The 55,539-nt window shown below is 60.4% G+C and carries 56 protein-coding genes, 2 tRNA genes and 1 riboswitch (2 of these 59 only partly in view); of the genes, 25 read left to right on the top strand and 33 right to left on the bottom strand.

Translation table 11 applies throughout. The annotated features are described in order from the left end of the window. Positions 1-17, top strand: partial view of a M14 family metallopeptidase gene (locus H043_RS0113120; protein ID WP_027612242.1) — the end only. The gene continues 1,093 nt to the left of window position 1, outside the view; the window shows 17 of its 1,110 coding nt (coding positions 1,094-1,110); its start codon lies off the left edge, out of view; it ends in the stop codon at positions 15-17. A 109-nt stretch (positions 18-126) separates the two neighbouring features. On the opposite strand, the gene H043_RS0113115 is transcribed toward H043_RS0113120, so the two are convergent. Beyond that, positions 127-203: transfer RNA gene (locus H043_RS0113115), tRNA-Met, on the bottom strand. Positions 204-318: 115 nt separating this feature from the next. After that, a complete protein-coding gene (locus H043_RS0113110) occupies positions 319-2,376 on the bottom strand; it encodes a methyl-accepting chemotaxis protein (protein WP_027612241.1) in 2,058 nt (685 codons plus the stop codon). Between the two features lie 333 nt (positions 2,377-2,709). Between H043_RS0113110 and H043_RS0113105 the strand changes: the two genes are divergently transcribed. Beyond that, positions 2,710-3,927, top strand: a complete 1,218-nt coding sequence (locus H043_RS0113105; protein ID WP_027612240.1) for an MFS transporter — start codon at positions 2,710-2,712, stop codon at positions 3,925-3,927. A 187-nt stretch (positions 3,928-4,114) separates the two neighbouring features. On the opposite strand, the gene ychF is transcribed toward H043_RS0113105, so the two are convergent. The 8 genes from ychF to H043_RS0113065 all read right to left on the bottom strand — a co-directional run bounded on the left by ychF (position 4,115) and on the right by H043_RS0113065 (position 11,035). Continuing rightward, positions 4,115-5,215, bottom strand: a complete 1,101-nt coding sequence (gene ychF, locus H043_RS0113100; protein WP_027612239.1) for a redox-regulated ATPase YchF — start codon at positions 5,213-5,215, stop codon at positions 4,115-4,117. 22 nt (positions 5,216-5,237) lie between these two features. Next, positions 5,238-5,822 (bottom strand): aminoacyl-tRNA hydrolase, encoded by a 585-nt coding sequence (gene pth / locus H043_RS0113095; RefSeq protein ID WP_003228164.1) that lies wholly within the window; start codon positions 5,820-5,822, stop codon positions 5,238-5,240. A 169-nt stretch (positions 5,823-5,991) separates the two neighbouring features. After that, the gene (locus tag H043_RS0113090) at positions 5,992-6,594 is read right to left on the bottom strand and encodes a 50S ribosomal protein L25/general stress protein Ctc (RefSeq protein WP_007967646.1); all 603 of its coding nucleotides are present in this window, start codon (positions 6,592-6,594) and stop codon (positions 5,992-5,994) included. 141 nt (positions 6,595-6,735) lie between these two features. Then, positions 6,736-7,677 (bottom strand): ribose-phosphate pyrophosphokinase, encoded by a 942-nt coding sequence (locus tag H043_RS0113085; protein WP_003171603.1) that lies wholly within the window; start codon positions 7,675-7,677, stop codon positions 6,736-6,738. 45 nt (positions 7,678-7,722) lie between these two features. Then, positions 7,723-7,797, bottom strand: a tRNA-Gln gene (locus tag H043_RS0113080). Between the two features lie 37 nt (positions 7,798-7,834). Next, positions 7,835-8,686, bottom strand: a complete 852-nt coding sequence (ispE, locus tag H043_RS0113075; RefSeq protein ID WP_027612238.1) for a 4-(cytidine 5'-diphospho)-2-C-methyl-D-erythritol kinase — start codon at positions 8,684-8,686, stop codon at positions 7,835-7,837. A gap of 3 nt (positions 8,687-8,689) precedes the next feature. Then, positions 8,690-9,307 (bottom strand): lipoprotein insertase outer membrane protein LolB, encoded by a 618-nt coding sequence (gene lolB, locus H043_RS0113070; RefSeq protein ID WP_027612237.1) that lies wholly within the window; start codon positions 9,305-9,307, stop codon positions 8,690-8,692. A gap of 3 nt (positions 9,308-9,310) precedes the next feature. Further along, complete coding sequence (locus H043_RS0113065; protein ID WP_027612236.1) at positions 9,311-11,035, bottom strand: tetratricopeptide repeat protein; 1,725 nt, start codon at positions 11,033-11,035, stop codon at positions 9,311-9,313. 182 nt (positions 11,036-11,217) lie between these two features. On the opposite strand from H043_RS0113065, the gene hemA reads away from it, so the two are divergent. The 6 genes from hemA (at position 11,218) to H043_RS0113035 (ending at position 16,578) form a co-directional block, all read left to right on the top strand. Then, the gene (gene hemA, locus H043_RS0113060) at positions 11,218-12,504 is read left to right on the top strand and encodes a glutamyl-tRNA reductase (protein WP_027612235.1); all 1,287 of its coding nucleotides are present in this window, start codon (positions 11,218-11,220) and stop codon (positions 12,502-12,504) included. Next, entirely contained in the window at positions 12,501-13,583 is a 1,083-nt protein-coding gene (prfA, locus tag H043_RS0113055) for a peptide chain release factor 1 (protein WP_027612234.1), read from the top strand. The genes hemA and prfA overlap by 4 nt, the downstream gene beginning before the upstream one ends. Then, on the top strand, positions 13,584-14,414 hold the full coding sequence (gene prmC / locus H043_RS0113050) for a peptide chain release factor N(5)-glutamine methyltransferase (RefSeq protein WP_027612233.1): 831 nt from the start codon (positions 13,584-13,586) through the stop codon (positions 14,412-14,414). It begins immediately after the preceding gene. Beyond that, complete coding sequence (locus H043_RS0113045; RefSeq protein WP_027612232.1) at positions 14,408-15,163, top strand: molybdopterin-synthase adenylyltransferase MoeB; 756 nt, start codon at positions 14,408-14,410, stop codon at positions 15,161-15,163. The genes prmC and H043_RS0113045 overlap by 7 nt, the downstream gene beginning before the upstream one ends. Beyond that, positions 15,156-15,947, top strand: a complete 792-nt coding sequence (gene murI, locus H043_RS0113040) for a glutamate racemase (protein ID WP_027612231.1) — start codon at positions 15,156-15,158, stop codon at positions 15,945-15,947. Before H043_RS0113045 ends, murI begins: the two co-directional genes overlap by 8 nt. 112 nt (positions 15,948-16,059) lie before the next feature. Further along, entirely contained in the window at positions 16,060-16,578 is a 519-nt protein-coding gene (locus H043_RS0113035; RefSeq protein ID WP_027612230.1) for an acyloxyacyl hydrolase, read from the top strand. Positions 16,579-16,712: 134 nt separating this feature from the next. Here H043_RS0113035 and H043_RS0113030 read toward each other — a convergent pair whose 3' ends face one another. The 12 genes from H043_RS0113030 to H043_RS0112975 form a co-directional block, all read right to left on the bottom strand. After that, positions 16,713-17,018 carry a YkgJ family cysteine cluster protein gene (locus H043_RS0113030; RefSeq protein ID WP_007967664.1) on the bottom strand — a complete coding sequence of 102 codons (306 nt, stop codon included), beginning with the start codon at positions 17,016-17,018 and terminating at the stop codon, positions 16,713-16,715. 53 nt (positions 17,019-17,071) lie between these two features. Then, entirely contained in the window at positions 17,072-17,563 is a 492-nt protein-coding gene (locus tag H043_RS0113025) for a DUF2878 domain-containing protein (protein ID WP_027612229.1), read from the bottom strand. After that, positions 17,556-18,821: a cyclopropane-fatty-acyl-phospholipid synthase family protein gene (locus H043_RS0113020; RefSeq protein ID WP_027612228.1), complete on the bottom strand. Its 1,266-nt coding sequence runs from the start codon at positions 18,819-18,821 to the stop codon at positions 17,556-17,558. Before H043_RS0113020 ends, H043_RS0113025 begins: the two co-directional genes overlap by 8 nt. Continuing rightward, complete coding sequence (locus H043_RS0113015) at positions 18,808-19,623, bottom strand: DUF1365 domain-containing protein (RefSeq protein WP_027612227.1); 816 nt, start codon at positions 19,621-19,623, stop codon at positions 18,808-18,810. The genes H043_RS0113020 and H043_RS0113015 overlap by 14 nt, the downstream gene beginning before the upstream one ends. Further along, complete coding sequence (locus H043_RS0113010; RefSeq protein WP_027612226.1) at positions 19,620-20,867, bottom strand: NAD(P)/FAD-dependent oxidoreductase; 1,248 nt, start codon at positions 20,865-20,867, stop codon at positions 19,620-19,622. Before H043_RS0113010 ends, H043_RS0113015 begins: the two co-directional genes overlap by 4 nt. Next, positions 20,864-21,646, bottom strand: coding sequence for an SDR family oxidoreductase (locus H043_RS0113005; protein WP_027612225.1), 783 nt, complete (start codon positions 21,644-21,646; stop codon positions 20,864-20,866). The genes H043_RS0113010 and H043_RS0113005 overlap by 4 nt, the downstream gene beginning before the upstream one ends. Continuing rightward, the gene (locus tag H043_RS0113000) at positions 21,643-22,065 is read right to left on the bottom strand and encodes a nuclear transport factor 2 family protein (RefSeq protein WP_027612224.1); all 423 of its coding nucleotides are present in this window, start codon (positions 22,063-22,065) and stop codon (positions 21,643-21,645) included. Before H043_RS0113000 ends, H043_RS0113005 begins: the two co-directional genes overlap by 4 nt. Continuing rightward, a complete protein-coding gene (gene phrB / locus H043_RS0112995) occupies positions 22,058-23,503 on the bottom strand; it encodes a deoxyribodipyrimidine photo-lyase (RefSeq protein ID WP_027612223.1) in 1,446 nt (481 codons plus the stop codon). Before phrB ends, H043_RS0113000 begins: the two co-directional genes overlap by 8 nt. Positions 23,504-23,514: 11 nt before the next feature. Next, positions 23,515-24,456: a MerR family transcriptional regulator gene (locus H043_RS0112990; RefSeq protein WP_027612222.1), complete on the bottom strand. Its 942-nt coding sequence runs from the start codon at positions 24,454-24,456 to the stop codon at positions 23,515-23,517. Continuing rightward, complete coding sequence (locus tag H043_RS0112985; RefSeq protein WP_027612221.1) at positions 24,456-25,418, bottom strand: DUF523 and DUF1722 domain-containing protein; 963 nt, start codon at positions 25,416-25,418, stop codon at positions 24,456-24,458. Before H043_RS0112985 ends, H043_RS0112990 begins: the two co-directional genes overlap by 1 nt. 188 nt (positions 25,419-25,606) lie before the next feature. Then, positions 25,607-25,822, bottom strand: a complete 216-nt coding sequence (locus H043_RS0112980; protein ID WP_027612220.1) for a TIGR02450 family Trp-rich protein — start codon at positions 25,820-25,822, stop codon at positions 25,607-25,609. Continuing rightward, on the bottom strand, positions 25,819-26,805 hold the full coding sequence (locus H043_RS0112975) for an NAD(P)/FAD-dependent oxidoreductase (RefSeq protein ID WP_007967686.1): 987 nt from the start codon (positions 26,803-26,805) through the stop codon (positions 25,819-25,821). The genes H043_RS0112980 and H043_RS0112975 overlap by 4 nt, the downstream gene beginning before the upstream one ends. A 197-nt stretch (positions 26,806-27,002) precedes the next feature. On the opposite strand from H043_RS0112975, the gene H043_RS0112970 reads away from it, so the two are divergent. Further along, positions 27,003-27,905, top strand: a complete 903-nt coding sequence (locus tag H043_RS0112970; protein WP_027612219.1) for a TIGR01777 family oxidoreductase — start codon at positions 27,003-27,005, stop codon at positions 27,903-27,905. A 13-nt stretch (positions 27,906-27,918) separates the two neighbouring features. After that, positions 27,919-28,944 (top strand): ferrochelatase, encoded by a 1,026-nt coding sequence (hemH, locus tag H043_RS0112965; protein ID WP_027612218.1) that lies wholly within the window; start codon positions 27,919-27,921, stop codon positions 28,942-28,944. A gap of 118 nt (positions 28,945-29,062) precedes the next feature. Here the strand turns inward: hemH and H043_RS0112960 are convergent, their stop codons facing one another. Together H043_RS0112960 and upp are read right to left on the bottom strand one after the other, a co-directional pair. Next, positions 29,063-30,337 (bottom strand): uracil-xanthine permease family protein, encoded by a 1,275-nt coding sequence (locus H043_RS0112960; protein WP_027612217.1) that lies wholly within the window; start codon positions 30,335-30,337, stop codon positions 29,063-29,065. Between the two features lie 2 nt (positions 30,338-30,339). Next, positions 30,340-30,978: a uracil phosphoribosyltransferase gene (upp, locus tag H043_RS0112955; RefSeq protein WP_003228118.1), complete on the bottom strand. Its 639-nt coding sequence runs from the start codon at positions 30,976-30,978 to the stop codon at positions 30,340-30,342. 161 nt (positions 30,979-31,139) lie between these two features. On the opposite strand from upp, the gene H043_RS0112950 reads away from it, so the two are divergent. From H043_RS0112950 to H043_RS0112940, 3 genes are all read left to right on the top strand, one after another. Then, positions 31,140-31,697: a hypoxanthine-guanine phosphoribosyltransferase gene (locus H043_RS0112950; protein WP_016987197.1), complete on the top strand. Its 558-nt coding sequence runs from the start codon at positions 31,140-31,142 to the stop codon at positions 31,695-31,697. 177 nt (positions 31,698-31,874) lie between these two features. Then, positions 31,875-32,360, top strand: coding sequence for a hypothetical protein (locus H043_RS0112945; protein WP_027612216.1), 486 nt, complete (start codon positions 31,875-31,877; stop codon positions 32,358-32,360). A gap of 63 nt (positions 32,361-32,423) precedes the next feature. Then, a complete protein-coding gene (locus H043_RS0112940) occupies positions 32,424-32,711 on the top strand; it encodes a PA4642 family protein (protein WP_027612215.1) in 288 nt (95 codons plus the stop codon). Between the two features lie 236 nt (positions 32,712-32,947). Here H043_RS0112940 and mqo read toward each other — a convergent pair whose 3' ends face one another. Both mqo and H043_RS0112930 read right to left on the bottom strand, forming a co-directional pair. Then, positions 32,948-34,456: a malate dehydrogenase (quinone) gene (gene mqo / locus H043_RS0112935; protein WP_027612214.1), complete on the bottom strand. Its 1,509-nt coding sequence runs from the start codon at positions 34,454-34,456 to the stop codon at positions 32,948-32,950. A 709-nt stretch (positions 34,457-35,165) separates the two neighbouring features. Continuing rightward, positions 35,166-35,399, bottom strand: a complete 234-nt coding sequence (locus tag H043_RS0112930) for a hypothetical protein (protein WP_003228102.1) — start codon at positions 35,397-35,399, stop codon at positions 35,166-35,168. Positions 35,400-35,604: 205 nt separating this feature from the next. Here H043_RS0112930 and H043_RS0112925 point away from each other — a divergent pair, with 205 nt between their 5' ends. Beyond that, on the top strand, positions 35,605-36,189 hold the full coding sequence (locus tag H043_RS0112925) for a YajG family lipoprotein (protein WP_003228101.1): 585 nt from the start codon (positions 35,605-35,607) through the stop codon (positions 36,187-36,189). Positions 36,190-36,295: 106 nt separating this feature from the next. Here the strand turns inward: H043_RS0112925 and H043_RS0112920 are convergent, their stop codons facing one another. Then, the gene (locus H043_RS0112920) at positions 36,296-36,502 is read right to left on the bottom strand and encodes a hypothetical protein (protein ID WP_027612213.1); all 207 of its coding nucleotides are present in this window, start codon (positions 36,500-36,502) and stop codon (positions 36,296-36,298) included. 194 nt (positions 36,503-36,696) lie between these two features. On the opposite strand from H043_RS0112920, the gene H043_RS0112910 reads away from it, so the two are divergent. Next, a complete protein-coding gene (locus H043_RS0112910) occupies positions 36,697-36,975 on the top strand; it encodes a hypothetical protein (RefSeq protein ID WP_007967709.1) in 279 nt (92 codons plus the stop codon). Between the two features lie 143 nt (positions 36,976-37,118). Here H043_RS0112910 and H043_RS0112905 read toward each other — a convergent pair whose 3' ends face one another. Continuing rightward, on the bottom strand, positions 37,119-38,282 hold the full coding sequence (locus tag H043_RS0112905; protein WP_027612212.1) for a 1-acyl-sn-glycerol-3-phosphate acyltransferase: 1,164 nt from the start codon (positions 38,280-38,282) through the stop codon (positions 37,119-37,121). 142 nt (positions 38,283-38,424) lie between these two features. Here H043_RS0112905 and H043_RS0112900 point away from each other — a divergent pair, with 142 nt between their 5' ends. From H043_RS0112900 to H043_RS0112890, 3 genes are read left to right on the top strand one after another with little or no spacing between them, the layout of a single operon-like run. Beyond that, positions 38,425-38,607, top strand: coding sequence for a CPXCG motif-containing cysteine-rich protein (locus tag H043_RS0112900; RefSeq protein WP_027612211.1), 183 nt, complete (start codon positions 38,425-38,427; stop codon positions 38,605-38,607). Positions 38,608-38,616: 9 nt separating this feature from the next. After that, positions 38,617-38,877 carry a DUF2007 domain-containing protein gene (locus H043_RS0112895; RefSeq protein WP_027612210.1) on the top strand — a complete coding sequence of 87 codons (261 nt, stop codon included), beginning with the start codon at positions 38,617-38,619 and terminating at the stop codon, positions 38,875-38,877. Between the two features lie 36 nt (positions 38,878-38,913). After that, positions 38,914-39,537 carry an SOS response-associated peptidase gene (locus H043_RS0112890; protein WP_027612209.1) on the top strand — a complete coding sequence of 208 codons (624 nt, stop codon included), beginning with the start codon at positions 38,914-38,916 and terminating at the stop codon, positions 39,535-39,537. 196 nt (positions 39,538-39,733) lie between these two features. Here the strand turns inward: H043_RS0112890 and H043_RS0112885 are convergent, their stop codons facing one another. Next, entirely contained in the window at positions 39,734-41,875 is a 2,142-nt protein-coding gene (locus H043_RS0112885) for a methyl-accepting chemotaxis protein (RefSeq protein ID WP_027612208.1), read from the bottom strand. A 263-nt stretch (positions 41,876-42,138) separates the two neighbouring features. On the opposite strand from H043_RS0112885, the gene H043_RS0112880 reads away from it, so the two are divergent. After that, entirely contained in the window at positions 42,139-42,957 is an 819-nt protein-coding gene (locus tag H043_RS0112880; RefSeq protein ID WP_027612207.1) for a M48 family metallopeptidase, read from the top strand. Between the two features lie 207 nt (positions 42,958-43,164). Here H043_RS0112880 and H043_RS0112875 read toward each other — a convergent pair whose 3' ends face one another. From H043_RS0112875 to H043_RS0112865, 3 genes are all read right to left on the bottom strand, one after another. Then, positions 43,165-43,749, bottom strand: coding sequence for a TMEM165/GDT1 family protein (locus H043_RS0112875; RefSeq protein WP_027612206.1), 585 nt, complete (start codon positions 43,747-43,749; stop codon positions 43,165-43,167). A gap of 88 nt (positions 43,750-43,837) precedes the next feature. Further along, a riboswitch (yybP-ykoY riboswitch) is annotated at positions 43,838-43,960 on the bottom strand. Positions 43,961-44,000: 40 nt separating this feature from the next. Next, on the bottom strand, positions 44,001-44,999 hold the full coding sequence (locus tag H043_RS0112870) for a class I SAM-dependent methyltransferase (RefSeq protein WP_027612205.1): 999 nt from the start codon (positions 44,997-44,999) through the stop codon (positions 44,001-44,003). Positions 45,000-45,032: 33 nt separating this feature from the next. Next, positions 45,033-45,998, bottom strand: coding sequence for a 2-hydroxyacid dehydrogenase (locus tag H043_RS0112865; protein WP_027612204.1), 966 nt, complete (start codon positions 45,996-45,998; stop codon positions 45,033-45,035). A 243-nt stretch (positions 45,999-46,241) separates the two neighbouring features. On the opposite strand from H043_RS0112865, the gene H043_RS0112860 reads away from it, so the two are divergent. After that, positions 46,242-46,871 (top strand): LysE family translocator, encoded by a 630-nt coding sequence (locus H043_RS0112860; RefSeq protein WP_027612203.1) that lies wholly within the window; start codon positions 46,242-46,244, stop codon positions 46,869-46,871. A 117-nt stretch (positions 46,872-46,988) separates the two neighbouring features. Here H043_RS0112860 and H043_RS0112855 read toward each other — a convergent pair whose 3' ends face one another. Next, positions 46,989-47,753 (bottom strand): helix-turn-helix domain-containing protein, encoded by a 765-nt coding sequence (locus H043_RS0112855; RefSeq protein WP_027612202.1) that lies wholly within the window; start codon positions 47,751-47,753, stop codon positions 46,989-46,991. Positions 47,754-47,853: 100 nt separating this feature from the next. Between H043_RS0112855 and H043_RS0112850 the strand changes: the two genes are divergently transcribed. The 5 genes from H043_RS0112850 to H043_RS0112830 form a co-directional block, all read left to right on the top strand. Continuing rightward, positions 47,854-49,038: an MFS transporter gene (locus tag H043_RS0112850; RefSeq protein WP_027612201.1), complete on the top strand. Its 1,185-nt coding sequence runs from the start codon at positions 47,854-47,856 to the stop codon at positions 49,036-49,038. 147 nt (positions 49,039-49,185) lie between these two features. Then, the gene (locus tag H043_RS0112845; protein WP_027612200.1) at positions 49,186-50,868 is read left to right on the top strand and encodes a fatty acid--CoA ligase; all 1,683 of its coding nucleotides are present in this window, start codon (positions 49,186-49,188) and stop codon (positions 50,866-50,868) included. Positions 50,869-51,205: 337 nt separating this feature from the next. Continuing rightward, positions 51,206-53,095, top strand: coding sequence for a DUF1302 domain-containing protein (locus tag H043_RS0112840; protein WP_027612199.1), 1,890 nt, complete (start codon positions 51,206-51,208; stop codon positions 53,093-53,095). A 28-nt stretch (positions 53,096-53,123) separates the two neighbouring features. Next, on the top strand, positions 53,124-54,488 hold the full coding sequence (locus H043_RS0112835) for a DUF1329 domain-containing protein (protein WP_027612198.1): 1,365 nt from the start codon (positions 53,124-53,126) through the stop codon (positions 54,486-54,488). Positions 54,489-54,689: 201 nt separating this feature from the next. Further along, positions 54,690-55,539, top strand: partial view of a LuxR C-terminal-related transcriptional regulator gene (locus tag H043_RS0112830; protein WP_027612197.1) — the 5' end (the start) only. The gene runs 1,883 nt beyond the window's last position; only the first 850 of its 2,733 coding nucleotides appear in the window; the start codon lies at positions 54,690-54,692; its stop codon lies beyond the right edge, outside the window.

Below are 55,539 nucleotides of genomic sequence, written 5' to 3'. Positions count from 1 at the left end.
CGGCAGAGCAGACCTGAATAGGTCAGGATTGGCATTGTGGTGAGGGATTTATCTCCTCACCACAAAGGGCGGTTTTCTCGAGGCATAAAAAAACGGCCTACCTTTCGGTAAGCCGTTTTTAGTACTTGGTGGCTACACAGGGACTTGAACCCCGGACCCCAGCATTATGAATGCTATGCTCTAACCAACTGAGCTATGTAGCCAAGTGGCGCGCATTATTCCCCTGAAATGGAAAAGCGTCAAGCGTAAATTTAAAATATTTCTTCTTATTTTCAACCGCTTATCCTCCGACCCCGGAAATCGGGGCTGGGCAGGGCGTCAACGCAGCTGGAATCTCGCGGTATTGGCGCTCAACGCATGGCTGCCTTGGCTCAGCGTGTCCGCTGCGAGGTTCACCGCCCGCGCACCTTCAAGCAAACGCATCGCCGCCTGATCGACCTGCTGGATATTGCCGCTGACTTCATCGGCGGTGCTCGCCTGTTCCTCAACGGCGGTGGCGATCTGCGCCAGGGTGTCAGTGACACTTTGCACCGCGCTGGCGATTTCGCCGAGACGTTCACCAAGACCGGTCACGGCTTCGGCATCCGATTGCGCCTGGCCGCATGCAGCTTCCATCAGGCTCACCGCCTCGTTGACCGTAGCGCGGAGGCTATCGACGGTGCCGGCAATCTGCGCAGTGGACGATTGCGTGCGCTGCGACAGGCTGCGCACTTCATCGGCGACCACGGCAAATCCGCGTCCCTGTTCGCCAGCGCGTGCCGCCTCGATCGCAGCGTTGAGCGCCAGCAGGTTGGTCTGCTCGGCGACGCCACGAATGGTGTCGACCACCAGTTGAATCTGCTGGCCCTGTTCGCTGACTCGACCGAGTGCCGCTGCGGTTTCGTTGAGGCGTTGATTGAGCTGCTGAATGCTCGCCGTGGTGCGCTGGCTGTCGCGGCTACTGTCGGCGGCGATGCGCCGGGTGTGCTGGGCGCTGCCGGACGCCTGTTCGCAACTCTGCGCCACACCTTGCGAAGTGGCGGCCAGTTGCGTGGCAGCGGCGGCGATCTGGCTGATCTGCAATTGCTGCGCCTCGACTTCGCTCAGCGCGCCGCTGGAATGCTCGTTGAGGCTGCGCACCGCGTGGCTCAGTTGTGAGGTTTCGTGATCGACCCCGAGCATGCTCGCGCGCAGTTGCACCACCGCGACGTTGAGCGCGGTGCTGATCGCCGCCAGCTCATCGCGGCCCACCACCGGCACTTGCAGGCTGAGATTGCCGTCACGCAGGGCCTCGGCCAGCAGGGTGATGCCGCTGGCGCTGCGGCGGATCGAAGCCTGCAGGCAGACGAACAGGTACAGCGCCGCCAGCAACAGGCAACCGAAGATCGCCGCGACTACGATGAACTGGCGAATCGCCGAGGCGTGGTAGGCGTCCAGACGCTGATCCAGCGACAGCAGCGATTGCTGGCGCAACGAGGCGAGATCACCCAGCAGAGCATCGAGGCTGCGTTCGAAGTCTTCAGGCTTGAGGGTAATGCTGCCGCCGAACACGCCGTCATCCAGCACTTTCAGCCCTGCGTCCAGACGCTTGAGGCTGTCGTGGTATTGACCGGCCCAGGTTTGCAGATCGCTCGGCATGCGCGCTTCGAGCAGGCCTGCCGTTTTGACAAGCTGCTCGCGGGCGTCGCCGATGCGGCCGCGCAGGTCGCGTAGCTGCAAGCGACTTTGCAGGGTGAATTGTCCCGAGACCACCGAAGCCTGGCCGACGGCGGCGAGTCGACCCACGCGCTCGATCAGATCCGGTGCGTGCTGCGTGGAGATCTGCGTCAGCAGATAGGTCTCCAGCCATGGCGCCAGCGTCAGGCGGTTGTCCATGACGATTTGCTCGCGCAAGGCTTGCAGGGCGCTGAGAGCATTGGTGAAACGGTCGTAACCGTCCGGCCACCAACCGACGCCGCTCAGGCTTTTCGAATCCAGACCGCCGAGCGCGGTTTGCAGGGCTTGATAGCGGGTGAGGGTTTCGCCTTCGGCACCTTCATTTTTCAGCGCGTTGCCCAAATCACTGGTGGCTTGCTGGAGGGCTGGTTGAATCGCGTCAAACGCCGCCATGGCGGCGAGGGTCGCCGGGGTCGGCTGGCGATTGGTTTCGGTGGCGCGCCAACGGGCGGCGCGGTCACGCTGGGCGGCGAGCAGGTTGTCCAGCGCATCGAGGCTGAGTAACTGGCGTACGCCGGCACGCTCGCCGGAAATCAGATTGAGCTTGTTGCGATAGTCCTGGCCAATCATCAACAGGCTGCCGGCCAACGGCAAAATGAACAGCAGAAACAACAACTGGAATTTACGCGCGAATCCAAACCGCCCCAGCAATTTGATCCCCGGTGACAAGAAAGCCTGCATGCCTCATGACTCCTCTGGACACCACGCACCAATGGCGTGCATCGCGGTCGTGTGACCTGGATGTCGTGCCCTGCTAAAAGGCCTCGAAAGTTCACTCTCGCCCGCTCTGTAGGCCGGCTCTGTAGCGAAACTTCCCATTCTCGGAGGCCTTTGTAAGGCCGCCGCGTTCGAGGGGAGAAGCAAGGCAAGATTCAGACCATGGCGTTGAGCTATCACTTCGCGTGCGACGGTCAGTCAGTTAGTTAGCTGGCTAAGGGGATGGCGCTGGCGCACCGAAAAATGGCACATTGACGCACCTGCCTGCGTGCTCCCATCTGCTGTACGGAAACTTTCATGGCTATCAGCAACGTTCAGACCGCCGCTGCCTCGGCGTCCGCTCCTCCCCAAAGCAGCCCGTTGGTGATGCGTATCATCGGCGCGGTAGCGCTGGCGCATTTGATCAACGACCTGATTCAGTCGGTGCTGCCGTCGATCTATCCGATGCTCAAAGCCAACTATGGTTTGAGCTTCACCCAAGTCGGTTTGATTACCCTGACCTTTCAACTGACAGCATCGTTGCTGCAGCCGTGGGTCGGTTATCACACTGACCGCCATCCGAAACCGTGGCTGTTGCCGGCGGGTTCGATCTGCACGCTGATTGGCATCGTGATGATGTCGGTGGTCGGCAGTTTTCCATTGATTCTGCTGGCAGCGGCGCTGATCGGTATCGGTTCCTCGACCTTTCATCCCGAGGCTTCGCGGATCGCGCGGCTGGCCTCGGGCGGGCGCTTCGGTCTGGCGCAGTCGACCTTCCAGGTCGGTGGTAACGCCGGTTCTGCGTTCGGCCCGTTGCTGGCGGCAGCGATCATCATTCCGTTCGGTCAGGGCAACGTGGCGTGGTTCGGTCTGTTCGCGGTGTTTGCGCTGTTCGTGCTGTATCGCATCAGCCGCTGGTACGCCCATCACCTGAATCTGTTCAAGCTCAAGGCCGGGCAGGCGGCGACTCACGGGTTGTCGAAGGGCAGGGTGATCAGTGCGCTGGTGGTGTTGGGGCTGTTGGTGTTTTCCAAGTATTTCTACATGGCCAGCCTCACCAGCTATTTCACCTTTTACCTGATCGAGAAGTTCGACCTGTCGGTGGCCAGTTCACAGCTGCACCTGTTCCTGTTTCTCGGCGCGGTGGCGGCGGGGACGTTCTTTGGCGGGCCGATCGGCGACAAGATCGGGCGAAAGGCGGTGATCTGGTTTTCGATCCTCGGCGTGGCGCCGTTCACGTTGCTAATGCCGCACGTCGATCTGTTCTGGACCACTGTCCTCAGCGTGGTGATCGGCTTCATTCTCGCCTCGGCGTTCTCGGCGATTGTGGTTTACGCGCAGGAACTGGTGCCGGGCAATGTCGGGATGATCGCCGGGGTGTTCTTCGGCTTGATGTTTGGTTTCGGCGGGATTGGTGCGGCGCTGCTGGGGCATCTGGCGGATGCGCACGGGATCGAGTACGTGTATTTCCTGTGCTCTTTTTTGCCGTTGTTTGGCGTGCTGGCGATCTTCCTGCCGCGCACCAAAAAAACCTGACCTACACAATTCCAACAGTGGGAGCGGGCTTGCTCGCGAATGCGGTATATCAGTCGATATTAATGTGGCTGACCCACCGCCTTCGCGAGCAAGCCCGCTCCCACAGGGGGATTGGTGGTGTTGCAAACAAATCTGTAAGGCACAAAAAAGCCGCGTATCAAACGCGGCTTTTTCTTGGGCGTGTCGCTTACACGTTGAAGCGGAAGTGCATCACGTCGCCGTCTTTGACGATGTAGTCCTTGCCTTCCAGGCGCCATTTACCGGCTTCCTTGGTACCGGCTTCACCCTTGTACTGGATGAAGTCGTTGTAGGCGATGACTTCGGCGCGGATGAAGCCTTTCTCGAAGTCGGTGTGGATCACGCCAGCAGCTTGTGGTGCGGTGGCACCGACGCGGACGGTCCAGGCGCGGACTTCTTCGACACCGGCGGTGAAGTAGGTCTGCAGGTGCAGCATTTCGTAGCCGGCGCGGATCACGCGGTTCAGGCCAGGCTCTTCCAGGCCCAGAGCCTCGAGGAACATGTCTTTTTCTTCGCCGTCATCGAGCTCGGCGATTTCCGCTTCGATCTTGTTGCACACCGGAACCACCATGGCGCCTTCTTCTTCGGCGATGGCCTTGACTACGTCCAGGTGCGGGTTGTTCTCGAAACCGTCTTCAGCGACGTTGGCGATGTACATGACCGGTTTGGTGGTCAGCAGGTGGAAGCCCTTGATCACGGCCTTCTCGTCAGCGCTCATGTTCTTCATCAGGCTGCGCGCCGGCTTGGCTTCGGTGAAGTGCGCGATCAGTTGCTCCAGCAGAGCCTTCTGAACCACGGCGTCCTTGTCACCGCCCTTGGCGTTGCGCGCGACTTTCTGCAGTTGCTTCTCGCAGCTGTCGAGGTCGGCGAAGATCAGTTCCAGGTCGATGATTTCGATGTCGCGCTTCGGGTCGACGCTGTTGGAAACGTGGATCACGTTGTCGTCTTCGAAGCAGCGCACCACGTGAGCGATGGCGTCGGTTTCGCGGATGTTGGCCAGGAACTTGTTGCCCAGGCCTTCACCTTTCGAGGCGCCGGCCACCAGGCCTGCGATGTCGACAAATTCCATGGTGGTCGGCAGGATGCGCTTCGGATTGACGATGGCCGCCAGGGCTTCCAGACGTGGGTCCGGCATCGGCACGATGCCGCTGTTCGGCTCGATGGTGCAGAAGGGGAAGTTCTCGGCCGCGATACCGGATTTGGTCAGGGCGTTGAACAGGGTGGACTTGCCGACGTTAGGCAGGCCGACGATGCCGCAATTGAATCCCATGGTGTTTCCCCTCGGATTAGAGTCAGGCCTTCTGGCTGTGCAGGTTTTTCATCGCGCGGTTCCATTCACCGGCGAGGATATCCGGCAGCACGCCGAGGGCAAAGTCGATGCTGGCATCGAGTTTTTCCTGTTCGGCGCGTGGCGCACGACCCAGGACGAAATTTGAAACCATACTGGCGACGCCCGGGTGGCCGATGCCAAGCCGCAGGCGGTAGAAAGTATTCTGATTGCCCAGTTGCGCGATGATGTCGCGCAACCCGTTGTGACCGCCATGGCCGCCGCCCTGCTTGAGCTTGGCGACGCCCGGAGGCAGGTCGAGTTCGTCGTGCGCCACCAGGATTTCTTCAGGCTTGATGCGGAAGAAACCGGCGAGTGCCGCCACGGCCTGGCCGCTGCGGTTCATGTAGGTGGTGGGAATCAGCAGACGAACATCCTGACCCTGATGCGAGTAGCGCCCGGTCAGGCCGAAATATTTGCGATCGGCCACAAGGTTCACACCTTGCGCGGCGGCGATACGCTCAACAAAAAGGGCCCCTGCGTTATGCCGGGTCTGTTCGTATTCAGCGCCTGGATTACCCAGGCCAACGATCAGTTTGATGGCAGTCACGATAGGGGCCCTTCCTTGGAGTGGTGGTTAACATCGCCGCGATCAGTGAAGGCGGCGAAAGTGGACGAAAATTGCTCATTTACCATGAATGTAAACTCCGCGTTCTCGCCCGCTTTCTCGCTACGTTCCAGTCCGCGATGTTTCACTCACTCCGACGAACAGAGTGAAATTACTCTGCTGCGCCTTCTTCGGTAGCTTCTGGAGCAACACGTGGAGCGTGGACGTTGGCTACTGCCTTGTCATCGCCGTGTGCCAGAGCAACGAACTCGACACCTTTAGGAGCTTTGAGGTCCGACAGGTGAACGATGGTGCCGATTTCAGCGTTAGCCAGGTCGACTTCGATGAACTCAGGCAGGTCTTTTGGCAGGCAGGAAACTTCGATCTCGGCAACAACGTGCGAGATTTCGCCGCCTTTCTTCACTGGAGCAGCTTCGTTGATGAAGTGCACAGGAACGATAGCGGTCAGTTTCTGGCCAGCTACAACGCGTACGAAGTCAGCGTGCATCACGTGGCCTTTGGCCGGGTGACGTTGCAGGGCTTTGATGACGACGTTTTGTTTCTTGCCACCAACGTTCAGCTCGATGATGTGGCTGTAAGCCGCTTCGTTTTCGAGCAGTTTGGCAACTTCTTTGGCCAGCATGCTGATGGATTCAGGGGCTTTGTCGCCACCGTAAACAACAGCTGGAACCAGAGCGGCGAGACGACGCAGGCGGCGGCTCGCACCTTTCCCCAGGTCGGAACGCACTTCAGCATTCAGAGTAAAATCGTTCATTTTGTATCTCCAAAATAGCCATGGCCGAGTGGCGTTTGCGACCAGCGCCAAACACGGTATGGGCAAAAAAGCCCCGCCCCGACAGGAATGCCGGGGCGGGGCGCTTTTCGTCAACGAGACATTTCGAGAAGGGCAGGGCCCTTAACGGAACATCGCGCTGATCGATTCTTCATTGCTGATGCGGCGAACCGCTTCGGCAACAACCGGTGCGATATCCAGTTGACGGATACGTGCACAGGCTTGTGCTGCAGCGGACAGCGGGATGGTGTTAGTCACCACCAGCTCGTCCAGCACGGAATTTTCGATATTCTCGATGGCCCGGCCCGACAGCACAGGGTGTGTGCAGTAGGCAAAGACCTTGGCTGCGCCATGCTCTTTCAGGGCCTTGGCCGCGTGGCACAGAGTGCCGGCGGTATCGACCATGTCATCGACCAGAATGCAGGTACGCCCTTCGACATCACCGATGATATGCATCACTTCAGAGTGATTGGCTTTCTCACGGCGTTTGTCGATGATCCCGAGATCCACGCCCAGGGATTTGGCAACAGCCCGTGCACGCACGACGCCACCAATGTCCGGGGACACGATCATCAGGTTTTCGAAGCGCTGATCTTCAATGTCATCCACCAGAACCGGGGAGCCGTAGATGTTATCTACAGGAATATCGAAGAAACCCTGAATCTGGTCAGCATGCAGATCAACCGTGAGAACACGGTCGATGCCGACTACGGTAAGCATGTCAGCAACGACTTTCGCGCTGATAGCCACACGTGCGGAACGCGGACGACGATCCTGACGGGCATAACCAAAATAAGGAATAACAGCAGTAATACGAGTAGCCGAGGAGCGGCGGAAGGCATCAGCCATCACTACCAGTTCCATCAGGTTATCGTTGGTCGGAGCGCAAGTCGGCTGAATAATGAAAACGTCTTTACCGCGAACGTTTTCATTGATCTCGGCAGTAATTTCGCCGTCGGAGAATTTACCGACAGAGATGTCACCGAGAGGGATATGCAGCTGACGTACAACACGCCGAGCCAGATCGGGGTTAGCGTTCCCCGTAAAGACCATCATCTTGGACACGCGCAGTACCTAGAGGCTGAGGGTAACCTGGATGAGTATAGAAAATGGCAGGGGCGGCTGGATTCGAACCAACGCATGGCAGGATCAAAACCTGCTGCCTTACCGCTTGGCGACGCCCCTGTATCTGTTGCTTCAAGTGCCTGGCACTTGATTCCTTTTAGAGCAGACTTTGCAGCTTGCGATGCAACATCGAAACGTTGCTTCCTTTTGCTACAAACCCTGTAAGGGTCTCTGTCAGAAGGGCCGAGACTTTATCAGCTTCAGCTTTGCTTGGGAAGCCCCCAAACACACAACTTCCAGTTCCGGTGAGTTTTGCTTCGGTAAATTTACCTAACAAATCCAATGCGTTACGTACTTCTGGATAACGCCTTGCAACCACCGGCAAGCAGTCATTTCGACTGTTTCCCTCGGGAACGGGGCGCACTTTAATGGGCGGCGTGTTACGTGTCAACAAAGGATCGGAAAAAATTTCTGCCGTACTTACAGAGACTTGCGGCACAAGCACCAGATACCACGGTTCTTCGGGGTCGACCGGGGTCAGTTTCTCGCCCACGCCCTCGGCAAAAGCCGCGTGACCACGGACGAAAACCGGCACGTCGGCGCCGAGCGACAGGCCCAGCGCGGCGAGGCGATCTTCATCCCAGCCCAGTTGCCACAAGTGATTGAGGCCGAGCAGGGTGGTCGCCGCATTCGAGCTGCCGCCACCGATGCCGCCGCCCATGGGCAGCACCTTGTCGATCCAGATGTCGATGCCGAGTGTGCAGCCGGACTGTTGCTGCAGCATTTTCGCCGCGCGCACGATCAGGTTGCTGTCGTGGGGCACGCCAGCGAATTCGGTGTGCAGATGAATCACGCCGTCATCGCGCACGGCGAAGGTGATTTCGTCGCCGTAATCGACAAACTGAAACAGCGTCTGCAGTTCGTGGTAGCCATCTGCGCGGCGCCCGAGAATGTGCAGCATCAGGTTGAGCTTGGCCGGCGACGGCAGCGTAAGACGTGGAGCGGTCATGCTTTATTGCCCCAATTTACGCGGTTGCCAGGTCTTGATCACCAGCGTCACGTCCAGATCGGTGCCGTGCAGTTTGATCCGCTCGGGCAGCCAGTAACCGTTCTGCTCGGCGTAGCTGAGGTACTCGACCTTCCAGCCGTCCTGTTCCAGATTGGCCAGGCGACTGTCGTTATCGAGGGTCAGACGGCTTTTGCTGCTGGGGGCCGGCAGGCCACGGACCCACCAGGCCAGATTGGATACCGGCAGCTTCCAGCCGAGTTGCTCTTCGAGCAGCGCTTCCGGTGACTCGGAGTCATAGCGGCCCTGATTGGCGACTTCCAGCGAAACCTTGCCCGGGCGCCCGGTCAGACGTGCCGCGCCACGACCCAGCGGGCCGGACAGGCGAATGTCGTAGTAGTCCTGACGTTGCAGCCAGAACAGCGTGCCGCTGCCGGAGTCTTTCGGCGCGCGAATGCCGATCTTGCCGTCGATCTGCCAGCCGTCGAGGCCGGCCAGCTGTTGTTTGTTCGCGGCCCACTGAGCCGGACTGCCGTGGCCCTCGACCGATTCGCGAGCGCCGAAGCCCGCGCAACCGGCGAGCAGGGCGATGAAGCTGAAAACAATAACGTGGCGCAAAAACATGAGTTAAAGAGTCTCGGATCCGGTCAGGCGCTTGATGGTGCTGCGCAGGATGGTGCTGTCGGGCTGATCTTTGAGGTACTTGCCCCAGACTTGTTTGGCCTCGCGCTGATTGCCCTTGACCCACAACACTTCGCCCAGGTGCGCGGCGACTTCGTGGTCCGGGAAACGCTCGAGCGCCTGACGCAGATATTTCTCGGCGTCGTCCAGATTGCCCATGCGGAAATTCACCCAGCCGAGGCTGTCGAGTACCGCCGGGTCTTCCGGATTGATCTGGTGCGCCTGTTCGATCAGGGCCTTGGCTTCAGCGTAGCGGGTGGTGCGATCGGACAGGGTGTAGCCCAGCGCATTGAGCGCCATGGCGTTGTCCGGGTCGCGCTTGATGATCAGGCGCAGGTCTTTTTCCATCTGTGCCAGATCATTGCGTTTTTCCGCGAGCATGGCCCGGGTGTAGAGCAGATTCAGATCGTCCGGGTATTGCTGCAACGCTTTATCCAGGGTTTTCCAGGCCTTGTCGTCCTGTTTGTTGGCCGACAGGGTTTCGGATTCGATCAGATACAGCTGGATCGCGTAATCCGGCTGGGCATCGCGTTCGGCGGCGAGTTTGCTCTGGGCTTCGGCGGTCTTGCCGTTGTTCATCAGAATATCGGCCTGACGCAGTTGCGCCGGCAGATAGTCATTGCCAGGGCCGACCTGCGCGTATTCGATCAGCGCGCCCTGCGGGTCGTTGCGTTCTTCGGCGATGCGACCCAGGTTCAGGTGCGCCGAGTCAACGTGGCTTTCCCGGGCGATCAGGTCTTCCAGGTAACCCTTGGCCTCGTCCCAGGCCTTGGCTTCCAGGCACACCAGTGCCAGCGAATAACGCAGTTCGTCGTCTTCCGGGTATTGCTGAACGAGGGTGGAGAACTCGACCTTGGCGTCATCCATCCGGTCCTGTTCAACCAGCGTGCGCGCATAAGTCAGGCGCAGGCGTTTGTCGTCCGGGTATTTCTTGATGCTTTTCCGCAACAGCGGCAGGGCTTCGTCGCCACGATTCATGGTTTGCAGCAGACGCGCGCGCAGCAGGATCGGCGCAATCTCGCCTTCTTCCGGCGGGTTGTCTTCGAGCAGTGTCAGGGCGGCTTTATTGTCGCCATCCTGTTGCAGCAGCAGGGCCTTGCCGAAAATCAGCTGGCTGTTCTTCGGGTGGCGCTGTAGCAGACGGTCGAAACTTTTCATCAGGCCGTTGCGGGTTTCCTGATCGGTATCGGCGGCCGACAGCGCGAGGAAGTCGAAATGGGTGTCGCCCTTGCCCTGCAGGACTTTCTCCATATAGACCATGGAGTCGTCATAACGCCCGGCGCGGGCCAGTTGTACGGCGGCGGCGCGTTGCGCTTCAAGGTCGTCCGGGGCGTTTTTTGCCCAGATCAGTGCGGTATCCAGCGCAGGCTGGTCGGCACCGAGATATTCGGCGATGCGGAACGCGCGCTCGGAAACCCCCGGGTCCTGAGTATTGATCGCCTGGGTCACGTAGTTGTCCAGGGCAATGTCGAACCGATTGCGCTGGCCGGCGAGTTCGGCGCTCAGCAGGCTGAAAACGGTTTCCTCGCTGAACGAGCTGTAAACCTTGGGTTTTTCAGGCGCGGGCGTGGTGTCTTCGACCGGCGGGGTACCGTCCGGCGAAACGGGTGCCATGGCCTGGCAGCCGCTGAGGAAGACAAAAGCAAGGAGCAACGCGGAAGATCTATTCATATAGGAAGAGGACGACTAACCTGCGGTCGGATCATCATGACACAAGCCTTCGGCCAAACATAACCGAGTCTCGAATGTGGCCTTTATAGTGGCCGACAATTGGGACAATAGTCAGCGGTAGTTGTTCTGAATCTGACGAAGTAGGACAATTGCCGGCTTCACGTCACCATCAGCGACCTTGAATGGCCTTCCTTGCACTCGGTATTAACCACAAGACTGCTTCAGTAGACGTCCGCGAGCGCGTGGCCTTTACCCCTGAGCAGCTGGTGGAGGCCTTGCAGCAGCTCTGCCGACTCACCGACAGCCGCGAAGCTGCGATCCTCTCCACCTGCAATCGCAGTGAGCTGTATATAGAACAGGATCAGGTTTCGGCTGATCTGGTTCTGCGCTGGCTGGCCGATTATCACCATTTAAGCCTCGATGAGCTGCGCGCGAGTGCTTATGTGCATGAAGATGATGCGGCAGTTCGTCACATGATGCGCGTCGCCTCCGGGCTCGACTCGCTGGTGCTGGGCGAACCGCAGATTCTCGGCCAGATGAAATCGGCCTACGCCGTGGCGCGTGAGGCCGGGACCATCGGCCCGCTGCTGGGGCGGCTATTTCAAGCGACATTCAATGCCGCCAAGCAAGTGCGTACCGACACCGCCATCGGCGAAAACCCGGTGTCCGTGGCGTTTGCCGCGGTCAGCCTGGCCAAGCAGATTTTCAGCGACCTGCAACGCAGCCAGGCCCTGCTGATCGGTGCCGGCGAGACCATCACGCTGGTCGCCCGCCATTTGCATGAGCTGGGGGTCAAGCGCATCGTGGTCGCCAACCGTACGCTGGAGCGCGCCAGCCTTCTGGCCGAGCAGTTCGGCGCGCACGCGGTGCTGCTCTCGGACATTCCGGCGGAGCTGGTGCGTAGCGATATCGTGATCAGTTCGACCGCCAGCCAATTGCCCATCCTCGGCAAGGGCGCGGTGGAAAGCGCGCTGAAGCAGCGCAAGCACAAACCGATCTTCATGGTCGACATCGCCGTACCCCGCGACATCGAGCCGGAAGTCGGCGAACTCGACGACGTTTACCTGTACAGCGTCGATGATCTGCACGAAGTGGTCGCCGAGAACCTCAAAAGTCGTCAGGGTGCAGCCCAGGCGGCGGAAGAGATGGTCTCGGTCGGTGCCGACGATTTCATGGTGCGCCTGCGCGAGCTGGCGGCCGTCGATGTGCTCAAGGCCTATCGGCAACAGAGTGAACGTCTGCGCGACGAGGAGCTGCAAAAAGCCCTGCGCCTGCTGGCCAACGGCGGCAACGCCGAAGATGTGCTCGGGCAACTGGCCCGCGGCCTGACCAATAAACTGTTGCATGCGCCCAGCGTGCAATTGAAAAAGCTTTCTGCCGAAGGCCGCCTCGATGCGCTGGCCATGGCCCAGGAACTCTTTGCCCTCGAGGGCTCACCGGATAGTTTTTCGGATAAAAAACCGCAATGAAAGCGTCACTGCTCAACAAGCTGGACACCCTCCAGGACCGTTTCGAGGAACTGACCGCGCTGCTCGGCGACGGCGAAGTCATTGCCGATCAGGCCAAATTCCGCGCCTATTCCAAGGAATACGCCGAACTCGAGCCGGTGGTACAAGGCTACAAAAAGCTGCTCGGCGTACAAAGTGATCTTGAAGGCGCCCAGGCGCTGCTCAAGGACAGCGACCCGGACATGCGTGAAATGGCCGTGGAAGAAGTCCGCGAAGCCAAGGAATTGCTGATCAGGCTGGAAGATGATCTGCAGCGCATGTTGCTGCCCAAGGATCCCAATGACGGTCGTAACGTCTTTCTCGAAATTCGCGCCGGTACCGGTGGCGACGAAGCGGCGATCTTCTCCGGCGATCTGTTCCGCATGTACTCGCGTTACGCCGAACGACGTGGCTGGCGCGTGGAGATTCTTTCGGAAAACGAAGGCGAGCACGGTGGCTATAAAGAAGTCATCGCCCGCATTGAAGGCGACAACGTTTACGGCAAGCTGAAATTCGAGTCCGGCGCGCACCGCGTACAGCGTGTACCCGCCACCGAATCCCAGGGCCGTATCCACACCTCGGCCTGCACCGTGGCGGTGTTGCCCGAGCCGGACGAACGGGAAGCCATCGAGATCAACCCGGCGGATCTGCGTGTCGACACTTACCGCTCCTCCGGGGCCGGTGGTCAGCACGTCAACACCACCGACTCGGCAATCCGCATCACGCACATACCGACCGGCACCGTCGTCGAGTGTCAGGAAGAACGTTCCCAGCACAAGAACCGTGCCCGGGCGATGGCCTGGCTGTCGGCCAAGCTCAACGATCAGCAAACCGCAGCGGCGGCGAATGCGATTGCCAGCGAGCGTAAGTTGCTGGTCGGTTCCGGTGACCGTTCCGAGCGCATTCGAACGTACAACTTTGCCCAGGGCCGGGTCACCGACCATCGCGTCAACCTGACCCTGTACTCCCTCGATGAAATCCTCGCCGGTGGCGTTGAAGCGGTGATCGAGCCTTTGCTGGCCGAATACCAGGCCGACCAACTTGCAGCGATAGGTGAATAAATGACCATCATCGCCAGTCTGTTGCGCGCTGCCGAATTGCCGGACTCGCCCACCGCGCGCCTGGATGCCGAATTGCTCCTGGCAGCGGCACTGGGCAAATCGCGGAGCTTCCTGCACACCTGGCCCGAGCGCATCGTACCCAGCGAAGCGGTGCTGATTTTTACCGAGTACCTGCAACGGCGTCGAAGTGGCGAGCCGGTGGCCTACATCCTTGGTCAGCAGGGGTTCTGGAAGCTCGATCTGGAAGTGGCGCCGCACACTCTGATCCCGCGCCCGGACACCGAATTGCTGGTCGAGGCCGCACTGGAACTGCTGGCGGCAACGCCGGCGAAAGTCCTCGATCTGGGCACCGGCAGCGGCGCGATTGCCCTGGCCCTGGCCAGCGAGCGTCCGGCGTGGAACGTCACGGCGGTGGATCGCGTGCTGGAAGCCGTGGCCCTCGCCGAACGCAATCGTCAGCGCCTGAACCTGAACAACGCTACGGTGCTGAGCAGCCACTGGTTCAGCGCCCTCGAAGACCAGCGTTTCCATCTGATCATCAGCAATCCGCCGTACATTGCGGCTGCCGATCCGCATCTGGTCGAGGGCGACGTGCGCTTCGAACCGGCCAGTGCGCTGGTGGCCGGTGTCGACGGGCTCGACGATCTGCGCCTGATCGTCGCCCAAGCCCCGGATCATCTGGAAGCCGGCGGCTGGCTGATGCTCGAACACGGCTATGATCAAGCCGAAGCCGTACGCGATCTGCTGCTCACTCGCGGTTTTGAACAAGTCCACAGCCGCACCGATCTGGGCGGCCATCAACGGATCAGCCTGGGGCGTCTGCCGTGCTGAATGATCAGGAATTGCTGCGCTACAGCCGGCAGATTCTACTGCAACACATCGATATCGATGGGCAACTGAAGCTGAAGGACAGCCGTGTGCTGATTGTCGGCCTCGGCGGTCTCGGTGCGCCGGTGGCGCTGTATCTGGCGGCGGCCGGTGTCGGTGAGTTGCATCTGGCGGATTTCGACACGGTCGACCTGACCAACCTGCAGCGCCAGATCATTCATGACACCGACAGCGTCGGCATGAGCAAGGTCGACTCGGCGCTCAAGCGCCTGAGCGCGATCAATCCCGAGATTAAACTGGTGCCTCATCGTCAGGCGCTGGACGAGGATTCCCTGGCCGCCGCCGTGTCGGCGGTGGATCTGGTGCTCGACTGCTCCGATAACTTCTCCACCCGCGAGGCGGTCAACGCCGCGTGTGTGGCAGCGCGCAAACCGCTGGTCAGCGGCGCGGCGATTCGTCTGGAAGGGCAGTTGTCGGTGTTCGACCCGCGCCGCCCGGAAAGTCCGTGCTACCACTGCCTGTACGGGCATGGCAGCGAAGCCGAACTGACGTGCAGCGAAGCCGGCGTGGTCGGGCCCCTGGTGGGGCTGGTCGGCAGCCTGCAGGCGCTTGAAGCGTTGAAAGTGCTGGTCGGTTTTGGCGAACCGTTGGTGGGTCGTTTGCTGTTGATCGATGCCTTGGGTTCGCGCTTCCGTGAATTGCGGGTCAAGCGTGATCCGGGGTGCAGCGTCTGTGGTTCGCAGCATGCGTGAGGCGCCGATCGCGGTGTTCGATTCCGGTGTCGGCGGCTTGTCGGTACTGGCTGAAATCCAGCGTTTGCTGCCCCATGAATCACTGCTGTATTTCGCCGATTGCGGGCATATTCCCTACGGCGAGAAAACCCCGGAGTTCATCCGCCAGCGCTGCAATGTGATGGCCGGTTTTTTCCGTGAGCAGGGCGCCAAGGCCCTGGTGATCGCCTGCAACACGGCGACGGTGGCCGCAGTTGCCGATCTGCGCCGGGATTTCCCCGAGTGGCCGATCGTTGGCATGGAGCCAGCGGTCAAACCCGCAGCTGCCGCCACCCGCAGCGGTGTGGTTGGCGTACTCGCCACCACCGGCACGTTGCAGAGTGCCAAGTTCGCCGCGTTGCTCGACCGCTTCGCCGCTGACGTTCGCGTCATCACCCAGCCGTGCCCCGGTCTGGTGGAACTGATTGAAAGCGGTGATCTGCACAGCGCCGAGTTGCGCACGTTGCTGCAGCACTACGTTGATCCGCTGCTGGCCAACGGTTGCGACACGATCATTCTCGGTTGCACTCACTATCCGTTTCTCAAGCCGATGCTCAAGACGATGACTCCCGACAGCATCAGCCTGATTGACACTGGCGCAGCCGTAGCGCGGCAACTGCAACGGTTGCTGGCCGAACGTGATCTGCTCGCCAAGGGGCCGAACCGCCCGGTCAGATTCTGGACCAGTGCCGACCCCGCGTTCTTCCGCAAGACCCTGCCCCTGTTGGGTCAGGTTGCCGGCGACGTCGAAAAATTCAGCTTGTAAAAAAAATGTGAAATAACTAAAAAAACAGCTGAACTTCTAATCAGGCGCTAGCTTCTATAGCGATGAGTTATCTAGAAAACCAAACGATCGTTCCGGAAAAGGAAGTTTCAAAGTGAAGCGACTATTCTGCTTGGCCGCGATTGCGGCCGCACTGATGGGGCAAAGTATTACCGCGCAAGCTGCAGGTGTTGAATTTGCAGTGGGTGCGACCAGCGATTCGACCATGACTTATCGCCTGGGCATGAATTTCGATTGGGACAAGAGCTGGCTGCAAAGTGATGTCGGTCGCCTGACCGGTTACTGGAGCGGCGCTTACACTTACTGGGAAGGTGACAAGACTTCCAGCAACAACAGCCTGTCGTTCTCGCCGGTGTTCGTTTACGAGTTTGCCGGTCAGTCGGTCAAGCCGTACGTTGAAGCGGGCATTGGTGTCGCAGCGTTCTCCAACACCAAGTATGAAAGCAACAACATCGGCGGCTCTTTCCAGTTCGAAGACCGTATCGGTTTTGGTCTGCGCTTCAATGGCGGGCATGAAGTAGGGATTCGGGCGACGCACTATTCCAACGCCGGCCTGGCCAGCAGCAACGACGGTGTAGAAAGCTACGCGCTGCATTACACGATGCCGCTGTAACAGATCCGAACCTGACCCTCTGTGGGAGCGAGCCTGCTCGCGAAAGCAATTTCTCATTCAACGAAGATGTTGACTGTAAGAACCGCTTTCGCGAGCAGGCTCGCTCCCACATTGGTTTTGTGTTGCTTGAAAGATCAGCGGTAAGCAGTGGCAATGCCTTTGCGTTCTTCAATGCACTCCGGTGCACCCATCTCGAATTCGCGACAGATCAGCGGACGTTTCTCATAGATCGTGCACATCATGCTGTCGCGATCCAGCGCCGCACACCAGCCGTCGTCCAGCCGCAGCATCACTTCACCACCCCACTCATCGGTATCGATAAAGCGTTCAGGTACGCCGGTGTCGGTGATCAGCATCACTTCGAGCTGGCAACAGCACGCTGCGCAGGTCGAACAGGTGACTGCTGGCTCGGTGATTTGCTGGTGGGGAATGGTTTTCATGCTGCGCAGTGTAAGGCAGCCACCGGTTGCTGTGTGAAAGGCCTGACAGACGCTCAGTGGCTCAGGCGCCGTGCCATGAAATGCAGCAGCGGAAACAGCAGCGCCCACAGCAGGCCGATGCCGATCAGGGTCGGCACTTCACCGTAAGGAAATTGCACGCCGGCCAAACGTCCGCCGCCGTAATAGGACACGGCGCCGCCCACCGCGCCGAGCACGCTGGTCAGCCACCACGGGCGGGCGCTCCATTGCAGACAGTGACGCAACGTGGTCGCGAGCAAGGCCCAGAGCAGCATCAGCCACAGCGGAATCAGTGGCGACAGGTCCTGGAATTCGAACACGCCGGCAGCGCGCAACAGACTGTCTACGGCTGTACCGACAAGCACCACGCTGAGGATCAAACGACCTTCCTCCGCCCAACTGCTGATCCAGCCCAGATGAATCACCAGCACCGCCAGCGCCAGCAGCAGCCAGAGACTGTCGCCGCCGATCACGCAGGCCAGCCAGCCGACCTGGAACAGCACGGCATTGATCAGCCGCTCAAGCATCGAAGCGTCCGAGCAACGGCGCCGGCATCGCGGCCGGTTTGGCCAGCAGCAGTTGCGCGGTGCCGATGGTGCGCTCCAGAAACCCGCCCTCGCAGTAGCACAGGTAAAACTCCCACAGTCGCAGGAAGTAATCGTCGTAACCCAACTCGCTCAAGCGGCCATGGGCGCGGCGAAAGTTTTCGTGCCACAGGCGCAGGGTGCGGGCGTAGTGCAGGCCGAAATCTTCCATGTGCAGCAGGTTCATGTCGGTTTCGCGGCTGACCACTTCAAGCATTTTCTGCACGCTGGGCAGGGCGCCGCCGGGGAAGATGTAGCGCTGGATGAAGTCGACGCCGCGCTTGGCCTGCTCGTAGCGCTGCTCGCGGATGGTGATCGCCTGCAACAGCATCAGGCCGTTGCTCTTGAGCAGGTGCGCGCATTGCTTGAAATAGGTGGGCAGGAAGCGGTGACCGACCGCTTCGATCATCTCGATCGACACCAGTTTGTCGTATTCGCCGGTGAGGTCGCGGTAGTCGGTGAGCAGCAGTGTTACCCGATCCTGCAACCCCAGTGCTTCAATGCGCCTGGCGGTAAACGCGTACTGCTCTTTCGACAGCGTCGTGGTGGTGACACGGCAGCCGTAGTGCTGCGCGGCGTAGAGCGCCATGCTACCCCAACCGGTGCCGATCTCCAGCAGATGATCCTCGGGTTTGAGCGCGAGCTTCTGGCAGATCCGTTCCAGCTTGTTCAACTGAGCCTGTTCCAGGCTGTCGTCGGGACTGAGGAACTGCGCCGCCGAATACATCATGGTCGGGTCGAGAAACTGTTCGAACAGATCGTTGCCGAGGTCATAGTGCGCCGCGATGTTTTTCTGCGACCCCTTGCGCGTGTTGCGGTTGAGCCAGTGCAGGCCTTGCACCAGCGGCCGGCTGAGGCGGGCCAGACCGCGCTCCATGGCGTCGAGCACGTCAAGGTTGCTGACGAACACGCGCACGACCGCCGTCAGGTCCGGCGAACTCCAGTAACCGTGGATAAACGCTTCGCCGGCACCAATCGATCCATTGCCGGCGACCATGCCCCACACCGCTGCATCCTGCACATGGATTTCGCCGAGCAGGTGGCTGCCCGGCGTGCCGAACATCAGGCGTTCGCCATCCTCGACCACCAGCAATTGCCCGTGTTTGAGCTGACTGAGTTGCCGCAAAACGCCGCGACGCAGCAGCGAACCGGTCAAACCGTTGGTGCTGAAGCGACTGACCGACAGGCTAGAGGATTTCATGGCGGTGCTCCTTGGGAGGCACAGTGGCGATCTGAAAGCTGCCGTCGGCAGCCTGATGAGCAAAAATCGGAGCACGCTTGAGCAACAGGCGCACGGCTTGCCAATAAATCGCCAGGCAGGTTTTCGCGGTCATCCACGGAAAACGTCGCAAGTAGCGGTGCAGGCTGTGGCGGTCGAGGGGTTCGCGCTGCAGATTGAGCGTGGCGTCGAACAGCTTGTGCTCACCCTGCCAGTCGGCCATGTGCACGCCGAGCTTTTGCGCAGCCGGGCTGAAGCTCATGCGGTACTCGAGGTCACGCGGCAAAAACGGCGAGACATGAAAGGCCTTGGCCACGGCGAAGTGCTGGTGAAAGTCTTGCAGGTTGGTCGGTGTGCGGGCCGGCAGCACGTAGTGATAACGTTCGCGCCACGGCGTGTTGGTGACTTCGCAGAGAATCGCCGCCAGTTGCCCGTCGGCCTCGTGGCAATAAAAGAAGCTCACCGGATTGAACGCCAGACCCCAACTGCGCGGTTGGGTCAGCAGGCAGATCGAACCCTGCGGTTGATGGCCGATGGCGACGCCGACTTGCTGGCGCACCGCATCGATCAGGCGCATGCCGCTGCCGGTGAAGGTTTTCAGGTAGTCGGTTTCGCGAAACGAAAACGGTGCAAAGCGGCTGCGACTGGCAAACGGTGACAGGCCGAACACGGCGTCCTGTTCCGCCAGATCGAGGTACAACAGACCGATCCGGTAACGGAATTCGTGGCGTCTGGGCGAAAAGCGCCGATGGCCAATCCAGCCGCTGTACAGGGCGCTGTTCATAAGCTTTCCCCGAACGCGGCGGCCACGCGCAACGCGCTGACCACGCCGTCCTCATGAAAGCCGTTGGCCCAGTAGGCGCCGCAATAATGGGTGTGCTGCTGACCGTCGAGTTCGGCCCAGCGGTTTTGCGCCGCCACAGCCGCGAGGCTGAATTGCGGGTGGGCGTAGGTGTATTTGGCGAGCACCTTGAACGGGCTGATCCCGGCGCTCTGATTGAGGCTGACGCAGAACGTGGTGTCGCTCTGAATGCCCTGCAGGATGTTCATGTCGTAAGTGACGGCCGCGTGGGTATGGCCGGCGCCGCTCAAGCGATAGTTCCAGCTGGCCCACGCCAGTTTGCGGGTCGGCAGCAGACGGGTATCGGTATGCAGCACGACTTCGTTATCGGCATAGGGCAGGGCGCCGAGGATCGAGCGTTCCGCCTGGCTTGGCGTGCCAAGCAATTGCAGGGCCTGGTCGCTGTGGCAGGCAAGCACGACTTTGTCGAAACGCTCGATGCCGGCCGGGCTGTGGATAACAACGCCGTGTTCATCGCGATCGATGCGCGTCACCGGGCAGCTGAGGCGGATCTTGTCGTGGAACGCCGCAGTCAACGGCGCAATGTAGGCACTGGAGCCGCCCTCGATCACCTGCCATTGCGGGCGATCACTGACTGACAGCAGGCCATGATTCTTGAAGAAGCGCACAAAGAATTGCAGCGGGAAATTGAGCATCTCGGCCATCGGCATCGACCAGATCGCCGAGCCCATCGGCACGATGTAATGCAGGATGAAACGTTCGCCATAACCGCCAGCCTTGAGGTAATCGTCGAGCGTGGTATCGGCGGCAATGCGTTGTTCGGCGAGGTCGCGCTGGGCTTCTTTATTGAAGCGCAGGATGTCGCGCAACATGCCCCAGAACCCCGGGGACAGCAGGTTGCTGCGCTGGGCGAAGAGGCTGTTGAGGTTGTTGCCGTTGTATTCCAGACCGGTGTCCGGGTCGGTGACCGAGAAGCTCATTTCCGTCGGTTTGAACGACACGCCGAGCTGGCCGAGCAATCGAATGAAGTTCGGATAGGTCCAGTCGTTGAACACGATGAACCCAGTGTCGACCGCGTATTCGCGGCCATCGACGGTTACCTGCACGGTGTGCGTGTGACCGCCGACCCAGTCGCTGGCCTCGAACACCGTGATGTCGTGTCGGCGATTGAGCAGGTGAGCGCAGGTCAGGCCGGCGATTCCGCTGCCGACAATGGCAATCTTCATATCGGGTCTCGCAGCGGTGGGTTGCTGCGCACCATGCGCTTGCCGATCGCCAGTTGCAGGCGCGCCGGCAGCTTCGACAATGGCCACAGCGCCGCCATGAACAGTGCCGGAAAGGCGATCTCCAGCGGACGATCCTTGAGTTTGGCGAAAATATGCCGCGCCGCTTTATCCACAGGCCAGCTCAACGGCATCGGGAAGTCATTCTTGGCGGTCAGCGGGGTTTCGACAAAACCCGGGCTGATGATGGTGACATCGATGCCCTCGACGGCCAGATCGATCCGCAGCGATTCGAACAGATAGCGCAGCCCTGCCTTCGACGCGCCATAGGCTTCGGCCCGAGGCAGCGGCAGGTAGGTCACGGAACTGGCCATGCCGATCAGATGCGGCGCGGTGCCTTTGCGCAGCAACGGCAGGGCCGCTTCGATGCAGTAACTGCTGGCGAGCAGGTTGGTGCGCACCACATGTTCGATGATCGAGGCATCGAACTGTCGCGCATCGACGTACTCGCAGGTGCCGGCATTGAGAATTACGCTGTCGAGCGAGCCCCAGGCCTGTTCGATCTGCTGGCCGATTTCGCGCACGGTCTGACTGTTGGTCAGATCGCCGGCCACCACCAGCACTTGCCCCGGATAACGTTGCGACAGCACTTTGAGCGGTGCCACCTGACGCGAACTGACAGCCAGATGCGCGCCGCTTTTCAGAATCTCTTCAGCCAGTGCTGCGCCGATGCCACTGCTGGCACCGGTCAGCCAATAACGCCGTGGAGGTGTACGACTCATCCCATTCTCCTTTTCAACCAGGCGATCACCCGGCCCAATACGGGTAAATGTTCATACAGCATGGCCCCGGCATCGAAATAATCCCGGTGGCGATAAACCTTGTCGCGCCACAGCAGGTGCGAACACCCGGCGACGCGAATCAATTGACCACCGGCCAGACGCGGGTGGCGGTAACTCATGACCCAGCGCAGGTAACCTTCACCGTCAGCGATCTGGTCGAAGCCGTGGAAATCGAAGCGCAGTTCGCTGACGTTGGCGTACAGCTCGCTGAAGTAATGTCGCAGTTGCACCAGCCCCTGCACTTCATGCAGCGGGTCGGTGAAGTGAATGTCATCGCTGTACAGCTCGCCCAGACGTTGCAAGTTGTCTTTGTTCAACTCGGCGAACTGGCGGGCGAAGCGGCGCAGGAATTCACTCATGAACTTCTTCCATAGACGAGCGCGACGGCAGGTTCTTGAACGCCGCCAGCGCGCGTTCGCGCGAAGCGCCGAGATTGACGATCGGCGCCGGATAATCCGCCACGCCGAACAGTCCGCCGGCGCTGGCCGGGTTGTGTACTTCCTTCTTGTTCAGGCCGGCCAGCTCAGGCAGCCAGTGCTTGATGAACAGGCCTTCGCTGTCGAATTTTTCCGATTGGCTCAGCGGATTGAAGATGCGGAAGTACGGCGCCGAATCGGTGCCGGTCGAAGAACTCCATTGCCAGCCACCGTTGTTCGCCGCCAGATCGCCGTCGATCAGGTGGCGCATGAAAAAGCGCTCGCCTTCACGCCAGTCGATCAGTAGATTCTTGGTCAGGAACATCGCCACAATCATCCGCAGACGGTTGTGCATCCAGCCGGTTTCCAGCAGTTGGCGCATGGCCGCATCGATGATCGGCAAACCGGTGCGCGCCTCTTGCCAGGCCGCCAGATCGTCCGGCGCATCACGCCAGGCCAGGGCTTCGGTTTCCGGGCGAAATGCGCGGTGGCGCGAAACCCGTGGGTAGCCCACCAGAATGTGTTTGTAGAACTCGCGCCACAGCAGCTCGTTGATCCAGGTCACCGCGCCGACCTTGCCGCTGTCGAACTCGCCCTGATTGCTTTGCAAGGCCGCATGCAGGCATTGGCGCGGCGAAATCACCCCGGCGGCGAGGTACGCGGAAAGTTGACTGGTGCCGGGTTTGGCCGGGAAGTCGCGTTCGCTCTGGTAGTAGTCGATCTGCGCGTCGGCGAAGGTGTCGAGACGGCGCCGGGCTTCCTGTTCGCCGGCCGGCCACAGTGTGCGCAAAGACTCGCTCGGCGTTGCAAAACCGGCGACGGATGCCGGCACCGGATCGCTGTCAATGTTCAGCTTTGCCTGTTTGCCGGGCGTCTTGACCAGCGCCGGCATCGAGCGGTGCAGGCGTTCATAGCAGACCTTGCGGAACTGGCTGAACACCTGAAAGTAGGTTTCGGTTTTGGTCAGTACCGTGCCGGGCTTGAACAGCAGTTGGTCAAGGTAGCTGTGGAAAGCGATGCCTTTGGTCTTCAGGGCCACCGCCACCGCGGCGTCGCGCTGGCTTTCGTGGATGCCATATTCTTCGTTGACGTGCACAGCTTGAATATTCAATTGCACACAAAGTTCGAGCAGCACCGCCGGGGCCTGATCCCAATGATTGGCGGTGCGCAGCAGCAACGGGATGTTCAGCTCGCCGAGGCGACTGCTCAGCTCACGCAGGTTGCGCAGCCAGAAGTCGACCTTGCACGCGGCGTCGTCATGTTCCAGCCATTGCTGCGGGCTCAACAGATACACGGCAACCGTCGGGCCGCGCGCTGCGGCGGCCGCGAGGGCGGTGTTGTCATGTAGGCGCAGGTCGCTGCGCAGCCAGATCAATTGCATCGCGGTTTCCATCAAATCAGCCCACGCTGAACCAGTTCCTGATGTGCCGAGAGCGGGTCTTCGGCCAGGATCAGATCAGCGATCTCAGGGGTTCTTACGGACAACTCGGTCTGGTGGATGCATACCGTTGGTCCGACGAGCATTTTTGCAGTGCCGATGCCATTCAGCAGTTTTGGCAGCTGCGCCAGATTCATCGCCTTGCTGGAATACAGCAGCACTCCCCGCGCTTGCAGATGATCGACCGCCAGCGCCAGTTCTCCGGCCGGTAGCGGCCAGTCGAACACTTGCACCGGGCAGTCGGCGCTGCTGATCAGCCACGCGCATAGCCACAGGTGAGGTTCCAGTGCCAGGTCCGAGTGATTGATCAGCAGCAACGGCGCAGCGTGTAATTGCCGATTGTTATGGTAGATGCGCGCGCCGAATTTGCTGCGTAACCAGGAATAAAAGAACACCCGTTCCATCTGTGCGCCGAACTGGCCTTGCCAGCGCTGCTCGAGTTCGGCCAGCAGCGGCAGGAGTAATTGCTCGCACAGGGTGCGTGGCGGGTACAGGGCCATGGCCTGGTTGATGCTATCGTCGAGGTTGCGCTCATTGAGCTGGATGACGTCGCCGAGCAAGGACTGGCGCTGCCGTTGCCAGTCGTTTTCCACCGTCTCGGTAAAGGCTTGCGGAGCATCGAGCAACGGTTTGACCTGACTGACAGCCACGCCTCGATTAAGCCAGGTCAGGATGGTCAGGATTCGTTGCACATGTTCGCTGGAATACAGGCGATGGCCCTTGGGCGTGCGCTGCGGCACGATCAACCCGTAACGGCGCTCCCAGGCGCGCAGGGTGATGGCGTTGACCCCGGTCTGCCGCGCCACTTCGCGGATCGGCAGCCAGCCCTCGTCGAGGGCTTTCTTGAAGTCGGCGCCGAGGTCTTCCTGGGCGCTGGTGTCGAGTTTATCGTTCATCAAATGGCGTTTCGCAGGCTGAGGTTTTCCGGATGCGGCTGCAAGTAAACCTGCCGCGCAATGTACGGATCCGGGTGTTGGCGAAAGTGGTGTTTGAGCAGAGTCAACGGCACCACCAGCGGCACGATGCCGTGGCGGTACTGGCCGATGACATGCTGCATTTCCTGTTTGTCTTCCGGGCTGATCGCCTGTTTCAGGTAGCCGCTGATGTGTTGCAGCACGTTGCTGTGGGTGCGGCGGGTAGCGCATTTCTTCAACGCGCTCATCAACTCGCTGAAATAGCGCGGGCCGAGTTCAACCGGATCGGTCTTGGCCATGTTGCCCAGCAGTTTGCCCAAGGCTTTGTATTGCTCAGGGTTGTGTGCCATCAGCAGGTATTTGTAGCGTGAGTGGAATTCGGTCAGTGCGCGGCGGCTCAAGCCTTGTTCGAGCACCTGCTGCCAGGCGCTGTAGGCGAGCACGCGGGTGATGAAGTTTTCCCGCAACACCGGATCGTTCAGGCGTCCGGCTTCTTCCACCGGCAGGTCAGGGTGCTGCGCACAGAACGCCTGAGCGTAGATGCCACGGCCGCCGCCGTTCACCGGCGCGCCGTTGGCGTGATAGACCTTGACCCGCTCCAGACCGCACGAAGGCGACTGCTGCATGAAGATATAGCCGCAGATGTCATTGAGCTCGCCGGCCATTTTCTGCCCGTAGGCTGCCAGTGGTTCGGTGACATTGATTTGCGGATTGACCGTACCGATAGCTTCAGGAGCATCGGGATCGCCAACCAGGCGGATCGGTTCGCGTGGGATGCCCAGGCCAATCGCGACTTCCGGACATACCGGCACGAATTCGAAATACTCGGCAAGGGTGCGGCTGCACAACCGCGATTCCTTGTGCCCGCCGTTGTAGCGCACTTCGGCGCCCATCAGGCAGGCGCTGATGGCGATTTTTGGCCGGGAAGCAGAAAGATCGGACATGCACACCTCGAATCTATTCCTGTACAGATATTTATCTCTGTACAACTTTTCCTCAGCATAGATTCATGCGTGTACAAGTCAACTCATTTGTATAAGTTTTTCCAGGTTTACCACGATCGACTGTGGGAGGCAGCATTGATGTTGAATGATGCGACGCCATCGCGAGCAGGCTCACTCCTACAGGATCTTTATTGCCAGCCCAGTAACCAGTGATCGTTGTTCTTCAACGTCTGCCAATCGAGACGTTCGGCGCGCTTGGTCAGCACCGCCTGCAACTCAATCTCCAGCACCGTGCCTTCCTCATCCCGGAACAGTTCGGTGACCAGAAAATGTTTTTCGCGGTTTTGCGGGTGGGCTGCTGTCCACTTCGACAGCAGCAATTTTTGCGGATTGATGCGATTCATTGCAGGTGTTCGTGCAAACGGCGTGCAGCTTCCTGGCCACTGAGCCAGGCCCCTTCGACACGCCCCGACAGGCACCAGTCGCCGCAGGCGTACAAGCCCAGATCGGCGTCGGCCAGCGTGCCCCATTCGTGGCCGGTCGCAGGGCGTGCGTAGAGCCAGCGGTGGGCGAGGCTGAAAGTCGGAGCGGGCATCGCGCTGTGCAGCAGTTCGGCGAATGCGCCGTGCAGTTGCTCGATGACCGCTTCCTTGGACAGGTCGATGTGTTGCCGACTCCAGGCGCTGCTGGCATGCAGCACCCAGGTGTCGCAGGTGGTATCGCGCCCCGGTTTACTGCGGTTGCGTGCCAGCCAGTCGATGGGACTGTCCTGCACGAAGCAACCTTCGATCGGTGTATCCAGTGGCGTATCGAAGGCGAGGGCAACGGCCCAGGTCGGGTCCATTTTCACCCCGGCGGCGGCGCCAGCGAGTTTTGGTGCGGCAGCCAGCAACGCCGTGGCTTGCGGCGCTGGCGTTGCAATCACCACGTGACTGAAAGGACCGTGGGTGAAGCCTTCGGCGTCCTGCAGGTGCCAGTGTTCTTCACCGCGAAACACCTCGGTGATACGGCAGGCGAAGTGCACTTCCAGACCGTCGAGCAAACCCCGGGTGATCGCGCTCATGCGTGGCGTGCCGACCCAGCGCGTCTGTTCGTCCGGCGACAGATTCAGTTGCCCGCCCTGAAAGGTGTAGAGCTGCGGCGTCCACTCGGCGACCCAGCCCAGGCTTTGCCAGCGTTGCACTTCGGTGACGAAACGCCGGTCGCGGGCGGTGAAGTATTGCGCGCCCATGTCCAGCGAACCGGCGTCGCTGCGTTTGCTCGACATGCGTCCGCCACTGCCGCGGCTTTTGTCGAAGAGCTGGACGGTGTGTCCGGCCTCTGTCAGCGCCTGCGCGGCGGAGAGTCCGGCGATGCCGGTGCCGATGATTGCGATAGGTACAGTCATAGGGGCCTCGTTTACCTTTCTGTACAGACTACGCCGTCAATGAAACCTGTACAATTTTGTTTTTTGGTATAACTTCTAGCGTTCTCGTTCTGACAGCTTGGCCTATGGTTAAACAATAGAGCCTGCCCGATAGAAAAGATCCCTGCTTATAAAAATAGACTAGTGATCCGGGTAAAACGCCACGCGAGGAAGAAGTCATGCGCATATTGCTGACCGGCGGTACTGGTTTGATAGGCCGTCAGCTCTGCCGACACTGGTCGGGGCAGGGCCATCAATTGACGGTGTGGAGTCGACGCCCGGAAAAGGTCGCGAAAATCTGTGGCGCGCAGGTGCGTGCAATTGCGCGTCTCGAAGACTTCGGCAACGAGCCGCTGGACGCGGTGGTCAACCTGGCCGGTGCACCGATCGCGGATCGGCCATGGACCCATCGGCGCAAGGCGTTGCTGTGGAGCAGCCGCATCACCCTCACCGAAACCCTGCTGGCCTGGCTGGAAACACGGCAGCAGAAACCGGCGTTGCTGATCTCCGGTTCTGCTGTTGGCTGGTACGGCGACGGCGGTGAGCGCGAGCTGACCGAAGATTCACCGCCAGTGATTGACGATTTTGCCAGTCAGTTGTGCATTGCCTGGGAGGAAACCGCCCAGCGTGCCGAAGGCCTGGGAGTTCGCGTGGTGCTGGTGCGCACCGGGCTGGTGCTGTCGGCCGAGGGCGGCTTTTTGTCGCGGCTGTTGCTGCCGTTCAAACTCGGGCTGGGCGGGCCGTTGGGCAATGGCCGGCAGTGGATGCCGTGGATTCACATCGATGATCAAATCGCCCTGATTGATTTTCTTCTGCACCGCGATCAGGCGAGCGGTCCTTATAATGCCTGCGCACCGAAACCGGTGCGCAATCGCGAGTTTGCCAAGACGCTGGGCAGCGTATTGCACCGCCCGGCGTTCATGCCGATGCCGGCCCTGGCGCTGAAGGTCGGGCTTGGCGAAATGTCATTGCTGTTGCTGGGTGGCCAACGGGCCGTGCCGGCACGCTTGCTGGAAGCGGGTTTCACTTTCCAGTTCACGGATTTGCGCGCGGCTTTGGATGATCTCTCCGGCCGCCTTTGAAATAGGACGATGCATGACCGATCACGCCTTGCTTCTGGTCAACCTGGGTTCCCCGGCCTCCACCTCGGTGGCCGATGTACGCAGCTACCTCAATCAATTTCTGATGGACCCGTATGTGATCGACCTGCCGTGGCCGGTGCGGCGGCTGCTGGTGTCGCTGATCCTGATCAAGCGCCCTGAGCAATCGGCCCATGCCTACGCTTCGATCTGGTGGGAGGAGGGCTCGCCGCTGGTGGTGCTCAGCCGTCGTCTGCAGCAGCAGATGACCACCCAGTGGACCCACGGCCCGGTGGAACTGGCCATGCGTTATGGCGAGCCGTCGATTGAAACCAAATTGCTGCAACTGGTGGCTGCGGGGCACAAGCGCATCACGCTGGCACCGCTTTATCCACAGTTCGCCGACAGCACCACCACCACGGTGATCGAAGAAGCCAAGCGGGTGATTCGCGAGAACAAACTCGATGTGCAGCTTTCAGTGTTGCAACCGTTTTACGATCAGCCGGAATACATCGACGCGCTGGTCGCCAGCGCTACCCCGCATTTGCAGCAGGACTACGATCACTTGCTGCTGAGCTTCCATGGCTTGCCGGAGCGGCACCTGACCAAGCTCGATCCGACTGGCAATCACTGCTTGAAAAACGCGGATTGCTGCAAGAACGCTTCGCCGGCAGTCCTGGCCACCTGTTACCGCGCCCAGTGCATACGCACCGCCGCCGAGTTCGCCAAGCGCGCGGGCATTGCCGATGGCAAATGGTCGGTGTCGTTTCAGTCGCGTCTGGGGCGAGCCAAGTGGATCGAACCCTACACCGAAGCGCGGCTGGACGAGCTGGCGCAAAGCGGCGTGAAGAAGATTCTGGTGATGTGCCCGGCGTTTGTCGCCGATTGCATCGAGACGCTGGAAGAGATCGGTGATCGCGGCAAGGAACAGTTCCGCGAAGCGGGGGGCGAGGAGTTGGTGCTGGTGCCGTGCCTGAATGACGAGCCGCAGTGGGCGAAGGCGTTGGCGACCTTGTGTGAACGAGCGCCGCTAGCGCTTTAAAGCCAAAAGCTTCGCGAGCAAGCCCGCTCCCACATTTGATCTTCGGTGCGCTGAAGATCCCCTGTGGGAGCGGGCTTGCTCGCGAAAGCTATCTGTCAGACAACAAGCATCCAGACCCTTAGATCAGCGGCTCATCGGCCTTCTTGTTCTTCCAGCCATCATTGCCCGGCAGAATCAGGTTCAGCGCAATCGCCACCACCGCGCACAGCGCGATGCCTTTGAGGCCGAAGTCGTCCGGGCCAGTGCCGGTGCCGACCAGCACACCGCCGATACCGAACACCAGGGTCACCGACACGATCACCAGATTGCGTGCCTCACCGAGGTCGATCTTGTGACGGATCAAAGTGTTCATCCCCACTGCCGCGATCGAGCCGAACAGCAGGCAAAGAATCCCGCCCATCACCGGCACCGGAATGCTTTGCAGCAGCGCGCCGAACTTGCCGATGAACGCCAGGGTGATGGCGAAGATCGCCGCCCAGGTCATGATTTTCGGGTTGTAGTTTTTGGTCAGCATCACCGCGCCGGTCACTTCGGCGTAGGTGGTGTTCGGCGGGCCGCCAAACAGACCGGCCGCCGTGGTGGCGATGCCGTCGCCAAGCAGGGTGCGATGCAGGCCCGGTTTCTTCAGATAATCACGACCGGTCACGCTGCCCACGGCAATTACGCCGCCAATATGCTCGATGGCCGGAGCCAGGGCTACCGGAACGATGAACAGGATCGCCTGCCAGTTGAACTCCGGCGCGGTGAAGTGTGGCAGGGCGAACCATGGCGCCGCCGCAATCTTCGCGGTATCGACCACGCCGAAATAGAACGACATGGCAAAACCGACCAGCACCCCGGAAATGATCGGCACCAGACGGAAGATGCCTTTACCGAACACCGCCACGATCAACGTGGTCAGCAGCGCCGGCATCGAGATCATCATCGCGGTCTGGTAGTGGATCAGCTCGGTACCATCCCCAGCCTTGCCCATCGCCATGTTCGCGGCAATCGGCGCCATGGCCAGACCGATCGAGATGATCACCGGTCCAATCACCACCGGCGGCAGCAGCCGGTCGATGAAACCGGTGCCTTTGATCTTCACGGCCAGGCCGAGGAAGGTGTAGACGAAACCGGCCGCCATCACGCCGCCCATGGTCGCGGCGAGGCCGAACTGGCCCTTGGCGAGAATGATCGGGGTGATGAAGGCAAAGCTCGACGCGAGGAACACCGGCACCTGACGCCCGGTGACGATCTGGAACAGGATCGTCCCCAGACCCGCGGTAAACAGTGCCACGTTCGGGTCAAGACCCGTGATCAGCGGCATCAGCACCAGGGCGCCGAAAGCCACGAACAGCATCTGGGCGCCGGACAGCACCGTGCGCCAGAGCGGATCGTTGAACTCTTGCTGCATGCTCACGCGTCCTTCTGCTTGGTACCGAAGATCTTGTCACCGGCATCGCCAAGCCCTGGGATGATGTAACCGTGTTCGTTCAGACGCTCATCGATGGAAGCGGTGTAGATGGTCACGTCCGGGTGAGCCTGTTCCACAGCGGCAATGCCTTCCGGCGCGGCCACCAGCACCATTGCGCGGATGTCCTTGCAACCGGCTTTCTTCAGCAGATCGATGGTCGCGACCATGGAGCTGCCGGTGGCGAGCATCGGGTCGATGATCATCGCCAGCCGTTCGTCGATTTCCGGAACCAGTTTTTCCAGATAAGTGTGTGCTTGCAGGGTTTCTTCATTGCGGGCAACGCCCACAGCAGAAACCTTGGCACCCGGGATCAGGCTCAGCACGCCTTCGAGCATGCCGATGCCGGCGCGCAGGATCGGCACGACGGTGATCTTCTTGCCGGCGATTTTCTCCACCGACACAGTGCCGCACCAACCTGCGATATCGTAGGATTCGAGCGGCAGATCTTTTGTAGCTTCATAGGTCAACAGGGCGCCGACTTCCTGAGCAAGCTCACGGAAATTCTTGGTGCTGATATCGGCGCGGCGCATCAGGCCGAGTTTATGGCGGATCAGCGGGTGGCGGATCTCGAGGATGGGCATGGAAAAACTCCGGCGGCGGGCAAAAAAACCGGCCTAGATTAATCTATCCGAGGGTGATGTCCTATAGGACATTGAGTACGTTAGTCCATTAAGGCTTGATTCGACCTCACGGGATGCGTACCTTTGCCCGCTTTTCCGAAAACATCCCCCTGGAGAGCGCCATGTCCGCTGATCTCGAGCATATCCGTCAAATCATGCGAGAGGCTGACTGCCTGTACACCGAATCTGAAGTCGAGGCCGCCATCGCCCGCGTCGGTGCACAAATCAACGAACAACTGGCCGATAGCAACCCGGTGGTGTTCTGCGTGATGAACGGCGGCCTGATCTTCTCCGGCAAACTGCTGACTCACCTGCAATTCCCGCTGGAAGCGTCCTACCTGCACGCGACCCGTTATCGCAACGAAACCAGCGGCGGCGACCTGTTCTGGAAAGCCAAGCCGGAAGTCTCGTTCATCGACCGCGACGTGCTGATCATCGACGACATCCTCGACGAAGGTCACACCCTGGGCGCGATCATCGACTTCTGCAAACACGCCGGCGCACGCAAAGTGCACACCGCCGTGCTGATCGACAAGGATCACGACCGCAAGGCGCGTCCTGATCTGAAGGCAGACTTCGTCGGCCTGCCGTGCATTGACCGCTACATCTTCGGTTACGGCATGGACTACAAAGGCTACTGGCGCAACGCCAACGGGATCTTTGCCGTTAAAGGCATGTAAGACCCCGCGCTATCCCTTGTGGGAGCGAGCCTGCTCGCGAAAGCGGTCTGTCAGCAATGTTGATGTTGACTGATACGACGCTATCGCGAGCAGGCTCACTCCCACAGTTGTTTTGTGTGTGCTGATCCATCTGCTACACCCATGCTAGAGTGCTCGGCCCCGCCCCCGGAGCCTGTCATGAGCCTCTTGATCCGCAGCCTTGCCGCCCTGTTGCTGACCCTCAGCCTGCCTCTGGCCGCCGCCCCGGCACCGATGCACAGTCAATTCCTGCCGCCGGACGACCTGACCCTGCGCGATGCCGAACCCGAGCAGCAACAACTGCTGCAGGTCACCGATTATTCGGTGGTGGTCGGTGCGCAACGCCAGTCCAATCAGCAGCCGATTCCGGTCACTTCACCGCTGATGATTCGCCTCAAGGGTAAGTCGCTGAACAAGGGCGCAACCATCGCCCAGGTGCTGGTCAATTTCGATGGCGAAAGCAAAAGCCTGAAAAAACCGGCTTATGACGACAAGAGCAAAACCCTGACCCTGTTTTACCCGCTGGCCCAGTACCGGGTTGTGATCGATTTGCTGCGCAACGACACGGTGTATGTACAGTTCCTCAGTTACGCCAACGGCCACATCTGGGCCGATCTGCACACCGGGGCCGTTCGTGCGCGTTGAGCCTGGTGGCTGGGCAGGGGTAAACTGCCCGCCCCGTGTAATGTCTGCGAGCTGGAGTCGGCAATGCGTAAAGATAAGAAACAGGTGATTGGTGACGAGATCGGCGATGAGCAGATCAAGCTGTTCCTCGATTTTGAACCGGTCGACGCCACTTCGCCGTCGCTGCACAAACTGATCAAGGCCTACCGTGGCCTGCGCATCGACGATTTCGAGCGCTTCCTGACGTTCTTCGTGGCGGCCGGTTACGACGTGGATGGCAAGGACGCGCAGGGCCAAACGTTTGTTGATCAGATCAAGGATCAGCGTAATGCCCCGGAATACATCGAGCTGATCGACAAGGCTCGCGGTTGAGATCACCCGATATCTGTGGCGAGGGGATTTATCCCCGATGGGCTGCGTAGCGGCCCCGAAGCCTGAGTGCAAGGGTGTCAGGTAAATCGCATCAATGGTTTTGCGACTGCTGCGCAGCCGATCGGGGATAAATCCCCTCACCACAAGTGTTGGTGAGCCAGCAGTATTGGTTTTTATCCCAGCAAAAAAAACGCCCCGCACTCACCGAGTACGGGGCGTTTTTTTATGGCGCAAGATCAAGCGAAGCTTGGGGTCTCGCTGCTTTCTTCAACCAGTTCCAGGGCGATGTTGTTCTGCGTGTTGATCTTGCGATACAGCGCAGCATCGGTTTCCAGAACCTTCTCGCGGGCCGGGAAGATTTCCGCCAGTTTGGCCGCCCACTCACCCTTGGCCTTGGCCGGGAAGCATTTCTCGATCAGCTCGAGCATGATCGAAACGGTCACCGAAGCGCCTGGCGAAGCGCCGAGCAGGGCGGCGAGGGAGCCGTCCTTCGCCGCGACCAGTTCGGTACCAAATTGCAGGATGCCGCCCTTTTTCGGGTCTTTCTTGATGATCTGTACCCGTTGGCCGGCCACTTCCAGACGCCAGTCTTCGGCTTTCGCCTCCGGGTAGAAGCGGCGCAGGGATTCCAGACGCTGCTCCATCGATTGCATCACTTCGCTGACCAGGTACTTGGTCAGGTCCATGTTGTTTTTCGCCACCGCCAGCATCGGTCCGATGTTGCCGGCGCGAACCGACAGCGGCAGGTCCATGAAGGAGCCGTGCTTGAGGAACTTGGTGGTGAAACCGGCGTATGGCCCGAACAGCAGGGATTTCTTGCCGTCGACCACACGGGTGTCCAGGTGCGGCACCGACATCGGTGGCGAACCGACGGCCGCCTGGCTGTAGACCTTGGCCTGGTGGTGCTTGACCACTTCCGGGTTGTCGCAACGCAGCCACTGCCCGCTGATCGGGAAGCCGCCGAAGCCTTTGCTTTCTTCGATGCCCGAAGCCTGCAGCAGCGGCAGGGCCGCGCCACCGGCGCCGAGGAAGACGAACTTGGCGTCGACTTCACGGCTGGCGCCGCTGTTGACGTCCTTGATGCTGACGGTCCAGCCGGCGCCGTTACGCTTGAGGCCGGTGACGCGCTTGCAGTATTTGACCTGGGTGTCCGGTGCACTGGTCAGGTGCTTGAGCAACTGATTGGTCAGAGCGCCGAAGTTGACGTCGGTGCCATTCATCACGCGGGTGGCGGCCAGGACTTCATCCGGCGAGCGGCCCGGCATCATCAGCGGCATCCACTCGGCCATCTTGGCCTTGTCTTCGGTGTATTCCATGTCGGAGAAGGCGTGGTGCTTGTGCAGCACGTTGAAGCGTTCCTTGAGGAACGACACGCCTTTGTCACCCTGAACGAAGCTCAGGTGCGGTACCGGGCTGATGAAGGATTTGCACGAGCCGAAGGTGCCTTTCTTGGTCAGGTACGACCAGAACTGTTTGGACACTTCGAACTGGGTGTTGATGTGCACGGCTTTCTTGATATCGACGCTGCCGTCGGCTGCCTGCGGCGTGTAGTTCAGCTCGCACAGGCCGGCGTGGCCGGTACCGGCGTTGTTCCACGGGTTGGAACTCTCCGCAGCACCGGAATCCATCAACTCGACGACTTCCAGCTTGATCGCCGGGTCGAGCTCTTTGAGCAGTACTGCCAGGGTGGCACTCATGATGCCGGCCCCAACCAGAACTACGTCGACTGCTTCGTTATGCGCCATTTAACGCGTCTCCAAAATCTGCAGCACCAAATTGTCGGCATGGCTGCCAGGGAGTGACGGGGCAGGTCAGTTGCGCCCCGGATACCCATGGTCAGGTTCGTCATGTCCGAATCTTCGCAATTTTTCGCAACTTCGACGGATGCATGCGGCCTGGCTTCAAGAGCTCCATGAACTCATTTCAGCACGCGGCTGGCAATTCGACTTATGGTCGAGACATCCGTTTTTGTGCAACCAAATCCGTAGCGGACAGGCTTCAGGCTCCGATGTTCGAGGTATACCCGGTCCTGTGTCGTTGGGCTGTTTCAGACGCTAATGGTGCATGTTCAGACGCAAAACTTTTCATTTGCTCGCCACACTCTTGTGAAGTTGTGAAAACCCGTTTTTTTCACGCTCTTTTGAAGACGTGAACCTCAAAAAAGGGCTGTCCAGGCCTGGCACCCTGCCCGCAAGGGCAAAACAACGCGGTGGCCGAGCGTCATGACAGCTCTGCAGATTCGCGAAAAGCGGGGTTTTTGCCGGAAGAACAGGCAAGCGCGCCAACTTCACTCGATCTGTGTGGGCGGCTCTCTGTGGGCGATTTGGGTGTCGATGCATGCGCATTGACGGTGTTGCGGGGCCCGATCAGGAGACGTCCTTATAATCGGGGGGAGATTGTATCGAAGAAATGCGGGCAGTTGCTCGTGTTTAATGACTTTTATTAGGCATCCGGTCAGATGCTCAACATCGCTTGCACGCGTGCGCGGGGCTGCGACGGTATGACGCGGGCGCTGGCGGGCAGTGGCTGGTGCAACCAGTTGAGACGGATTTCTTCGATTTCCACCCAGCCATCGCCCATCGGCTGCAGGCTGCACTGCTTGAATGCCTGGCAATGACCGTTGCGATCGAGCAGGGCAAAACTGCGGTGCAGTGGGCGTGGGGCGAACAACGAGATCAGATAACGCATGGCCGAGTACCTTGTTGGAGGACTGGTTTGAAGCTTGCCTGGCGGCCGTGACGCCGAGGTGTATGGGCGGTGAACAATCTGTGACAGGAACCGCATTCTCACGGGTTTGTCAGACATTTGAGTATTCACTGTCGGGTGCTGGTGACCCGCAGTGGCCCACCGCTATACTGCCGGCCTGTTTGTGCCTGATTCTGGAGAAAAGAGCATGTTGCAACGCCTGTTGTTCGGTTTGATCACTGTGACCAGTTTGACCCTGGTTGGCTGCGCCCACAGCCCGCAACAACTGAGCCCGGAACCGAAGCTGACCACGCAGTTGGCCCCGGTCGGCCATGGCCAGCAAGTGGTGGTGCGTGTGGTTGACGGTCGTCCGTCGCCAACCCTCGGCACCCGCGGTGGCCTGTACCCGGAAACCAGCGCGATCACCGTGCAGCGCGAGCAGATCCTGCCCAAGTTGCAGGCGCAGGCTGAAGCCGCCGTACGTCTGCTCGGCTTCACCCCGACCAGCAACGGGATGAACGCGCCGCAACTGACCGTGACCCTGACCGAGCTGAAGTACCAGTCGCCGAAAGAAGGCATGTACGTGACCGAAGCCACCATCGGCGCGACCTTCCGCTCCGACGTGCAGAGCGGCAACCGTCGTTACAGCGGCCGCTACGGCGCTTCGCTGGACCAGCGTTTCGGCATGGCGCCGAACCAGGAAACCAACACCAAGCTGGTCAGCGACGTGTTGAGCGATGCCTTGACCCGTCTGTTCAAGGACCCGACCGTGGGTCAGATCCTCGCCGAGTAAGCTGTGCGGTTGATGTGAAAAAGCCCGGCGCCAGTGATGGCTCCGGGCTTTTTTGTGGCCACAAAATTTATCTGAATACTCATACAACTGTGGGAGGGGGCGTGTGTCAGGCGGCCTGGGAGTAGAAGTCGAGCACGCTGACACCCGTCAGCAAATCCGTCTCCGGCAAATCCGCATGCTGATGCCCGCCGAGGGCGCAATACACCAGCCAGTGGCGATCCTGAACATTGAAGGCGAGGCTGCCGACGAGGCTTTGTTGTTCGTCGGTCGGGGTGATGAGGTACAGGCGATCCTGGTTTTCGGCGTGCAGCATGTCGCGTTCCATGTGTGTTTCGAGGCGCGCATGGTGGCCGATGTAAATGACGATGCCGTGACACAGGACAGCCATCGGTCGATTGTCAGGTTATTTGTCGCAAAGGGTAGGGTAGTGGCGGAGGGTTTCGGTAGAATCCGCGCCGCGGTCGTCGATCTGGCGCCTGCCACACCGATTCAGTTCCGAGGTCTGTGATGTCGCTGCACTTGATGACGCTGTTTACCGCCCATCCCGCCAAATTGATCAACCTGCTGGCGTTGGCCCTGGCCTTCCCGGGCAGTTGGCTGCTGCACGCGACCCGCCGTCGTGAACAACGCGCCATGGCCAGCATCGCCGCGCAACGCCAGGCTCAACCGAATGCCGAGCCGATTCTGGATTGGGCGACGTTGCGCATGAACCGCTTTTTCTACCGCTTCGGTTTTGCCTGCCTCGGCCTGGCCCTGATCGTCTCCTGGATCAGCACGCGCTTCTGAAGCGAATGCAAAACCTTGTGGCGAGGGGACTTATCCCCGATGGCCTGCGCAGCAGGCCCATGATTATTCAGGCAGAATCCTGGGGCCGCTTCGCGACCCATCGGGGATAAATCCCCTCGCCACAGGGGCTCCGCTATGCCTGTTTACAACGGCAACCCAGCCTTCACCCGGTACTGATTGCGCACCGGCGTCGCATATTGCAGCACCAGATACGGACGGTGCTCTTCAGGGCAGGCGTCCAGTCGGCGCTGCCATTCTTCCTGCGCCTTGGCCAGTTCATCCGCCGGGAACACCTTGGCAGCCTTCGGCACGTTCAGTTGCGGATCGGCATCGGCCCACTGCGCGTACGCCAGGTAATGCACCGGGAACAGGCGATAACCGCCGAGAATCTGCTTGTCCATCTCGACCGCCAATTGCTTGGTGTCTTCGAACAGCTCGGTGATCGGCGCGGCAAAGTTCACGTGCACCCGGCCCTTATAACCGGTGATGCCCTTGGCAATGCTCACGTCATCCTCGCCCGGCGCCTTGGCGTAGGTGCCGGTGGTGGCGCGGATGTACAACTCGCGGGCCTTGGCCTGATCGCACGGGTCGTATTCGTAGCTGATCGACACCGGGGTCAGGTTCAGCGACTGGATGACCTCGCCGAACGGCTCGTCCTTGCGGCTCATGTGGAACATCTTGAGGATCGCCGACTCGGTACGGTCGTCGCCGTCCTTTGCCCGGCCTTCAGCCTGCGCGATCCAGATCGAGGCGCAATCGTTGCGGATCGAGTGGTTGATATACGCCGACAGCAATTGATACGCCGCCATCTTCTCGCGGCGCCCGGTGATCGAGCGATGCACGATAAAACTCTTGTTCAGGCGCATCAGGTCGCTGACGAAGGGTTTCTGCAGCAGGTTGTCGCCGATCGCGATGCGCGGGGTCGGCAGGCCGGCGTGGTACACCGCGTAGTTGACGAAGGCCGGGTCCATCACGATGTCGCGGTGGTTGGCGATGAACAGGTAGGCGCTGCCGGACTTGAATTGCTCGACACCGGTGTAGGTCACGCCATCAGTGGCGCGTTCGATGGTGTGGTCGACGTAGAACTCGACTTTGTCCTGCAAAGTGGCCACGGAGGTCACGTCGGCAAACTCACGACGCAGCCGATGGGCTATAAGTGGTTTGAGCATCCAGCCGAAGGCACCGGCAAAACGCGGGAAGCGGAAGTGGGTGAGGATATCTAGAAACGCCTTGTCGCCGAGCAGTCTTGCCAGTACCGCAGGTACTTCGCTGTCGTCGTAAGGTCGGATGGCATCGAATTCGCCCATCATGCTCTCTTGTTGGAAACGGCTAGGGTAAGTAAAGGTTTTGATCGAAAACCAACGGGGCACGGTCTGAAAAGGTAGCCAGACAAAAATAGCCCTGCAAATAGACCGGCGATTATACGCACAAGTCACCTGGGAGACCGCGATGCTGGAAGCCGCTGAATACGAATGTCCTTATTGTGGGGAGACGGTCGAGACGACAGTCGACTTGTCCGGCGGTGATCAAACCTATATCGAAGACTGTCAGGTGTGCTGTGCGCCAATAAAGTTCGTATTGCAGGTGCATGGCGAGGATTGGTTTCTGGAAGTCTTCAGCGAAAACGAGTGAGGGGCGCGCATGCAGCGAATCTACGAGCCGGAAAACCTGATGGAGGGCGAGATGCTCAAGGGCATGCTCGCCAGCGAGGGCATCGAGGCGCATCTGGTGGGTCGCGATCTGCTCGGTGGCACCGGTGAATTGCCGATCTTCGGCCTGCTGGGCCTGTCGGTCGAAAACGATCAGGCCGAATACGCCCGCGAACTGATCACCGCGTACAATGTCGCGCTGCCGCTGCCCGGCGATGAACCGGAGAGCTTCCCCGGAACGCTGGTCTGTTAGGCTGGCGTTCGTTTTACTTCTGAGTCGTGTTGCCCCATGTGTGGACGTTATGCCCTGTTTCGCTGGAACCGCGATTTCGCGGCCCTGCCCGGATTTCCCGCCGATCAGCAGGCGCAGTGGAACATTTCCCCCAATGATTCGGTGTTGATGCTGCGTGCCGAGGCCGACGGCCAACGCGCGTTGGCCCGCGCCCGCTGGGGTCTGACGCCGCCGTGGCTGACCGATCTGTCGAAAACACCGGCGCATGCCCGGGCCGAAACAGTGGCCGAGCAACCGATGTTCCGCGAGGCGCTGCGCCTGCGCCGCTGTCTGCTGCCGGCCAACGGTTTCTACGAATGGCGCGGCAACCTGCGCAAGCGCCCGTACTGGCTGACGCCGGGGGAGGGCTCGTCGCTGTTTTTCGCGGCGATCTGGGAGGCGTATCCGGTGCAAGAGCAGGTGTGGCTGAGCACCGCCGTCATCACGCAGCCGGCGGCCAGTCAGCGCCGACCGTTGATTCTCGATGAGGCGGGGCAGGCGGCCTGGCTCGATCCCGCGACGCCGTTGCATGTGCTGCAGGGCTTGCTCGCCAGTGAGCCGGCGGCATTGCGCGAGCGGGTGCTGGCGAATCTGGTGAATGATCCGAAGCTCAATGGGCCGGAATGCCTGACCCCGGGTTAAGTCAAAAGCCCTCACCCTAACCCTCTCCCTGAGGGAGAGGGGACTGATTGGGGGATATTGACGAAATATACCGACTTGAACGCTCAGCTTTGAATCCATAATCGACTGGTTATTTCAGGTCGATGTATGACGGGAGACAACTCGGTCAGTCCCCTCTCCCTCTGGGAGAGGGTTAGGGTGAGGGGCTTTTCGCTTTTCAGACCTTGAACTGATTGATCAGCCGCCGCTGCTGCTCCGCCAATTTAGTCAGACCCGCACTGGCCGAACTCGACTCATCCGCACCGCCCGCCACTTCATTCGCCACCTGACCGATATTGATCACGTTACGGTTGATGTCATCGGCCACTGCGCTCTGTTCTTCTGCCGCACTGGCAATCTGCGTATTCATGTCATTGATCACTGACACCGCCTGAGTAATCGTCTCCAGCGCTTCAGCCGCTTTCGCCGCGTGCTGCACGCTTTCGTCGGTGCGGTGCTGGCTGTCCTCCATGACCCGCACCACATCGCGGGTGCCCTGTTGCAGCTGCTGGATCATGCTCTGGATTTCTTCGGTGGCCTTCTGGGTTTTCTGCGCCAGATTGCGCACCTCGTCCGCCACCACCGCAAAGCCGCGCCCTTGTTCGCCGGCCCGCGCGGCTTCGATTGCTGCGTTCAGCGCCAGCAGGTTGGTCTGCTCGGCGATCCCGCGAATCGCGATGAGGATCGCGTTGATGTTTTCGCTGTCCTTGGCTAGCGTCTGCACCACCTCCACCGCTTTGCCGATTTCCACCGCCAGTACGCCAATCGAGTTCGACGTATCACGGACGATCTGCATGCCTTGGCCGGCAGCCTGATCCGCGTGGCTGGCGGCTTGCGCAGCCTGAGTGGCGTTGCGCGCCACGTCTTGCGCGGTGGCGGTCATCTCCTGCACCGCCGTGGCGACCTGATCGATCTCGGCCATCTGTTTCTGAATGCCGATGTTGGTGCGAATCGCGATGTCGGCAGTGTGCTCCGAGGAATCGCTGACGCTCTGCACCGACGTCACCACCTGCGTGATCATCGCCTGCAACTTGGCGAGGAAGGTGTTGAAACCCTTGGCAATCGAGCCCAGTTCATCACTGCGATCACTGCTCAAGCGACGGGTCAGGTCGCCTTCACCTTTGGCGATGTCATCCAGCATGGCGACCATCTGCTTCAAGGGGCGGGCGATGCCGTGACCCACCAGCCAGATCACCAGCAAACCGATGGCGGCAATGATCAGGCCGACCATGGCCATGCCGAAGGTGTCGGACTTGCGTTGCGCATCAAGGTCGGCCTGGAGTTTTTGCAGATCCGCCATCACCGCGTTCAACGGCATTTGCAGCATCAGGGTCCAGCGCGCGTCGGTCTGGCCGATGCCGAACGGCAGGTACAGCTCGATGCGGCCCTTGTCCTTGTTGACCGAGTAGGTGACTTCGCCGCGTTTGAGATTGGCCATGTTGGCGATCTGCTCGGCGTCGAGAATGTCGCTGACCTTTTCACCGAATTTGCTCGGATCCTGGGTGTAGGCGACGATCCGGCCGTTGCCGCCGATCAGGGCCATTTGCCCGGCGCCGCTGTACAACTTCTGGTTGGCGCCGAGGAGCATGTCCTGGATGAAGTTCACCGACAGGTCGGCGCCGACGATGCCCTGGAATGCGCCGTTGAGCATGATCGGTTCAATGAACGAGGCGAGCATCACGACCTTGTCGCCGACCTTGTACGGCGCCGGATCGATCACGCAGGGCTTTTTCGTTTCCTTGGAGCAGAGGTAGTACTCACTGGCACGTACCCCGGTGGACAGGGTTTTCTGATCGTCGACATCGGCCAGTTTGTCCACGCCCAGACTGCCGTCGGTATTGCGGAACCACCACGGCAGGAAGCGTCCGTTGGCGGGATCGATACCGGTCACGGCGCTGCCGACGTAGGCCGCGTCATTGTGGTCCAGGGCGTTTTTTTCCCAGCCGATGTAGGTGCCGAGAATCTTCGGGTTCTGCTCGACGTTCTCCTTGATCAGGCTGATCAGTTGCTCGCGGCTGACGCTCAGGCGCGGCTGGCCGTCGGCGCCCGGTGTGCCGAGCAGCGCGTTGACCCGCACCAGTCCGCCGGCAATCAGCAGCGGCGCTTCAAGTTCGCGCTGGATCTGGCTGACCTGGGTCTGCGCCAGCGAGGTCAGGCGTTGTTCGATGACTTGTTCGAACTGCGCCTGAGTGCGCTGCTGCACCATGTCTTGAGTGCGGGCACCGGAGAACAGCGCGTACAGCACCAGCGCGGCAACCACGCTGAGGACGATGGCGCCGGCCAGGGCGGCGACGGAAAACTGGATCGACTTGAACTTCATGGGAGCTCCGCACGCAAGAGGACGTCTGCGCTGTTGTATCGGCAGCAGGCATGGCGCCATGAGCGTTGAGCGGAACAAAGGGCGGAGGATGTCGCAAATGGATCGGTGCGCGACGCAGCGGCAGCAGACTTGCCGGTTGCTGTGAATTTTTTACGACAACAGCGGTGGGAAACTTCCGAAAGACGCTGCAACACGTCTGTTGTATCTGGCGCCGATACAATTCACCCCCTACGATACGCGGCAGGTTTTCAGGGAGCTTTTGAATGAACAAGACATTGGTTGTAAGTGCACTGAGCGCAGCGCTGTTGCTGGCCGGTTGTCAGTCGGTCAACACCACCAGCGGCGGAGCCGTCGGTGTGGAGCGCAAGCAGTACATGTTCAGCATGCTGTCCTCGCAAGAGGTCGACCAGATGTATGCCCAGTCCTATCAGAAGACCGTCGGCGAGGCGTCGAGCAAAGGCGTGCTGGACAAGACCAGCCCGGAGGCCAAGCGGGTTCAGGCGATTGCCAACCGGCTGATCGCCCAGGCACCGAACTTCCGCCCGGATGCGGCGCAGTGGCAGTGGGAAGTCAATCTGATCAAGAGCGACGAGCTCAACGCCAACTGCGGGCCTGGCGGCAAGATCATTTTCTACACCGGGCTGATCGACAGCCTGAAGCTGACCGACGATGAAATCGCGGCGGTCATGGGCCATGAAATCGCCCACGCCCTGCGCGAGCACGGTCGTGAAGCGATGTCCAAAGCCTATGGCATTGAAATGGCCAAGCAGGGTGCCGGTGCGTTGCTCGGTCTGGGGCAGGACAGCCTGGCGCTGGCCGACACCGTGGCCAATTACGGCATGACCTTGCCCAACAGCCGCGCTAACGAAAACGAAGCCGACCTGATCGGTCTGGAACTGGCCGCCCGCGCCGGGTACAACCCGAATGCGGCGATCACCTTGTGGAACAAGATGAGCAAGGCTTCGGAAGGCGCACCGCCGGAGTTCATGAGCACCCACCCGGCCTCGTCCAGCCGGATCGCCTCGCTGCAGGCAGCGATTCCGAAGGTGATGCCGTTGTACGAGAAAGCCCCGAAGTCCTGAGTCCGTCGGGGGCTTGAAGGGAACCGGCTTTATTGTGGTGAGGGGATTTATCCCCGATGGGCTGCGAAGCAGCCCCAAAACCTATGACTGCGGTGTACTGGGTGCACCGAGGTGGTCAGCTTGGGGGCGCTTCGCGCCCCATCGGGGCGGTGCGACGTTTCGCTAAATCCCCTCACCACAGGTTTTGGGTAGTTCAGTAGACGGGGGTTAAATCCAGCCACTGCTCTGCATTGCCTTGTACACCGCCACGATCGCCAGAATCAGGAACGCCGAAGCCGCCAGGCGACGGATCAAGGTCAGTGGCAATTTCTCCGCGGCAAAGTTACCCGCCAATACCACCGGCACGTTGGCAATCAACATGCCCAGGGTGGTGCCGATAATCACCAGCCACAGCTCAGGGTATTGCGCCGCCAGCATCACGGTGGCGATTTGCGTCTTGTCGCCGATTTCCGCGAGGAAAAACGCGATCAGCGTGGTCAGGAAGGGGCCGAACTTGCGTGCGGTGCTGGCTTCATCGTCGTCCATCTTGTCCGGGACCAGCGTCCACAGCGCAGTGGCGGTGAAGCTCGCGGCGAGAATCCAGTGCAGCACCGAATCGGAGAAGAAGCTGCCGAACCAGGCGCCTACCGCACCGGCTGCCGCGTGGTTGGCCAGGGTCGCAGCGACGATACCGGCAATGATCGGCCAGGGTTTGCGAAAGCGAGCGGCGAGAATCAGCGCGAGCAGTTGCGTCTTGTCGCCGATTTCGGCCAAGGCAACGATTGCGGTGGGAACGAGTAACGAGTCCAGCATCAGGATTTCCTAAGGGGCGGGTCGACACGGCTATGACACGTACAGCCTTCCCGCCCCGGGTAAGGTGTGCGTGTCATAGGTCTTGTCAAACCCTGCGATCCGTCTGGTGCGGACGCTTGGGTCGCATACGCCATGATCTGAGGATCAAGTATGTTGACGTATGCCGGACGAGCTTGGCGCTCGTGGGAGACTACTCCCCTAGGACGGAGCGGATTCTGCCTTCGCAAAACCGATAGAGCAAGAACAAATTTTCAGCCGCGCTTGGCCCGGTAAATCCGGAAACCATTGCCTTCGGCCTTGATCGCACACACGCCCAGATGCTCTTCGATCAGCGGCTGATACTTTAGGAAGCTGTTCGCGACCAGGCGTAGTTCGCCACCGTTTTTCAGATGTTTGGCCGCTTTTCGCAGCAAGTTCTCGGTGGCGAAATAATCGGTGTGCACGCCGACATGGAACGGCGGGTTGCTCAGAATCGCGTTCAAACCCATCGGTGCAGCGTCGATACCGTCACCGGTCAGCACTTCGGCGTCCAGACCGTTGGCCGCTAACGTCAGGCGACTGCTGGCGGCGGCGAAGGCATCGACGTCGAGCAAAGTCACCTGATTGTGCGGATAGCGACGTTTGACCGCCGCGCCCAAAACCCCGGCGCCACAACCGAAATCCAGCAGATGACCGCTCGGCAGTTTGTCCAGATGCTCAAGCAGCAGGGCGCTGCCGCGGTCCAGTCGACCATGGCTGAACACGCCCGGCAGGCTGATGACTTTAAGCGGGCCTTCGGCCAGCGGCAGCTCATAAGTCTGCGCCAGGCTTTCCAGCGATTTTGCTTCAGGCGCGTTGGCCACGGTGACCTGCCACAGTTGGCAGTGACGGGCGCTGTCGAGTTTGCGCGGCTTGCCGAACGGGTTGAGTTGCTTGGACGCACCCTCGATGCCGCTGCGTTTTTCCCCGACCAGAAACACCTCGCGCCCGGGCAGACGTGCGGCCACGGCATTGAGGATGTAATCGGTCAGATCCTTGGACTTGGGCAAAAACACCACGGCACTGTCGAACTCGCGCTCCGGCACGTTTACGCCGAAATGGCTGCGACCTTCGAAGCGCGCATCGAGAGCGGCCTGATCGCCGGCATGCCAGCACCAGCCGAACGCATTGGGCAGGCGCCCGAGCAGATCGTCGGCAGGCAAACCGGCCAACAACAGCGAACCCTGGAATAACTCGGCCTGACGAAGCAGTACTTCACTGCGCGGATCCATAACTGCTCCTTGGAAAAAAAGTGCCGCAGTTTATCAACTGACGACCCGCAGCGCTTTACCGCTGAAGAATGCCTGGGCGTTTTCGGTCAATTGGCCGACGATGCGTTGCCGCGCTTCGCGACTGCCCCAAGCGTTGTGCGGAGTGACGATCAGCCGCGGAATATCGGCCGCCAGCAGCGGATTGCCGTTGACCGGCGGTTCGACGCTGAGCACGTCGGTGGCGGCGCCGCCAAGGTGACCGTTGCGCAACGCGTCGGCCAAGGCTTGCTCGTCGATCAAACCACCGCGAGCGGTGTTGACCACAAAGGCGCCGGGTTTCATCGACGCCAGCTCGCGGGCGCCGATGAAGTGCCGGGTGTGTTCGTTGAGCGGACAGTGCAGGGTCAGGGCGTCGATCTGCGGCAGCAATTCGTTCAGCGGCAGACGGTCCGGGCGGGCAGGGCGGCCGGGTATCTGTCCGAGCAATACACGCATGCCAAATGCTTCGGCCAGTCGCGCGACCGCACCGCCGAGTTCGCCATGACCAAGCAGGCCGAGGGTTTTGCCCTCCAGTTCGACAATCGGGTAGTCGAGCAGGCAGAACTGTCTGGCCTGCTGCCAGCGACCTTCGCCGACGGCTTTTTGATAATCCGCGAGGCGGGTGGCGAGGTTGAGCAGCAGCATGATCGTGTGTTGCGCCACCGAAGGCGTGCCGTAACCCTGACAGTTGCACACGGTGATGCCGTGGGCGCGAGCCGCGTCCAGATCGACGTTGTTGGTACCGGTGGCGGTGATCAGGATCAGTTGCAGATCCGGGTTGGCGGCCATTGCGGCGGCGTCGATGCGGATCTTGTTGGTGATCGCCACGCTGGCCCCGTGCAGGCGTTCGGCGACTTGATCAGGCGCAGTCTGGGCGAACAGTTGCAGGTCGCTGAAGCAGGCGCGCAACGGGCTGAGGTCGAGATCGCCGAGATCCAGAGACGGGTGATCGAGGAATACGGCGCGGCGCGGGTTCGTCATCAACTGTACCTTTTGTGCTGGGAACGGAAGGCGTAATCTGCCGAGCCTACCAGATGAAACAAAACGTTACGCAGTGCCCGAGGTGCTCACAAAACCTGTGGGAGCGGGCTTGCTCGCGAAGAGGGCGTGTCAGACCCATAAAGGTTGCCTGACTCAACGCCATTCGCGAGCAAGCCCGCTCCCACAGGGGAAAAGCATTCAGGCGATGTGTTCAAGCTGATGATCACCCCCAGAGGAGCCCCCATGTACTGGACCGAGTTCTTGACCGTTGCACTGATCCACCTGTTGGCCGTGGCCAGCCCCGGCCCGGACTTTGCCGTGGTGGTGCGCGAGAGCGTGACCCATGGTCGTCGCGCCGGCACCTGGACCGCACTGGGCGTGGGCACGGCGATTTTCCTGCATGTGGGTTATTCGCTGCTCGGCATCGGCCTGATCGTGTCGCAGTCGATCGTGCTGTTCAACGCCTTGAAATGGGCCGCCGCCGCGTACCTGCTGTACATCGGCTTCAAGGCCTTGCGCGCGCAGCCAGCGAAAACCGTTACCGATGATCTGCACAAAGAGGCCGGCGTGCGCACCGCGCGCGGCGCGTTCACCTCGGGCTTCGTGACCAATGGTCTGAATCCGAAAGCCACGCTGTTCTTCCTGTCGCTGTTCACCGTGGTGATCAACCCGCACACGCCACTGGCGGTGCAGGCCGGTTACGGGGTTTACCTGGCCGTTGCGACCGCTTTCTGGTTCTGCCTGGTGGCGATGCTGTTCAGTCAGCAACGTGTACGTGCCGGTTTTGCCCGCATGGGCCACTGGTTCGACCGCACCATGGGCGCGGTGCTGATCGCTCTCGGCGTGAAAATCGCGTTTACCGAGATGCATTGATCTCAGAACCGCGACTTAAAACTGTGGGAGCGAGCCTGCTCGCGAATGCGTTGGATCAGTCGACATTACTGGTGGCTGAAAGACCGCTTTCGCGAGCAGGCTCGCTCCCACAGGGCCTTACACAAGCTCGCTGAGTTTGCTCAGATTATTCAGGTATTCCCGGGGATTGTCCCCGAGCAACCGGCGAAACATCGCGCTGAACGCCCGCGCGCTGCCGTAACCCAGATCCCGCGCCACGCGCTGCACGCTGTCCCCGGCGAGCAGGCGCGGCAGCGCTTCCATCAGGCGCAGTTGCTGGCGCCAGGCGTTGAAACTCATCTTCAGTTGTCGCTGGAACAGCCGCGCCAGAGTGCGTGAGCTGGCGCCGACCTGCTGCGCCCAGTCTTCCAGGGTGTTGGGGTGATCCGGTGTGTGCAGCAACGCCAGACAGATGTTCTGCAGGCGTCGGTCGGTGGGCATTGGAATGTGCAGCGGCAGGTTTTCCAGGCTGGCGAGCTCTTCCAGCATCAACTGCTGGATCAGCGGATTATCCGCGTGCGGCGGGCCTTGAACGGCGCGCAGGATCAACTCGCGCAACAGCGGCGTCACCGCCAGCACGCAGCACTGTTGCAGGCTGGCCGGTGACAGCTCGGGGGCAATGAACAGCGAGCGCATCTGCACATCGCCGGACATGAAAATCTCGTGCGCGACTTGCGGCGGAATCCACACTGCGCGGCTTGGCGGAATCACCCAGGCACCAAGGTCGGTCACCACGCGCATGACCCCTCGGACGGCATACAGCAACTGCGCCTCGCGGTGCAGGTGCAGCGGCTGGTGCGCGCCGTCCAGATAATCCCGGGGATAGGCACTCACCGGGCCGTGTTCGAAATGGCTGATCAACATGTCGGGTTTGATGACCTGGTTGGCAGGTATGCGCTTTTTCGCCAACTTAGCATAAAGCCGCTGACAACAATCCGCCCATAACAAACACAAGCGTGCCGCCATGAATCAATCTCGAAACGTCATTCGCTACGTCAACGCCGCCCATGTGATCGATCACATGTTCATGCTGATTTTTCCCGCCGCCGTGCTCGGCATGACCCAGGCCTTCGGCCTCGACTACGCCGCGCTGATCGGCCTTTCGCTGGGTGGGTTCATTGCCTTTGGCGCCTGTTCGTTACCGGCCGGCTGGCTGGGCGATCACTGGAGCCGGCGGCAGATGATGCTGGTGTTCTTCTTCGGCATCGGCGCTTCGGCAATCTTCACCGGGCTGAGCACCAGCCCGACGATGCTGGTGATCGGGTTGACCCTGATCGGAATTTTCGCCGCGATCTACCACCCGGTGGGCACCGCGATGCTGGTGGCCTACGCGCAGAATCGCGGGCGGGAGATCGGCATCAATGGCATGTGGGGCAACCTCGGCGTGGCGTTCTCGGCGCTGATCACCGGGTTGCTGGTGGCGCAGTTCGGCTGGCGGTCGGCCTTTGTGTTACCGGGGGTGGTGGCGATCATGCTGGGAATCGGCTTTGCCGTGCAGGTGCGTGAAGAGCCGATCCCGCAGCGTCCACACACCGCACTGAAGGGCGCTGCCGGGCAGCGGATTTCGATGCTCATGGTGTTCGGTGTGCTGGCACTGGCGACGGCCACCGGTGGCGTGGTGTTCAACGCCACCACCATGACCTACCCGAAGCTGTTTCAGGAACGTCTGCATGATTTGTTCGCCTCACCGCAAACCCTCGGCGTGGTGGTCAGCCTGGCGTATGCCTTTGGTGCAGTGGCGCAGTTGAGCATTGGCCAGGTGCTGCACCGAGTCAGCTTGAAATGGCCGTTTATTGTGTTGACGCTGTTTCAGGCGCCGCTGTTGTACGCCATGGCGTATGTCGATGGTTGGGCAGTGATCGTGCTCGGTGCGGCGTTCATGTTCGTGGTGTTCGGTCAGGTGACGGTGAACGACTCGATGGTCGCCAATTTCGTCGCGCCGCAGTGGCAATCGCGGGTTTTCGCCCTGCGTTACTGCCTGTCGTTCGGCGCCAGTGCGACAGCGATTCCGCTGATTGCCTACATCGAACCGCGCCATGGTTTTGTCGGGCTTTACTTGATTCTGGCGGGTTTCGGCGCATTGACCTTCCTTGCTGCGCTGGTTTTCCCACGGACGCCTTCAGAAGCGGCTGTAGGGCAAGCGGCCTGAACGGCGCTGAAATACCGACAAATGCTGGCGCAAAGCTAGCATTTGTACGGCTGTGCAAATCATTCCTTCGGCTGATTTGACTGGGGTATAACGGCTCTAGAGTAACGCTCTCTACGCCAACACCGTGCAGCCAGAAAAGGGATTCATATGTTGCAGACTCGCGTCATTCCCCCGGCCGATGGGGCCTACCAGTATCCATTGCTGATCAAACGGCTGCTGATGTCCGGCGCCCGTTACGAGAAAACCCGCGAGATCATCTACCGAGACCAGTTGCGCTACAGCTATCCGACCCTGATTGAGCGGGTGGCGCGGCTGGCCAACGTGTTGACGGCGGCCGGAGTGAAGGCGGGTGACACCGTGGCGGTGATGGACTGGGACAGCCATCGCTACCTCGAATGCATGTTTGCCATTCCGATGATCGGCGCGGTGATCCACACCATCAACGTGCGTCTGTCGCCGGAGCAGATCCTCTACACCATGAACCACGCCGAGGACCGCTTCGTGCTGGTCAACAGCGAGTTCGTCGGGCTGTACCAGGCCATCGCGCCGCACCTGACCACCGTCGAGAAAACCCTGCTGCTGACCGATCTGCCGGAAAAGACCGCCGAGCTGCCGAACCTGGTCGGCGAGTATGAGCAACTGCTGGCCGCTGCGAGCCCGCAGTACGACTTCCAGGACTTCGACGAGAACTCGGTCGCTACCACCTTCTACACCACCGGCACCACCGGCAACCCGAAAGGCGTGTACTTCACCCATCGGCAACTGGTGCTGCACACCATGGGCGTGTCGACGATCATGGGCGCGATCGACAGCGTGCGCCTGCTCGGCACCAACGACGTGTACATGCCGATTACCCCGATGTTCCATGTGCATGCCTGGGGCTTGCCGTACGTGGCAACCATGCTCGGGCTCAAGCAGGTTTATCCGGGGCGTTACGACCCGGAGTTCCTCGTCGAGCTGTGGCGCAAGGAGAAGGTCACGTTCTCCCACTGCGTGCCGACCATCCTGCAGATGCTGCTCAACGCCAAAGGCGCGCAGGGCACCGACTTTGGCGGCTGGAAGATCGTCATCGGTGGCAGTGCGCTGAACCGCACGCTGTATGAAACCGCCAAGGCCCGGGGCATTCAGTTGACGGCGGCGTACGGCATGTCGGAGACCGGGCCACTGGTTTCCTGTGCGCATTTGAACGACGAGTTGATGGCCGGCACCGAAGACGAACGCACCACTTACCGGATCAAGGCCGGTGTGCCGGGGCCGTTGGTGGAAGCGGCGATCGTCGACGCCGAGGGCAACTTCCTCCCCGCCGACGGCGAAACCCAGGGCGAACTGGTGCTGCGCGCGCCGTGGCTCACCGAAGGCTATTTCAACGAACCGCAGAAGGGCGCCGAGCTCTGGGCCGGTGGGTGGCTGCACACCGGCGATGTGGCAACGCTCGACAGCATGGGCGTGATCGACATCCGCGACCGCATCAAGGATGTGATCAAGACTGGCGGCGAATGGATTTCCTCGCTGGACCTCGAAGACCTGATCAGCCGTCATGTGGCGGTACGCGAAGTAGCAGTGGTGGGCATCGCCGATCCGCAATGGGGCGAGCGGCCGTTTGCACTGCTGGTGATCCGCGAAGGGCACGAGATCGGGGCGCGCGAGCTCAAGGAACACCTCAAGCCGTTCGTGGAACTGGGGCACTTGAGCAAGTGGGCGATTCCAAGCCAGATCGCCCTTGTTACGGAAATTCCCAAGACCAGTGTTGGCAAGCTCGACAAGAAGCGCATCCGCCTCGACATCACCGAATGGCAGGCCAACAACAGCACCTTCCTTTCGACACTTTGAGTGTCTGCTGGCGCGCCGAAACCGGCGCGCCAGACCCACCAAGCAAGCGCTTGGCTTGTTAAATCGAAAAATTCAGCCATCCTTGCCGTGCCGACATGTGTCGGACTGGCGAAAGGACTGTTCCAGAGTGGCCGGCAGCTGCAAATCACACTTTAGAGGGATCAAGCAGTACCCCCTGCTGGCTATAGTCCGCTCAAGGATTTTTAAGAACGGGGCACACGCACGAACAGGGGCGATGCAACTTTGGAGTGACGTCGGGTGGCTACTGGCTCCCGGTCTTCCAGGCGTTTTTAAAAGTACTCACTGCCATAACAATAATGCACATGGAGTAGCGTCGATGACATCAGTAAACCAGTTCTGGCGCCGGGCTAAACTGCCTCTGGCCGTCAGTCTTGCCTCTACGCTCGCCGGGCCCGCATTCGGCGTCAGTTTCAACGTCGGTGAAATCGAAGGTCAGTTCGACTCCTCGCTCTCCCTGGGCATGAGTATCTCGACCCAGCAGCCGAACAAGGACCTTATTGGTGTCAACAACGGCGGCAAGGGCCTGTCCCAGACCTCCGACAACGGCCACCTGAACTTCAAGAGCGGGCAAGTCTTCTCGAAGATCTTCAAGGGCATCCATGATCTGGAACTGAAATACGGCGACACCGGGGTCTTCGTCCGGGGCAAATACTGGTACGACTTCGCGCTGCAGAATCAGGACCTGGAATACAAGGACGTCAGCAACCACAACCGCGACGTCGCGGCGCGCTCTTCCGGCGGGCAGATCCTAGACGCCTTCGTTTACCACAACTACTCGATTGCCGATGAGCCAGGTTCGGTGCGTCTGGGCAAGCAGGTGGTGAACTGGGGCGAAAGTACCTTCATCGGTGGCGGCATCAACTCGATCAACCCGATCGACGTGTCCGCGTTCCGCCGTCCGGGTGCCGAGATCAAGGAAGGCCTGATCCCGGTCAACATGTTCTACGTGTCCCAGAGCATTACCGAAAACCTCTCGGCCGAAGGTTTCTACCAGATCGACTGGCAGAAGACCGTGACCGACAACTGCGGCACGTTCTTCTCGCAGCCGGACATTGTCACCACCGGTTGCGACGACAACCTGCGGGTACTGAACAAGCGTTCGACCATTCCGGGCATCGCGCTCGGGCCATTGGCCAACGCTGGTGTCGACGTCAACGAAGAGGGCGTGCTGGTGCGCCGTTCGCCCAACCGCAACGCGCGTGACAGCGGGCAGTGGGGCGTTTCCGCCAAGTACATGTTCGACCCGCTGGCCACCGAGTTCGGCGCTTACTTCATGAACTACCACAGCCGTGCGCCGATCTTCAGCGCCACCGGCGCGCCACAGTCGATCTATAACGGCGTGGCGGCATTGCCGGGGCCGTTCCAGGCGCTGGGGCCACTGGTCGTCGCAGGCAACTCGAACTACTTCATCGAATACCCTGAAGATATTCGCCTGTACGGTCTGAGCTTCTCCACCACCCTGCCTACCGGTACGGCGTGGAGCGGTGAGGTCAGCTACCGGCCGAATGCGCCGGTGCAGTTGAACTCCACCGACATTCTGTTCGCCGGCGTACGTCCGCTGGGTGGCGCGTTGACCAACGCGTCGGTCCTCAACGGCGTGCCGGGCCAGGATCTGCACGGTTACAACCGTAAAGAAATCACCCAGTTGCAAACCACCCTGACGCACTTCTTCGATCAGGTGATGGGCGCCAACCGTCTGACCCTGGTGGGTGAAGTCGGCGTGACCCACGTCGGTGGTCTGGAAAGCAAATCCGAAGCCCGTTACGGCCGCGATCCGGTGTTCGGCCCGGGCGAACTGCCTGCCACGGGAGGTCTCAACACCTGCTCGCAGATCCTCAACACCTCCACCATCAACGGTGCCGGGCCGGGGGCTTCGCGCGACAACGTTTCCAGCAACTGCAACAACGACGGTTTCACCACGGCCACTTCGTGGGGCTATCGCGCTCGTGCCATCTGGGATTACAGCGACGTGTTCGCCGGTGTGAACCTCAAGCCGAACGTGGCCTGGTCGCACGACGTGAAAGGTTACTCGCCAGGCCCTGGCGGCAACTTCGAGGAAGGTCGCAAGGCCATCAGCCTCGGTCTCGATGCCGAATACCAGAACACCTACACGGCGAGCCTGGCCTACACCAACTTCTTTGGCGGCGACTACACGACCGTGGACGATCGTGACTTCGTGGCCTTGAGCGTCGGCGTGAACTTCTAAGCACAGTTTTTTCAGGACGAACACACATATGAAAATAACAAAGAGTCTGTTCCACGCGAGTGTTCTGGGTTTGTCGCTGCTGGCGACCAGCGTGATGGCGGCCGTTCCCGCCGCCGAAGCCGACAAGCTGGGCAAGAGCCTGACCCCGATGGGCGCCGAAATGGCCGGCAACGCCGACGGTTCGATCCCTGCCTGGAAACCGTTGGCGAAAAATGCCGGCACGGTCGACAGCAAGGGCTTCCTGTCCGATCCGTTCGGCAGTGAAAAACCGCTGTTCACCATCACCGCGCAGAACGTCGAGCAGTACAAGGACAAGCTTGCTCCGGGCCAGTACGCGATGTTCAAGCGCTACCCGGACACCTTCAAGATTCCGGTTTATCCGTCCCATCGCGGCTCGACCGTGCCGGATGACGTGTTCGCCGCGATCAAGAAAAACGCCACCACCACCAATCTGGTCGCAGGCGGTAACGGTCTGGAAAACTTCGATACCGCCGTGCCGTTCCCGATTCCGAAAAGCGGTCTGGAAGTGATCTGGAACCACATCACCCGCTACCGCGGTGGCAGCGTGACCCGTCTGGTGACCCAGGCGACTCCGCAAACCAACGGCTCGTTCAGCCTGGTGTACTTTCAGGACCAGTTCGTGTTCCGCGACAAAATGAAGGATTACGATCCGGCCAACCCGGGCAACATCCTGTTCTACTTCAAGCAGAAAGTGACCGCGCCGGCACGTCTGGCCGGTACCGTGCTACTGGTGCACGAAACCCTCGACCAGGTGAAGGAGCCGCGCAAGGCGTGGGTCTACGCCACTGGTCAGCGTCGTGTGCGTCAGGCACCGCAAGTGTCCTATGACGGCCCGGGCACTGCGGCGGACGGTCTGCGTACCTCCGACAACCTCGACATGTATAACGGTGCGCCGGATCGCTACGACTGGAAGCTCGAAGGCAAGAAAGAGATGTACATTGCCTCCAACAGCTACAAGATCGACTCGCCGACTCTCAAGTACGCCGACATCATCAAGGCCGGCCATATCAACCAGGACCTGACCCGTTACGAGTTGCGTCGTGTCTGGCACGTGGTCGCCACCCTGAAACCGGGTCAGCGCCATATCTATGCCAAACGTGACTTCTACATCGACGAAGACACCTGGCAGGCAGCGGTCATCGACCACTACGACGGTCGCGGTCAGCTGTGGCGTGTCGCCGAAGCGCATGCCGAGGACTACTACGACAAGCAAGTGCCGTGGTACGCGCTGGAAGCCCTGTACGACCTGCAATCGGGTCGCTACCTGGCGCTGGGCATGAAGAACGAAGAAAAATCAGCGTATGACTTCGGTTTCTCTGCCACCAAGAGTGAATTCCAGCCGGGCAACCTGGGCCAGGACGGTATCCGCTAAGCTTTGACCCGAGGCCGCATCCTCGAAAAAACGCCCCGACTGGTTCGGGGCGTTTTTTTTGGCGTTGATTTTGTAGGAGCTGCCGGCTCTCGACAGTCTTTTTGTAGCCATTTGTAGCAGCAACCTTCATAACCGCTACGTTTAAGGCTAGGCTGCGGACATCTGCTACGCCGCCAACAGCCATTCGAACAAGAGCCGGCCATGACTGATCTGTCCCCACTTCCGGGTCCCGCAAGCGTTGCCGTCGCGGCACTGGACGGACGTTTTTTCCGTCCTCCGCTGCCGGACGGATACGTCTTGCGGCCACGTCTCTGCGAGCGCCTGCAAACCGGGCTCGGTGGACGTCTGTTACTGGTGTGCGCTCCGGCCGGGTTCGGCAAGAGTTCGCTGGCGGTGGAGTTCTGTCAGAGCCTGCCGGGGCACTGGCAAAGTCTCTGGCTGGGATTGAGCCCACGGGATAACGATCCGGGGCGGTTTCTCGAGCGATTGCTGGAGGGACTGCAGGACTACTTTCCGGATCTGGGCAGTCGTGCACTCGGCCTGTTGAAGATGCGCCAGCGCCATCAGCCGTTCGCCTTCGAAGAATGGCTCGATGGTTTGCTCGATGAACTGGCCCTGCAACTGCAACCGACGGCGCCGCTGTTGCTGGTGCTCGACGACTACCATCTCGCCCAAGGCCCGGTACTCGACCGTTGCCTGCAGTTTTTCCTCAATCATCTTCCCGATGGCTTGCTGGTCATGGTCACCAGTCGGCAGCGCCCGGACTGGCATCTGGCGCGTCTGCGCCTGTCGCGCCAGTTGCTCGAACTGCATGAGCAGGACTTGCGCCTGACCCACGATGAGGCCCTGACGCTGCTTGATCGACACAGCAGTTCATTGCGCGGCGAAGCGCTGGAAAACCTGATCCAGCGCAGCGAAGGCTGGGTGGCCGGACTGCGTTTCTGGTTGCTTGCGGTCTCCGAGGCTGGCAGCGGGGCTCCGTTGCCACCCGCGCTGAACGGCGGGGAAGGGCTGATCCGCGATTACCTGCTGGAAGAAGTGATCGATTGCC

This window comes from Pseudomonas sp. URIL14HWK12:I6 (assembly GCF_000514195.1).
Classification (GTDB): domain Bacteria; phylum Pseudomonadota; class Gammaproteobacteria; order Pseudomonadales; family Pseudomonadaceae; genus Aquipseudomonas; species Aquipseudomonas putida_A.
This window is presented reverse-complemented; position numbering and strand designations above follow the sequence as displayed.

Excerpts from the sequence above, each read along its gene's own strand:
- upp (WP_003228118.1), bottom strand. The coding sequence starts at position 30,978 with ATGCCCATCCTCGAGATCCGCCACCCGCTGATCCGCCATAAACTCGGC.
- H043_RS0112840 (WP_027612199.1), top strand. The coding sequence starts at position 51,206 with ATGACATCAGTAAACCAGTTCTGGCGCCGGGCTAAACTGCCTCTGGCC.
- H043_RS0112970 (WP_027612219.1), top strand. The coding sequence starts at position 27,003 with ATGCGCATATTGCTGACCGGCGGTACTGGTTTGATAGGCCGTCAGCTC.
- H043_RS0113090 (WP_007967646.1), bottom strand. The coding sequence starts at position 6,594 with ATGAACGATTTTACTCTGAATGCTGAAGTGCGTTCCGACCTGGGGAAA.
- lolB (WP_027612237.1), bottom strand. The coding sequence starts at position 9,307 with ATGTTTTTGCGCCACGTTATTGTTTTCAGCTTCATCGCCCTGCTCGCC.
- H043_RS0112895 (WP_027612210.1), top strand. The coding sequence starts at position 38,617 with ATGCAGCGAATCTACGAGCCGGAAAACCTGATGGAGGGCGAGATGCTC.
- H043_RS0112880 (WP_027612207.1), top strand. The coding sequence starts at position 42,139 with ATGAACAAGACATTGGTTGTAAGTGCACTGAGCGCAGCGCTGTTGCTG.
- H043_RS0112930 (WP_003228102.1), bottom strand. The coding sequence starts at position 35,399 with ATGCGTTATCTGATCTCGTTGTTCGCCCCACGCCCACTGCACCGCAGT.
- H043_RS0112860 (WP_027612203.1), top strand. The coding sequence starts at position 46,242 with ATGTACTGGACCGAGTTCTTGACCGTTGCACTGATCCACCTGTTGGCC.
- H043_RS0113000 (WP_027612224.1), bottom strand. The coding sequence starts at position 22,065 with ATGAGTGAATTCCTGCGCCGCTTCGCCCGCCAGTTCGCCGAGTTGAAC.
- prmC (WP_027612233.1), top strand. The coding sequence starts at position 13,584 with ATGACCATCATCGCCAGTCTGTTGCGCGCTGCCGAATTGCCGGACTCG.
- H043_RS0112850 (WP_027612201.1), top strand. The coding sequence starts at position 47,854 with ATGAATCAATCTCGAAACGTCATTCGCTACGTCAACGCCGCCCATGTG.
- H043_RS0112885 (WP_027612208.1), bottom strand. The coding sequence starts at position 41,875 with ATGAAGTTCAAGTCGATCCAGTTTTCCGTCGCCGCCCTGGCCGGCGCC.
- H043_RS0112855 (WP_027612202.1), bottom strand. The coding sequence starts at position 47,753 with ATGTTGATCAGCCATTTCGAACACGGCCCGGTGAGTGCCTATCCCCGG.
- H043_RS0112900 (WP_027612211.1), top strand. The coding sequence starts at position 38,425 with ATGCTGGAAGCCGCTGAATACGAATGTCCTTATTGTGGGGAGACGGTC.
- H043_RS0112905 (WP_027612212.1), bottom strand. The coding sequence starts at position 38,282 with ATGGGCGAATTCGATGCCATCCGACCTTACGACGACAGCGAAGTACCT.
- H043_RS0112990 (WP_027612222.1), bottom strand. The coding sequence starts at position 24,456 with ATGAACGATAAACTCGACACCAGCGCCCAGGAAGACCTCGGCGCCGAC.
- hemH (WP_027612218.1), top strand. The coding sequence starts at position 27,919 with ATGACCGATCACGCCTTGCTTCTGGTCAACCTGGGTTCCCCGGCCTCC.
- murI (WP_027612231.1), top strand. The coding sequence starts at position 15,156 with ATGCGTGAGGCGCCGATCGCGGTGTTCGATTCCGGTGTCGGCGGCTTG.
- H043_RS0112865 (WP_027612204.1), bottom strand. The coding sequence starts at position 45,998 with ATGACGAACCCGCGCCGCGCCGTATTCCTCGATCACCCGTCTCTGGAT.
- H043_RS0112920 (WP_027612213.1), bottom strand. The coding sequence starts at position 36,502 with ATGCTGCACGCCGAAAACCAGGATCGCCTGTACCTCATCACCCCGACC.
- H043_RS0113005 (WP_027612225.1), bottom strand. The coding sequence starts at position 21,646 with ATGAGTCGTACACCTCCACGGCGTTATTGGCTGACCGGTGCCAGCAGT.
- H043_RS0113025 (WP_027612229.1), bottom strand. The coding sequence starts at position 17,563 with ATGCTTGAGCGGCTGATCAATGCCGTGCTGTTCCAGGTCGGCTGGCTG.
- H043_RS0112950 (WP_016987197.1), top strand. The coding sequence starts at position 31,140 with ATGTCCGCTGATCTCGAGCATATCCGTCAAATCATGCGAGAGGCTGAC.
- ispE (WP_027612238.1), bottom strand. The coding sequence starts at position 8,686 with ATGACCGCTCCACGTCTTACGCTGCCGTCGCCGGCCAAGCTCAACCTG.
- H043_RS0113030 (WP_007967664.1), bottom strand. The coding sequence starts at position 17,018 with ATGAAAACCATTCCCCACCAGCAAATCACCGAGCCAGCAGTCACCTGT.
- H043_RS0113065 (WP_027612236.1), bottom strand. The coding sequence starts at position 11,035 with ATGAATAGATCTTCCGCGTTGCTCCTTGCTTTTGTCTTCCTCAGCGGC.
- H043_RS0112960 (WP_027612217.1), bottom strand. The coding sequence starts at position 30,337 with ATGCAGCAAGAGTTCAACGATCCGCTCTGGCGCACGGTGCTGTCCGGC.
- H043_RS0112925 (WP_003228101.1), top strand. The coding sequence starts at position 35,605 with ATGTTGCAACGCCTGTTGTTCGGTTTGATCACTGTGACCAGTTTGACC.
- H043_RS0113110 (WP_027612241.1), bottom strand. The coding sequence starts at position 2,376 with ATGCAGGCTTTCTTGTCACCGGGGATCAAATTGCTGGGGCGGTTTGGA.
- H043_RS0112845 (WP_027612200.1), top strand. The coding sequence starts at position 49,186 with ATGTTGCAGACTCGCGTCATTCCCCCGGCCGATGGGGCCTACCAGTAT.
- H043_RS0112870 (WP_027612205.1), bottom strand. The coding sequence starts at position 44,999 with ATGGATCCGCGCAGTGAAGTACTGCTTCGTCAGGCCGAGTTATTCCAG.
- H043_RS0113010 (WP_027612226.1), bottom strand. The coding sequence starts at position 20,867 with ATGAAGATTGCCATTGTCGGCAGCGGAATCGCCGGCCTGACCTGCGCT.
- H043_RS0112985 (WP_027612221.1), bottom strand. The coding sequence starts at position 25,418 with ATGTCCGATCTTTCTGCTTCCCGGCCAAAAATCGCCATCAGCGCCTGC.
- H043_RS0112835 (WP_027612198.1), top strand. The coding sequence starts at position 53,124 with ATGAAAATAACAAAGAGTCTGTTCCACGCGAGTGTTCTGGGTTTGTCG.
- H043_RS0113015 (WP_027612227.1), bottom strand. The coding sequence starts at position 19,623 with ATGAACAGCGCCCTGTACAGCGGCTGGATTGGCCATCGGCGCTTTTCG.
- H043_RS0112910 (WP_007967709.1), top strand. The coding sequence starts at position 36,697 with ATGTCGCTGCACTTGATGACGCTGTTTACCGCCCATCCCGCCAAATTG.
- H043_RS0112980 (WP_027612220.1), bottom strand. The coding sequence starts at position 25,822 with ATGAATCGCATCAATCCGCAAAAATTGCTGCTGTCGAAGTGGACAGCA.
- hemA (WP_027612235.1), top strand. The coding sequence starts at position 11,218 with ATGGCCTTCCTTGCACTCGGTATTAACCACAAGACTGCTTCAGTAGAC.
- H043_RS0112890 (WP_027612209.1), top strand. The coding sequence starts at position 38,914 with ATGTGTGGACGTTATGCCCTGTTTCGCTGGAACCGCGATTTCGCGGCC.
- H043_RS0112940 (WP_027612215.1), top strand. The coding sequence starts at position 32,424 with ATGCGTAAAGATAAGAAACAGGTGATTGGTGACGAGATCGGCGATGAG.
- H043_RS0113020 (WP_027612228.1), bottom strand. The coding sequence starts at position 18,821 with ATGAAATCCTCTAGCCTGTCGGTCAGTCGCTTCAGCACCAACGGTTTG.
- prfA (WP_027612234.1), top strand. The coding sequence starts at position 12,501 with ATGAAAGCGTCACTGCTCAACAAGCTGGACACCCTCCAGGACCGTTTC.
- H043_RS0112945 (WP_027612216.1), top strand. The coding sequence starts at position 31,875 with ATGAGCCTCTTGATCCGCAGCCTTGCCGCCCTGTTGCTGACCCTCAGC.
- H043_RS0112975 (WP_007967686.1), bottom strand. The coding sequence starts at position 26,805 with ATGACTGTACCTATCGCAATCATCGGCACCGGCATCGCCGGACTCTCC.
- H043_RS0112875 (WP_027612206.1), bottom strand. The coding sequence starts at position 43,749 with ATGCTGGACTCGTTACTCGTTCCCACCGCAATCGTTGCCTTGGCCGAA.
- mqo (WP_027612214.1), bottom strand. The coding sequence starts at position 34,456 with ATGGCGCATAACGAAGCAGTCGACGTAGTTCTGGTTGGGGCCGGCATC.
- phrB (WP_027612223.1), bottom strand. The coding sequence starts at position 23,503 with ATGCAATTGATCTGGCTGCGCAGCGACCTGCGCCTACATGACAACACC.
- ychF (WP_027612239.1), bottom strand. The coding sequence starts at position 5,215 with ATGGGATTCAATTGCGGCATCGTCGGCCTGCCTAACGTCGGCAAGTCC.
- H043_RS0113105 (WP_027612240.1), top strand. The coding sequence starts at position 2,710 with ATGGCTATCAGCAACGTTCAGACCGCCGCTGCCTCGGCGTCCGCTCCT.